General features: G+C 52.3%; 50 protein-coding genes and 4 pseudogenes (2 of these 54 cut by a window edge). 26 read left to right on the forward strand and 28 right to left on the reverse strand.

The features are described 5' to 3' along the window. Both ACR0K5_RS19330 and ACR0K5_RS19335 read right to left on the reverse strand, forming a co-directional pair. Positions 1-1624, reverse strand: the 5' portion of a protein-coding gene (locus ACR0K5_RS19330) for an RcgA family putative transporter (RefSeq protein WP_480534008.1). The gene continues 11 nt to the left of window position 1, outside the view; only the first 1624 of its 1635 coding nucleotides appear in the window; its start codon is at positions 1622-1624; its stop codon lies off the left edge, out of view. 919 nt (positions 1625-2543) lie between these two features. Further along, positions 2544-3464, reverse strand: a complete 921-nt coding sequence (locus ACR0K5_RS19335) for a LysR substrate-binding domain-containing protein (protein WP_480534006.1) — start codon at positions 3462-3464, stop codon at positions 2544-2546. 125 nt (positions 3465-3589) lie between these two features. On the opposite strand from ACR0K5_RS19335, the gene ACR0K5_RS19340 reads away from it, so the two are divergent. The 7 genes from ACR0K5_RS19340 to ACR0K5_RS19370 all read left to right on the forward strand — a co-directional run bounded on the left by ACR0K5_RS19340 (position 3590) and on the right by ACR0K5_RS19370 (position 9599). Further along, positions 3590-4069, forward strand: coding sequence for a TRAP transporter small permease (locus ACR0K5_RS19340; protein WP_480534004.1), 480 nt, complete (start codon positions 3590-3592; stop codon positions 4067-4069). Beyond that, positions 4062-5360, forward strand: coding sequence for a TRAP transporter large permease (locus tag ACR0K5_RS19345; protein WP_480534002.1), 1299 nt, complete (start codon positions 4062-4064; stop codon positions 5358-5360). The genes ACR0K5_RS19340 and ACR0K5_RS19345 overlap by 8 nt, the downstream gene beginning before the upstream one ends. Positions 5361-5395: 35 nt before the next feature. After that, the gene (gene dctP, locus ACR0K5_RS19350) at positions 5396-6385 is read left to right on the forward strand and encodes a TRAP transporter substrate-binding protein DctP (RefSeq protein ID WP_480534000.1); all 990 of its coding nucleotides are present in this window, start codon (positions 5396-5398) and stop codon (positions 6383-6385) included. Positions 6386-6470: 85 nt separating this feature from the next. Next, a complete protein-coding gene (locus ACR0K5_RS19355; protein WP_480533998.1) occupies positions 6471-7571 on the forward strand; it encodes an NAD(P)/FAD-dependent oxidoreductase in 1101 nt (366 codons plus the stop codon). Beyond that, positions 7546-7860: a (2Fe-2S)-binding protein gene (locus tag ACR0K5_RS19360; protein ID WP_480533996.1), complete on the forward strand. Its 315-nt coding sequence runs from the start codon at positions 7546-7548 to the stop codon at positions 7858-7860. The genes ACR0K5_RS19355 and ACR0K5_RS19360 overlap by 26 nt, the downstream gene beginning before the upstream one ends. After that, complete coding sequence (locus ACR0K5_RS19365; protein WP_480631233.1) at positions 7847-9241, forward strand: FAD/NAD(P)-dependent oxidoreductase; 1395 nt, start codon at positions 7847-7849, stop codon at positions 9239-9241. Before ACR0K5_RS19360 ends, ACR0K5_RS19365 begins: the two co-directional genes overlap by 14 nt. Positions 9242-9254: 13 nt before the next feature. Beyond that, positions 9255-9599 (forward strand): RidA family protein, encoded by a 345-nt coding sequence (locus ACR0K5_RS19370; RefSeq protein ID WP_480533992.1) that lies wholly within the window; start codon positions 9255-9257, stop codon positions 9597-9599. A gap of 115 nt (positions 9600-9714) precedes the next feature. Here the strand turns inward: ACR0K5_RS19370 and ACR0K5_RS19375 are convergent, their stop codons facing one another. Continuing rightward, on the reverse strand, positions 9715-10113 hold the full coding sequence (locus tag ACR0K5_RS19375; protein ID WP_480533990.1) for a hypothetical protein: 399 nt from the start codon (positions 10111-10113) through the stop codon (positions 9715-9717). A 58-nt stretch (positions 10114-10171) separates the two neighbouring features. After that, positions 10172-10603: a MarR family winged helix-turn-helix transcriptional regulator gene (locus ACR0K5_RS19380; protein ID WP_480533988.1), complete on the reverse strand. Its 432-nt coding sequence runs from the start codon at positions 10601-10603 to the stop codon at positions 10172-10174. Between the two features lie 190 nt (positions 10604-10793). On the opposite strand from ACR0K5_RS19380, the gene ACR0K5_RS19385 reads away from it, so the two are divergent. From ACR0K5_RS19385 to ACR0K5_RS19405, 5 genes are all read left to right on the forward strand, one after another. Beyond that, positions 10794-11756, forward strand: coding sequence for a GNAT family N-acetyltransferase (locus tag ACR0K5_RS19385; protein WP_480533986.1), 963 nt, complete (start codon positions 10794-10796; stop codon positions 11754-11756). Positions 11757-12607: 851 nt separating this feature from the next. Then, entirely contained in the window at positions 12608-13861 is a 1254-nt protein-coding gene (locus tag ACR0K5_RS19390; RefSeq protein WP_480533984.1) for a lactonase family protein, read from the forward strand. Positions 13862-14141: 280 nt separating this feature from the next. Further along, a complete protein-coding gene (locus ACR0K5_RS19395) occupies positions 14142-15650 on the forward strand; it encodes an FMN-binding glutamate synthase family protein (RefSeq protein WP_480533982.1) in 1509 nt (502 codons plus the stop codon). Between the two features lie 88 nt (positions 15651-15738). Beyond that, positions 15739-17412 (forward strand): acetolactate synthase large subunit, encoded by a 1674-nt coding sequence (locus ACR0K5_RS19400; protein ID WP_480631234.1) that lies wholly within the window; start codon positions 15739-15741, stop codon positions 17410-17412. Then, positions 17409-18794, forward strand: coding sequence for an aldehyde dehydrogenase family protein (locus tag ACR0K5_RS19405; RefSeq protein WP_480533978.1), 1386 nt, complete (start codon positions 17409-17411; stop codon positions 18792-18794). Before ACR0K5_RS19400 ends, ACR0K5_RS19405 begins: the two co-directional genes overlap by 4 nt. Positions 18795-18949: 155 nt before the next feature. Here the strand turns inward: ACR0K5_RS19405 and ACR0K5_RS19410 are convergent, their stop codons facing one another. Next, entirely contained in the window at positions 18950-20485 is a 1536-nt protein-coding gene (locus ACR0K5_RS19410) for a mechanosensitive ion channel domain-containing protein (protein WP_480533976.1), read from the reverse strand. Between the two features lie 381 nt (positions 20486-20866). On the opposite strand from ACR0K5_RS19410, the gene ACR0K5_RS19415 reads away from it, so the two are divergent. Next, positions 20867-21739, forward strand: a complete 873-nt coding sequence (locus tag ACR0K5_RS19415; protein WP_480533974.1) for a LysR family transcriptional regulator — start codon at positions 20867-20869, stop codon at positions 21737-21739. Positions 21740-21822: 83 nt separating this feature from the next. Here the strand turns inward: ACR0K5_RS19415 and ACR0K5_RS19420 are convergent, their stop codons facing one another. From ACR0K5_RS19420 to ACR0K5_RS19445, 6 genes are all read right to left on the reverse strand, one after another. Next, the gene (locus tag ACR0K5_RS19420; RefSeq protein ID WP_480533972.1) at positions 21823-22668 is read right to left on the reverse strand and encodes an MBL fold metallo-hydrolase; all 846 of its coding nucleotides are present in this window, start codon (positions 22666-22668) and stop codon (positions 21823-21825) included. Next, entirely contained in the window at positions 22665-23105 is a 441-nt protein-coding gene (locus ACR0K5_RS19425; RefSeq protein WP_480533970.1) for a pentapeptide repeat-containing protein, read from the reverse strand. The genes ACR0K5_RS19420 and ACR0K5_RS19425 overlap by 4 nt, the downstream gene beginning before the upstream one ends. A 56-nt stretch (positions 23106-23161) precedes the next feature. Next, the gene (gene hemA / locus ACR0K5_RS19430) at positions 23162-24412 is read right to left on the reverse strand and encodes a 5-aminolevulinate synthase (protein WP_480533968.1); all 1251 of its coding nucleotides are present in this window, start codon (positions 24410-24412) and stop codon (positions 23162-23164) included. Between the two features lie 115 nt (positions 24413-24527). Next, on the reverse strand, positions 24528-25124 hold the full coding sequence (locus tag ACR0K5_RS19435; protein WP_480533966.1) for a cytochrome P460 family protein: 597 nt from the start codon (positions 25122-25124) through the stop codon (positions 24528-24530). Between the two features lie 120 nt (positions 25125-25244). Continuing rightward, on the reverse strand, positions 25245-25691 hold the full coding sequence (locus tag ACR0K5_RS19440) for a cytochrome P460 family protein (protein ID WP_480533964.1): 447 nt from the start codon (positions 25689-25691) through the stop codon (positions 25245-25247). 255 nt (positions 25692-25946) lie between these two features. Then, a complete protein-coding gene (locus tag ACR0K5_RS19445; RefSeq protein ID WP_480631235.1) occupies positions 25947-26171 on the reverse strand; it encodes a hypothetical protein in 225 nt (74 codons plus the stop codon). A 228-nt stretch (positions 26172-26399) separates the two neighbouring features. On the opposite strand from ACR0K5_RS19445, the gene ACR0K5_RS19450 reads away from it, so the two are divergent. After that, the gene (locus ACR0K5_RS19450; protein ID WP_480533962.1) at positions 26400-27299 is read left to right on the forward strand and encodes a S66 peptidase family protein; all 900 of its coding nucleotides are present in this window, start codon (positions 26400-26402) and stop codon (positions 27297-27299) included. 276 nt (positions 27300-27575) lie between these two features. After that, positions 27576-28228 (forward strand): annotated as a pseudogene (locus tag ACR0K5_RS19455) (IS5 family transposase); the annotation flags it as partial. 251 nt (positions 28229-28479) lie between these two features. On the opposite strand, the gene ACR0K5_RS19460 reads toward ACR0K5_RS19455, so the two are convergent. Next, complete coding sequence (locus ACR0K5_RS19460) at positions 28480-28962, reverse strand: GNAT family N-acetyltransferase (protein ID WP_480533960.1); 483 nt, start codon at positions 28960-28962, stop codon at positions 28480-28482. 350 nt (positions 28963-29312) lie between these two features. Here ACR0K5_RS19460 and ACR0K5_RS19465 point away from each other — a divergent pair. After that, positions 29313-29522: pseudogene (locus ACR0K5_RS19465) on the forward strand (transposase); the annotation flags it as partial. A gap of 84 nt (positions 29523-29606) precedes the next feature. Here ACR0K5_RS19465 and ACR0K5_RS19470 read toward each other — a convergent pair. Genes ACR0K5_RS19470 through ACR0K5_RS19525 form a run of 12 tightly spaced genes read right to left on the reverse strand, consistent with a single transcriptional unit; the run spans position 29607 to position 42258 of the window. Beyond that, positions 29607-30797, reverse strand: a complete 1191-nt coding sequence (locus tag ACR0K5_RS19470; RefSeq protein ID WP_480631236.1) for a serine hydrolase domain-containing protein — start codon at positions 30795-30797, stop codon at positions 29607-29609. Continuing rightward, positions 30697-31476: a cyclase family protein gene (locus ACR0K5_RS19475; protein WP_480533956.1), complete on the reverse strand. Its 780-nt coding sequence runs from the start codon at positions 31474-31476 to the stop codon at positions 30697-30699. The genes ACR0K5_RS19470 and ACR0K5_RS19475 overlap by 101 nt, the downstream gene beginning before the upstream one ends. Next, positions 31473-32729 carry a CaiB/BaiF CoA transferase family protein gene (locus tag ACR0K5_RS19480; protein WP_480533954.1) on the reverse strand — a complete coding sequence of 419 codons (1257 nt, stop codon included), beginning with the start codon at positions 32727-32729 and terminating at the stop codon, positions 31473-31475. Before ACR0K5_RS19480 ends, ACR0K5_RS19475 begins: the two co-directional genes overlap by 4 nt. Positions 32730-32767: 38 nt before the next feature. Beyond that, positions 32768-33760, reverse strand: coding sequence for a DUF2332 domain-containing protein (locus ACR0K5_RS19485; protein WP_480533952.1), 993 nt, complete (start codon positions 33758-33760; stop codon positions 32768-32770). A gap of 24 nt (positions 33761-33784) precedes the next feature. Beyond that, positions 33785-35122, reverse strand: coding sequence for a nucleotide sugar dehydrogenase (locus tag ACR0K5_RS19490; RefSeq protein WP_480533950.1), 1338 nt, complete (start codon positions 35120-35122; stop codon positions 33785-33787). A 1-nt stretch (position 35123) separates the two neighbouring features. After that, positions 35124-36971 carry a CoA transferase gene (locus tag ACR0K5_RS19495; protein WP_480533948.1) on the reverse strand — a complete coding sequence of 616 codons (1848 nt, stop codon included), beginning with the start codon at positions 36969-36971 and terminating at the stop codon, positions 35124-35126. After that, positions 36968-37918: a hypothetical protein gene (locus ACR0K5_RS19500; protein ID WP_480533946.1), complete on the reverse strand. Its 951-nt coding sequence runs from the start codon at positions 37916-37918 to the stop codon at positions 36968-36970. Before ACR0K5_RS19500 ends, ACR0K5_RS19495 begins: the two co-directional genes overlap by 4 nt. Continuing rightward, positions 37915-38703 carry a class I SAM-dependent methyltransferase gene (locus tag ACR0K5_RS19505; RefSeq protein WP_480533944.1) on the reverse strand — a complete coding sequence of 263 codons (789 nt, stop codon included), beginning with the start codon at positions 38701-38703 and terminating at the stop codon, positions 37915-37917. Before ACR0K5_RS19505 ends, ACR0K5_RS19500 begins: the two co-directional genes overlap by 4 nt. A gap of 5 nt (positions 38704-38708) precedes the next feature. Then, complete coding sequence (locus tag ACR0K5_RS19510) at positions 38709-40049, reverse strand: ATP-binding protein (RefSeq protein WP_480533942.1); 1341 nt, start codon at positions 40047-40049, stop codon at positions 38709-38711. Continuing rightward, entirely contained in the window at positions 40046-41275 is a 1230-nt protein-coding gene (locus ACR0K5_RS19515) for an MFS transporter (protein WP_480631237.1), read from the reverse strand. The genes ACR0K5_RS19510 and ACR0K5_RS19515 overlap by 4 nt, the downstream gene beginning before the upstream one ends. Next, positions 41238-41912: an RraA family protein gene (locus ACR0K5_RS19520; protein ID WP_480533938.1), complete on the reverse strand. Its 675-nt coding sequence runs from the start codon at positions 41910-41912 to the stop codon at positions 41238-41240. The genes ACR0K5_RS19515 and ACR0K5_RS19520 overlap by 38 nt, the downstream gene beginning before the upstream one ends. After that, positions 41905-42258, reverse strand: coding sequence for a Rid family hydrolase (locus ACR0K5_RS19525; protein ID WP_480533936.1), 354 nt, complete (start codon positions 42256-42258; stop codon positions 41905-41907). Before ACR0K5_RS19525 ends, ACR0K5_RS19520 begins: the two co-directional genes overlap by 8 nt. Positions 42259-42532: 274 nt before the next feature. Here ACR0K5_RS19525 and ACR0K5_RS19530 point away from each other — a divergent pair, with 274 nt between their 5' ends. From ACR0K5_RS19530 to ectB, 8 genes are all read left to right on the forward strand, one after another. Then, the gene (locus tag ACR0K5_RS19530; protein ID WP_480533934.1) at positions 42533-44770 is read left to right on the forward strand and encodes a CaiB/BaiF CoA transferase family protein; all 2238 of its coding nucleotides are present in this window, start codon (positions 42533-42535) and stop codon (positions 44768-44770) included. A gap of 41 nt (positions 44771-44811) precedes the next feature. Continuing rightward, positions 44812-46035: an aminotransferase class I/II-fold pyridoxal phosphate-dependent enzyme gene (locus ACR0K5_RS19535; RefSeq protein ID WP_480533932.1), complete on the forward strand. Its 1224-nt coding sequence runs from the start codon at positions 44812-44814 to the stop codon at positions 46033-46035. A gap of 40 nt (positions 46036-46075) precedes the next feature. Further along, positions 46076-46882: a hypothetical protein gene (locus tag ACR0K5_RS19540; protein ID WP_480533930.1), complete on the forward strand. Its 807-nt coding sequence runs from the start codon at positions 46076-46078 to the stop codon at positions 46880-46882. A 12-nt stretch (positions 46883-46894) separates the two neighbouring features. Beyond that, complete coding sequence (locus ACR0K5_RS19545) at positions 46895-47665, forward strand: glycosyltransferase family 2 protein (RefSeq protein WP_480533928.1); 771 nt, start codon at positions 46895-46897, stop codon at positions 47663-47665. Continuing rightward, complete coding sequence (locus ACR0K5_RS19550; protein WP_480533926.1) at positions 47662-48408, forward strand: SDR family NAD(P)-dependent oxidoreductase; 747 nt, start codon at positions 47662-47664, stop codon at positions 48406-48408. The genes ACR0K5_RS19545 and ACR0K5_RS19550 overlap by 4 nt, the downstream gene beginning before the upstream one ends. Further along, the gene (locus ACR0K5_RS19555; RefSeq protein ID WP_480533924.1) at positions 48405-49475 is read left to right on the forward strand and encodes a hypothetical protein; all 1071 of its coding nucleotides are present in this window, start codon (positions 48405-48407) and stop codon (positions 49473-49475) included. Before ACR0K5_RS19550 ends, ACR0K5_RS19555 begins: the two co-directional genes overlap by 4 nt. Continuing rightward, entirely contained in the window at positions 49472-50413 is a 942-nt protein-coding gene (locus ACR0K5_RS19560) for a prephenate dehydrogenase dimerization domain-containing protein (protein WP_480533922.1), read from the forward strand. Before ACR0K5_RS19555 ends, ACR0K5_RS19560 begins: the two co-directional genes overlap by 4 nt. A 147-nt stretch (positions 50414-50560) precedes the next feature. Beyond that, positions 50561-51817 (forward strand): diaminobutyrate--2-oxoglutarate transaminase, encoded by a 1257-nt coding sequence (ectB, locus tag ACR0K5_RS19565; protein ID WP_480533920.1) that lies wholly within the window; start codon positions 50561-50563, stop codon positions 51815-51817. Between the two features lie 336 nt (positions 51818-52153). On the opposite strand, the pseudogene ACR0K5_RS19570 reads toward ectB, so the two are convergent. Both ACR0K5_RS19570 and ACR0K5_RS19575 read right to left on the reverse strand, forming a co-directional pair. Then, positions 52154-53184, reverse strand: a pseudogene (locus ACR0K5_RS19570) (IS110 family RNA-guided transposase). A 110-nt stretch (positions 53185-53294) separates the two neighbouring features. Then, a pseudogene (locus ACR0K5_RS19575) lies at positions 53295-53749 on the reverse strand (IS5 family transposase); the annotation flags it as partial. Positions 53750-54498: 749 nt separating this feature from the next. Between ACR0K5_RS19575 and ACR0K5_RS19580 the strand changes: the two are divergent. Both ACR0K5_RS19580 and ACR0K5_RS19585 read left to right on the forward strand, forming a co-directional pair. Continuing rightward, positions 54499-54849 carry a DAHP synthetase I family protein gene (locus ACR0K5_RS19580; RefSeq protein WP_480631241.1) on the forward strand — a complete coding sequence of 117 codons (351 nt, stop codon included), beginning with the start codon at positions 54499-54501 and terminating at the stop codon, positions 54847-54849. Positions 54850-54904: 55 nt separating this feature from the next. After that, positions 54905-56128, forward strand: a complete 1224-nt coding sequence (locus ACR0K5_RS19585; RefSeq protein WP_480533918.1) for an MFS transporter — start codon at positions 54905-54907, stop codon at positions 56126-56128. A gap of 240 nt (positions 56129-56368) precedes the next feature. Here ACR0K5_RS19585 and ACR0K5_RS19590 read toward each other — a convergent pair whose 3' ends face one another. Both ACR0K5_RS19590 and ACR0K5_RS19595 read right to left on the reverse strand, forming a co-directional pair. Next, positions 56369-56956, reverse strand: coding sequence for a shikimate kinase (locus tag ACR0K5_RS19590; RefSeq protein WP_480533916.1), 588 nt, complete (start codon positions 56954-56956; stop codon positions 56369-56371). Positions 56957-57046: 90 nt separating this feature from the next. Next, on the reverse strand, positions 57047-57671 hold the 3' portion of the coding sequence (locus ACR0K5_RS19595) for a TetR/AcrR family transcriptional regulator (protein WP_480533914.1). Its footprint extends 17 nt past the window's final position; only the last 625 of its 642 coding nucleotides appear in the window; its start codon lies beyond the right edge, outside the window — the gene reads right to left on this strand; its stop codon occupies positions 57047-57049.

Below are 57671 nucleotides of genomic sequence, written 5' to 3' on the forward strand. Positions count from 1 at the left end.
GTTCTCTCGTTTTTGTTGTGTTCACCCGACCTAAGGAGGGGCGTGTAAGGATAAATGCAGCCAAGACCAGGACCGCAATCATAAGGATTGTGAAGCCGGGAAACACACCAATGAGCATGTAAGTCACAGTCAACAGAAGAAGGACCCCGTACATCGCCATCAAAGACAGTCTTTCCGCGTTCTCGCTTTTCAACAGGTCCAGGCTGGTAACTGCTGTACGTATTCTGGCGGTGCAGATCACACAGACTGCGAAAATCACAAGAAGACAGAAGAAGCTGTAGTAGAAACCCGGCACATTCTGATGGAAGCCGTATCCGTTAGAATGCGGGCCACTACCCCGAAAAAGGGCTTGCAGATCGGCTGCCAGCCAACCAACGATGTCCCTGCTGTCCGAGAGCAGAAAGCTGGCCTGCAGTTTCATCAAGATGGTGATCATCAGGCCCAATGAACAACACCGGAAAACCCCAACCATCAACTCGTCGCCGATCTTTGCCAGACGTCGCCGCTGTTCTTCAGCCCTGTCGTGGGCGAGGCCTGTAGAAAAATCGACAAAATCATCGGTGAGCGTATAGAGGACGATCAAGCCGGCAAAGAACAGATAGGACCCAAAAGCATTCAGCATGAAGACGAGCCCGGAGAACACAACGGCGTTCGGAACTGAAACCAGATCAGGATTAAAGATCGCAATTCTTCCCCAGTCCACCGGCCAGTTCCCTGCATTCCCAGTTAGCAATGGGATCAGGTGTGTTTCCACCCAGTTGAAAGCTGAGGCTATCAAAACGGTCACAACAAACACTGCCCAATAGACATAGGACATCGTTGTAACCCTGCTTGCCCAGCTTGTTCGTGGCGACTTGGAGCGCAGCTTCGTTACTAAGTCAGTTCGCCATTCTTCTTTCCACTGCTTTAACAGATTGATCAACACAGCGAAGTAGATTGGCAGAAGTACAAGGAAAACAACTGTCCAATTCGGGGCCCACAAAAAACCGACTTGCTTTGTCGCACCGGTAGGAAGTGCGAAAAGAACGCTGTGAATGCTCAATGAAAACGACATGAGTCCCAAAGCGGTGGCGGCGGCGAACACGACGGCAGGCAAGCCCAATGAAGAACGAGCGCTGAACATCGCCTCCGTTCGCCCGGCCAACCCCGGGATTTTCGTCGGCTCTACCCTCTTGTCGCGGTTCCTTGTATTCGCAATCTCATCTTGATCGCCGCCCTTGGAAGCACCATCAGAGTGGTTCGCTCCGCGCTTTTGAGCACTTCGCGTCTCTCTTCGCTTTGCTGCCAATCGTCTGTTGGCAGCATTGAGTTCCGCCCTCCACGCCGTGATGGTCTCAGGATTGTCACAACCAAAGATGCGCGCCAACCAATGAATGTTGTCCGCGCTAATACCTTTGTCATTGTCCTGAAACCAATGCTGGACGGTCCGAAGGTCTACGCCCATTTTGTTGGACTCGAATTGCGAGATGGTGCTCGCAAGAAGCTCCGGGGTCCAGGAACCGACTGGCAATCCGGTCTCATCGGTCGGTAGACCAGCGCCGACTGACATCAAGTACTTAAAGAGCTCTTTGATGTCGCTGCCGTTTTTCGGCGGAGGAACAAAATATTTCCCGCGCTTGGTCAATGGCTTCCACGCTTTCGTTTCGTTCCATTTCGTCCTGTGTCGTTTCGTTTCGTGCGATTGTCAACGAACCGGGGTACTCAGCTAAAAGTTGAGCAGAATCCCGCTTCGTTTTCTGGAGCGGGTCGCAATTATCGAACAGTCGAAAGTCCCCTACCCTTCGCTTGACGCTGGGTTTTGAGGAATGAACCTGCTGGATACCAAGGAACGAAAATGCAGACACAGCAACCCAACGAGTGCGCGAAAAGAGCCGAACCGATCATTGAGGTGCAGGATGCGCATACAGGCAAAACAGTGGTGCTTGTCTATGCGTGGAACAACGGACAGGTAAGCGTCGCATCTAACAGTGGGTTGAAGGTAGTAGAGCTTTCTCCCACGGCGCGCCTTCGTCTTTGAGAAACTAACTCATTCTGCTGCTACAATGGCAAAAGACGTGCATTTCACATAATTTGGCTTCTACGTCTTTGGTTGTTTTTCATAACTCTCATTACCAGCCATTAACTGCTGCGACGGTTCGCCTGTCGGAGTACGTAATTAATGGGACCGAATTATTGAGACTTGTCTCCCATTGAATTCAACACCTTAAGATTCTTGCGCTTATTTAATGTTTCAACGGTTCAAGTGCTTCAAGTCTACGTCAAACGGAACGCCAGTGAGCCTCTTCGCAACCTGAAGACCGGTGCAGTGTGTCTTACTTGAGTTTGGTTGATCAGCAGAATGCGCTGCCCTAGCACTCGGCCCTTTGTGGACGCTCGAAACTGTGTTGGCATGCTGCGGTCGCAATCCGCTTTCCCGACATTCGCCGCACAAGCAAAGCTTACGGATCGGCGAACTCACAGAAAGCGCAACAAAGCAGACTTGCGCTACAGCTGCACCAAAGCCCAGTTGTGGGACCGGCCATTGCTCGGGTGTAGAACCGCGTTCAGAGCAGTACGTTTGCTTTCATAGCGTTTATGTCTTCAGTCAGTTTCTGGCTAAAGCTTTGAGTTATCAGAGACGTCGGGCGATGTGCGGGGGTGAGAATTGAAACGCTGCTGCTGATTCTGGGGCTAAAGCGGCGAAATACGATACCACCGGTACCGTGCAGGGGATCGTTGCAGCTAAAAGCTGTAATCAAATCGCAAATCAAATAGCACAGGCCCGCTTTGACAAACTGCAAACCAGGTAAGAATGTCCGCAACTCAAACCTACGCTCAAAACTCTTTCCAGTGTTCTTGAAGGCCGCAGATGTCTGAAGGAAAGTCGGATGTTCTGAAAAAAGCGTTGCCAGGTTTGCGCCATCCAGATCTTCTGTTGAAACTAGGGATTTTGCAGCCAGCGGGTCCGAAGCGGGCATAGCACACAGGCATTCCAGATCGAAATCCTGCTGATGAATTGATTTTCGTGGCTCAGGTGTTTCGGTAAAACCGAGATCGTATTGCTGCGAGGCGATCAGTTCCTCAATGACTTTGGACGAGCGCATCATCAGCGACGCCTTGATAGCGGGCTTGTCTTGCAAAAACTGGCCGAGAACACTTGGCATGAAGAACCCTGATGCGGCTGGGTGGCAAGCGACGCGCAGGCGGCCACGCTTCAGGTTCGATATTTCCTGTAGAGCGTTCGTGGACTGTGTAAGCCGCGACAGGACGGCCTCGGCCTCTTCCAGAAAATAATGCGCTTCGGGCGTCGGCGTCAGCCGGCCATGCTCTCGTTCGAACAGTCGAAATCCGATCTCACTCTCAAGGCCCGCAATCATCGCGCTGACCGATGGTTGCGTGCGCCCGAGCGTGCGCCCGGCTTCGGATATGGACCCAGTGCGTAACACTTCGCGAAATGTCGTGAGTTGACGGATTGTCAGGTTCATGTGGTTGGATTCCCATTGCACCCCATAGAGGCAAACTATGGATATAACGTAATTTCCAATTTGCTTCTATGGAAGAGAAGAAAGTAGGTATTGCGACGACGGACAATCACGTCGCGAGGGGGGAAATGGAGCGTTTCGTAAAATACCTGCTGACCAGCATTATTTGCATCGTGGCTTTGGGCCAGTTTGTTCAGGTTATCACCCGCTATGTTTTGCAAGTACCGGTGATGGGGCTTGAGGAAACCATGGCATATCCGGCGCTGTGGCTCTACGTCCTTGGGGCGGTAAATGCCTCGCGGGAAAACACTCATATCCGCGCAAATGTGCTTGAGATCTTCCTGAAGACGCCACGCCAGCACGTCATTCTGGCGATTATCGGCGAAGTGATCAGCCTGATTGTCGGACTCTGGCTGCTAAGTTGGTCCTGGGAATTCACCCGCTATTCGTGGCGTGTCTGGAAAGAGAGCCCGACGCTCTACATTCCCACATTTTATGCCGAGGTGGCTCTGACCATCGGTCTGGCGCTGATGATGATCTACACGGCGATTCATCTGGTCCGCCACATTCTTGGATATGATACTGACGAGGAGATTCACCTTGGTTGAAGTCGCCCTGCTTGCCGTTGCTGTCCTGGTGATCCTGCTGACCCTCGGAGTGCCGTTGCCCTATTGCTTCGGGGGTGCGCTGATGGTGATGTATTTCATCGGCGGCGCCACCATGAAGGGCAACATGCTCTGGGGATTCCAGCAACTTGGAAACCCGATTTTGCTGGCCATTCCGCTATTTGTTCTGGCCGGATCCATTATGAGCGAAAGCGGTATTGCCGCCTCTCTGCTACGCTTCGTCAGTGCCTTTATCGGCCACGTGCGTGGCGGTCTGGGTGTCGTGGCGGCGGTCAGCTGTGCAGTGATCGGGGCGATCTCGGGGTCCGGCCTGACCGGTATCGCGGCGATCGGACCGCTGTTGATCCCGGAAATGGAAAAGCGCGGCTATCCCCGCGAATACGCGACCGCTCTGATTGCCAATTCCTCGATCCTTGGTTTGTTGATCCCACCCTCGGTCACCATGATCATCTACGGCTGGGTCACTGACACGTCGATCCTCGCCTGTTTCCTCGCGACTCTTGGGCCGGGTCTGTTCATCATGTTCAACTTTTCAATGGTGAACCTATGGATGTCGCGCAAGTTCAACCTGATACTGGATGAAAAGCCCACGTTCAGCGAACTCAGTAGCGAGGTTGCCAAACGCGGCGTTCACGCCTTCCCCGCACTGTTGATGCCGGTAATCATCCTGGGCGGCATCTATGGCGGCATCATGACCCCGACCGAAGCTGCCGCAGTAGCGGTGATCTATGCACTGCCCGTCGGCTTTCTGATCTACAAGGGGCTCAGGTGGGAAAACTTCCTGATGGCCGGTAAGGAGTCCGCAACCGCCGTCGGTGCAATTCTGCTTATGATCCTGTTTTCGATGATCCTAAGCCAGATGTATGTGATGGAAGGTATCCCGCAGGCGCTGGTCGCCTCGATTTTTGAGATCACTGACAACAAGGTTCTGCTGCTTATCCTGATCAACATTATGCTGTTTCTGGTCGGCATGGTCGTGAACGACGTCACCGCAATCATCCTGATAGCGCCGCTGCTCTTGCCTCTGATGAATGCCATTGGTGTCAGCCCGGTGCAGTTTGCCGCGATCATGGGGGTCAACACCGCGATGGGGGGCGTGACACCGCCCTATGCCTCGATCCTCTATCTCGGGGCTCGGATCGGCAACGTGAAGGTCACCAAGGTGATCCCGCCCGCGATGATCCTGATCGTGACTGGTTATGTGCCCGTGGTGTTCCTGACATCGCTCTGGCCGGACCTGTCGCTCTTCCTGCCCAGACTCTTTGGCTACTGATCCTGAACCAACTAAACCCAAACGGAGGAAACACAATGAAACGCATGATGATAACTGCTGCAACCGGCGCGCTGATGGCGCTGTCGACCACCGCGATGGCAGCCGACCTGAAGATGAGCCATGTGCGCCCGCAAGGTACCACGATCGACGTCGAGTTGAACACCTTTGCCGCCGCCGTGGACGAAGCAACCGGCGGTGACGTCAACATCAAAATTTATGCCGCCTCAGCGTTGGGCGACTATACAACAGTGCAGGAACGTATCTCGGTCGGCGCGGTCGACATGGCGACCCAGCCAGCCGCCGCCGCTGCAGACCGCAAGATGCAGATCAGCTCGTTCCCCTATCTCGCCGGAAACTGGGAACAGGCCCGCGCGATCTACGGCCCCGGTGGCGTGGTGCGTGAAACCATGGATGGGCTTTACGCCAAGCAGGACATCACCATGCTGGCCGCCTATCCGGTTTACTTTGGTGGCATCGCGCTCAATACCGACGCAGTGTCGCCGGGCGATCCGTCGGTCGATAACGGCATCAAGGTGCGGGTGCCCGGCATCAAGAGCTTCCAGCTAACCGGCGATGCGTTGGGCTACATCCCCGCGCCTATCCCGTTTTCCGAAGCCTTCACGGCGGTGCAGACCGGCGTTGTTGACGGTGTGATCGGCTCGGGTGCCGAAGGCTACTATGCCTCGTTCCGCGATGTGACCAAAACCTACATCCCGGCCAACACCCATTTCGAGGTCTGGTACATGATCATCTCGAATGAATCCCTTGCCGGCCTGGATGCCGAGGATCAGGACGCGCTGAAAGCGGCCGCGGCAGAATTTGAAGCGACCCGCTGGACCGTGGCCGAAGCAGACCAGAAGGCCAACGAACAGAAACTGGCCGATCTGGGCGCGACCATCGTTTCGCTAAGCGACGCGGAACTGGCCGCGATGTCGGCTAAGGTTCAGGCGGAAGTCTGGCCGGTCGTGCTCGAAGACGTGGGCGTGGAATGGGGTCAGGCGATCCTTGATAAGGTCTCCGAGTAAGCAGCCTCTCGTCTGATACAATCCGGGGCGACAGCTTTTCAGGTCGCCCCGGCTCTACTCAAACCTAAACTCAGAAACTGAGATCATGGAATCCGACTTTGCAATCATTGGCGGTGGTGTTGTCGGCCTGTCTGTCGCATGGGGCCTTTTGAAACGCGGCAAGCGCGTTCTGGTCCTTGATGGAGGCGACGGCAGCTTTCGCGCCAGTCGGGGAAATTTTGGACTTGTCTGGGTGCAATCCAAGGGCACCAAACAACCCCGTTATGCCGCGTGGAGCCAGCAATCCGCCGCCGCATGGGCCGGATTTTCCGATGAGCTTGCTGACGCGACCGGACATGACATGTCGCTTGAGCAGATGGGTGGCTACGACCTGCATTTCTCGGAAGAAACCCTGACGAAAACAGTCGCGCAATACGAGGAGCTGAAAGCGAAGCTGGACGGAAACTACCCATATGAAGTTCTGGATCGGAAGGCGCTCCTCATGGAGGAGCCGGAGATCGGTCCCAAAGTCGTTGGTGCGATCCTTCATCATCAAGACGGCCACGTGAATCCATTGAAGTTGCTGCGGTCTCTCGCCGACGACGTCCGGCGGCTTGGTGGGCGGGTGCTGAACGAAAAAACTGTCACAGACGTCAGGAAATCGGATGTTTTCACTATCACCTGTGCGGACGGAAGCCAGGTGCAGGCCAACAAGGTGATCCTTTCCGCGGGTTTGGGCGCAATGGAACTTGGGCCCAAACTGGGCTTCAAAGCCCCAATCCGGCCACAGCGCGGTCAAGTGATGATCACCGAGAAGCTGCCAAAAATAATCAACCGCCCCTCGCTGATCGCACGGCAGGTAGATGAAGGTGGCGTCCAGATAGGTGCCACCAACGAAGAGGTGGGCCTGAATGATGACGTCACCCAGCCTGGCCTCTCCGGCCTCGCTTCCGAGGCCATCGCGGCCTACCCGGTGCTTGCCAAGGCGCAACTCGTACGCAGTTGGGGAGCTTTGCGAATTCTGTCGCCCGATGGCTTGCCAATCTACCAGGAAAGTCCCGAGATGGCCGGCGCCTTCCTGGTCACTTGCCACAGCGGCATCACCCTTGCGGCGGCCCACGCTCGTTTCCTGCCCGACTGGCTGGAAGGCACCAACGCCGCACCGAATCTGGAGGTGTTCAGTGAAGACCGCTTCGTCATTTCTTGAGTTGGAGGTTGGGCGCCCACAGGTTCCAGTATGGTTCGAGGGCGAAGAGCTGCAGCTGCCCGAAGGTTCAAATCTCGCGGCCGCGATGCTGGCCGCCGGTGTAGAGACTTTCAGATACACACCGGTTTCGGGCGCTCCACGTGCGCCATTCTGCATGATGGGTGCCTGTTTCGACTGCCTCGTGGACGTTGACGGTGTGACCCGTCAAGCTTGCATGCTTGAAGTTACGGAAGGGTTGCGCTTGTCGATGCCGCGCAAAGGAAGGAACGTGATCGATGCAGAAAACTGATCTTGTCATCATCGGGGCTGGCCCTGCCGGAATGGCCGCGGCCGCAACCGCCGCAAATGCTGGCCTGCATGTTATCCTTCTGGACGAGCAGCGCCGTCCCGGCGGGCAGATCTACCGCGATGTGGATCGGGTCGCACCTATCAGGGGCGAACTGCTGGGTAAGGACTATATAGACGGATTGCCCCTCACAGCCGGGCTGGATCACGGCAACATCACCCATATCGGCGGAGCGGTGGTTTGGTCGATCGAAGAGGGAATTCGGGTTCTCTACACCGCTGACGGACGAGGGGGGGCAATCGAAGCGAAACGCATCCTCATCGCCACAGGAGCCCTGGAACGCCCGATGCCGCTACCGGGCTGGACCTTGCCTGGTGTGATGACGGCGGGGGCGGCGCAAATTCTGTTGAAACAATCTGGCGTCCTGTCAAAAAACGCGGTTCTGGTTGGATCAGGGCCGCTGCTTTACTTGATCGCTGCGCAGATGATACGAGCGGGCACACCCCCTCTGGCGCTGGTCGAAACGCAGACACGAGCGGATTTTCTGCGTGCGCTTCCGCATCTGGGCGGAGCCCTTCGCGGCTGGCGATATCTGCTCAAGGGATTGACGATGCTATCGGAAATCCGTCGCGCCGGGGTGCGCCGCTACACTTCCGCTACGGGTATTTCGATTGATGGAGAAACGACCGCCGAAGGCATCCGCTTTACTGCGGGCGGAAAGACCCGGCATATTCCCTGCGACACAGTGCTCTTGCATCACGGTGTCGTGCCTAACACACAGGCAGCCCGCTCCATTGACGTGGCGCATCACTGGGACGCACAGCAGCACTGCTTCGTGCCCAACCTAGATGACTGGGGCGGGACAAATGTCGAAACGGTCCATATCGCCGGTGATGGCGCTGGCATCGGTGGCGCGAAGGCAGCCGCCTTGGCAGGCCGCCTTGCAGCATTGAAAATGGCCGCCGATCTGGGGGCGATTTCGACGATCGAGAGGGACAAAGCCGCCAAACCAATTCGGCGCCGCATCGCGCAGGAACTGGCGGCGCGCCCTTTCCTTGACGCGGCTTTTCCACCCGCAATCGAAGCCACAAAGCCCGCCGACGCGACTATCATCTGCCGCTGCGAGGAAATCACTGCCGGAGACATTCGTCGCCATGCCGGTATCGGCTGTTCGGGTCCGAACCAGGCCAAGGCCTTCAGTCGTGCCGGAATGGGACCGTGCCAAGGCCGATATTGCGGACTGACCGTAAGCAGCCTGCTGGCCGAAGCGAACGGCGCTACGATGGACGAAACCGGATACTATCGGATCAGGCCACCGTTGAAACCCGTGACTCTTGGCGAACTGGCAGCGATGGACGGTTCGGTGAACAGCGCAACCAACTAAGAAAGAAGCCTTCATGATCGAACGTATCAACACCAGCCGACGCATGAGCAAGATAGTCAAACACAACGGCGTCGCATTTCTTTGCGGGCAGGTTGGCGAAGGTGCCACTGTGGCCGAGCAGACCCGTGAGTGCCTGTCTCGCGTCGATGCGCTTCTAGACGAAGCGGGATCGTCGCGGGAACAGATGTTGCAAGCGATCATCTGGCTGTCCGACATGGCCGATTTTGATGAGATGAACGACGTTTGGGATAGCTGGGTTCCGACCGGGTACGCTCCGGCTCGCGCTTGCGGTGAGGCAAAGCTCGCTCGGCCGGATCTGAAAGTCGAGATCATCATCACCGCTGCGTGTAAGGCATGACGGCAAGCGGCTTGGAAAAGGCACTTACTATTCACTTCGAGTTGAATATGCTCACGTGTCTACCGTTTGCGGACATTCTATCTGCCAGCAAACTCAACTAGTATTCTTCGGCTATTTAGGCACCGTCTTTCGAAAGTTTGGACTTCATGAAGTCCTCTTTCATCATGTGAGCTTTCATGGCCGGTAGGCCGATGGCTTTTAATCCGATGATTGCTGCATAGATCAAAGTCGCTGAGGCAAGGGCGTCCAAGAACCACCCGATAGGTGCCGCAGTAACACCAAGTTGCCCTGGCAGCGCCGCAAGTGCCGGTATCGTCCAAAACCCGGTCAAACCATGTAGAACCAGCGCGATCCAAAACCCGGCACAGTACGGGCAATGCCATTGTTCATAGAGTGAACTTAGCGGTCGAGGCAGCGCCGCAATGAAGCGGTTGAACCACGTTCCCCATTCAGGGAGTTTCTCCCAGATCAAGATGTGGATGGCCGTCGCCATTAGGACTAGTTCGAACGTCATATTTCAGTTTCCTTTTCAAGTTAGTCAGACTGACTTACCTTAAGCAGCAAAATACTTGTCAGACCGGTTTCCGATGCTGCCCTACTGCGATTTCAATCGCTCTGACGTCATCTTCGGACAGTTCCTCAAGCAGCGCCTTCGCTGCTGCTTCATAGATCTGCTCGCCAGAAGACAGTAGGTTTTGACCTTGTTCAGTTAGCATTATGTGTTGAGCGCGGGCGTCGTACTGACAAGGGAAACGCACGACTAACCCACGCTCCTCAAGCTTCAAGACCATCGCACTGGCCGATGCTTTTCGAACACCCATATCATCGACAACATCTTGGAGATGTTGCCCATGATCATCTTTGTCCGTTTTTTTGGCTTCCTGATCCTTTATCGCGCGAAGATACTCGTATTCGCTGTGGGTCATCCCCAGATGCCCGCCTGCTTTCGCCCACTGTCTGTGGCCTTGTCTGTGCGCCAGTTCGATCAGCCTTGCCAACTTCATGCCACCATCCTATTTAGTCAGTCACTCTAACTAACCTGTATGCGCGCGAAGTCAATAGTGCTTCCGCAACTTTGCAAGTAATCAAATCGAGGTAGAGCCTTTGGAACAGACAAGGAAATTTGAGACCGCGCGCTTGCGAGTTCAAAGCTGGTCAGAGACAGTGAGCAATGGTGAACAACGACGCCAATTGATGGATGAACTTAAGGACGTTCTAACACCTGCTGTTTTACAACATCTGCCTGAACCGTTGCAGATTCATGATACCGGTTCCTCGATAAAGGACTGGATAAACGAGCAGGCTGCCGAGTGCGAGGTATTGACGGTTCGAGATCGAGCTGATGATAGCCTTTTGGGTCTTCTGATCTTAGCTGAATTTTTAGAACCCGAAACGCTTAAGACAGTTCATCTGGGGTATCTTTTTTGCGAACGCGCCTGGGGGAAAGGCTATGCGACCGAACTGATTTCGGGTCTCATTACATGGTACAGGGCCGACGGCCAATCGGTACAGCTTTACGGCGGTGTTGAAACGGGCAACCCAGCTTCTGCCAGAGTATTGAGGAAAAATGGATTTGAGCTGGAAGAAGGGTTGTCAAATTCAACAAAAGAGATGTTTGGCCTGTATATACCGTACAACTTCGACAAGCTTTATCGGTCAACGCGCAATGCACTTGGAGAACCCACTCAAGTCTTTGTCGACTTTTTCAAACAATGCTCTGGCAAACCATTGCGCGTGTTGGATATTGGCTGCGGTCAAGGCCGTGACGCGTTGTTCATCGCACGATTGGGTCACAGCGTTGTAGGTGTTGACATCTCTCCCAATGGCATTCGTGATTTGCTTGAAGCAGCACGGCACGAGAATCTAAGTGTTGAGGGCATCGTCGAAGACATAAGGACCTTTGTTCCCGAAGATAAGTTCGACGTATTGCTCATAGATCGCACCTTGCACATGTTGTTGGAAAAAGATCGGCTGGAGGTGCTTAACCGATTGATCGGTAGCGTGTTCGATGAAGGTTGGGTCCTGATCTTGGACGAGCCGTCGAATATGCAGGGATTCAAAGACGTTTTTGCTTCAAGCAACGTTGTTTGGGAAATAGTGATTGATAAACCTGAAACCCTGTTTGTTCGACGGCCTATTCGAAAAGAAAGATTCTGATGATTTCATTTTTCAATGAGGTTGACGTTCGTTGCCTTGCCGCAAAAAGGCCAAGAAGGTCCAAAGTTATCTTTCTCTGCAATCAGTTCGATTGGCTGGCGGCAGCCCTAAGCAGACCCTCAAAACCGAGGTTTGCAAACTTCGAGCTGCTCAGGCGACTCACACATTCGAGAGACAGTACCGAATGTCCGGGTCAGGATAAGTTGACGTTACTCGCGCCCAGAAATGTCCCACCAACGCGTTTATATGAACTGTAAGATTGCCTTCGTCTTATCCAACGTCGCAGGACTGCCTCATTGGGCACAAAAATATGATAACCCAAAATAAATAAATAACTGTCTCAGTAGGCGCGCAATTTATAGAGGAGCAAATTGGCATGCTCCGAACGACACGCACGCGGTTATCGAGCGCCGCTAAACGGTTATAGATTTCATAACCGGAATTTCGAAATCCATATGATAATTCTGCCTGTAACAACAAGCGGACCCCCAATCTTCTTATCGAAAAGACCACAAACTTAGAAAAGAACTGGAGATGCAATATCCATTGACGCGAGACAACCCTCACAACTGCGACCTAGAACGCGAAGAAAAACCGAACCGGATAGCTCCGTCGGAAGGCTGAACCGCTTGGAAGCCCCCTCTCCCGCCGTAGTCGAGTAGTCAATCGGACATCTGTTCCAGTATTGATATGATCCCTGGAAAGTTCAGCCGTCATAATTCGCCTACAGTTCAGCAACAGTTTTTAGCGGGCCTCTCGGTAACCTCTTTTTTTCCTGCCTAAAAGCGCACCCGCTCATGATTCGGTTGAGCAAAAGGCAGGTTCCCTTGCAAGACAAAAGGAGAAGCGCCATGCACCACTCACAAACCATGATTTGTTTCGCCTCATTTCTCGTCTTTGGTACCGCCAGCGTTGGTTGGGTTGATACGCGTGGTTTCTTTGTGGTCACAAACAATGCCAAGCAAAACTCCATCGTCGCCTATCAAACTGAAGCCAATGGTGAATATCGGGTTCATGGCGAGTTTCCAACCGGAGGAACGGGGACTGGCGATCTAGAAATCCCCGATCTGAAGAAAGACCCATCTCATCCGTTGGCAAACGGGGATGATCCGCTCATCTCTGCAAATTCGCTGGCAATGTCTGACGATGGCAGGTTTTTGGCGGTTGTTAACGCCGGCGATGCAACCATCTCGTTGATGCGCGTTGCTCAAGACTTCACGCTATCCGTCGTAAATTCACTAGCGGCACCCGGCAGATTTCCAATCAGCCTCGCCTTTCATGATGACTTGCTGGCGGTTGCCGCGGTCGGCACCCACAATGGCGCGGGCAACATTGGGATGTATAGGATAGCTGATGGTCGTCTTGAGAGTGTTGCTGACTCTCGGCGAGATCTGGAAGCGCGGCCATCGACCATCAGTTTTTCTGACAATGGTGAATTTGTGGTGGTCAATGAGCTTGTGACTGGAAAAATAAAGGTCTTTGCAGTTGAGAATGGAACTCTGTCTGCAGCACCCATCTCTCAAGTTGATTCTCCGCGTGACGAGGACACCCGGTTTCAGGCGATCCCGGTCGGGTTTGCCATATCGGGGAATACGATCGCGATGTCGGAAGCCCGGTTTTTGACCCCTGACTTCAGCTTACGCGAAGGCCAAGGTGAAGTTGTCCTGAGCCCCTCGTACTCTTGGCAGACAGGGTCGCTTTCTACATACGATTTGTCTTCCGACGGATCGCTGAAGCTTATTTCCGGGGATGTACTCACAGGCCCATCAGTCGAAGATGGAGAGATCGCAAATTGCTGGGTTACGATTTCCGAAGATGGCAAAACTCCTTGGGCGGAAAATGCCTTGTCGAGTTCAATTAGCAGCTTCAGGATTCGACCCAATGGAACGGCTGCTTTGGTAAATGCTCAGGCCTTCAAAGACCCAAATGAAAACCTGTTTTTCAGTGATATCGAAGTGAGTGCAGATGGTATGGAAATCTATCAGCTTATCGGAAATCGAGGCGAAGTTATGATTTTCGACATTCAATCAAATGGTGATTTGATCCATAAGCAAACTCTCGGGGGGCTACCCGAGCTCGGCACATATGGGCTTGCAGTTTATTAAGAAAAGCGCAGCTGGCCAAGTCTAGCCTTGTGTAATGGGATGTCTGTCGCACAAAGCTCCGGTCCTTTTGGATCGGAGCTTCGCCGCGAATAAAACCCGACGGCCTCTAAAAGCAATCACGGCGCCGCTCCTATTCATGTGATCATATATCAATAAGAGTTGATCGCACATTGGGCCCTCTACACAACCGAATCCTTGGATGCATTAATCAACAGGCGATCGAAAACAGATCGTAGGATTTCTAACCAAGCAAAACAAAAATAGCCCGGAGTTCCCACAAATGTCACAATTTTCGAATGCGATCCTGAGCTTTTTGGAAATACTATCCTATGTGTTCATTTTTTCTGTCGGCCTCGCGGTGCTTTGGGTTGCCGTCATCTATTTCAAAGACAAGACACAAACGGAAAGCACATTGCGCCGGAACTATCCCGTCGTGGCCCGGTTCAGATACTTTTTCGAACATATGGGAGAGTTCTTCCGGCAGTATTTCTTTGCCCAGGACCGCGAGGAGATGCCGTTCAACCGGGCGGAACGCTCGTGGGTGTACCGTGCCGCGAAGAACGTGGATTCAACCGTCGCATTTGGTTCAACGAGGGATCTGCGTCCCACAGGCACTGTGTATTTCGTCAACTGCCCCTTCCCGATGCTGGAACAGGATGCTCGGGGGCCGGTTGCTGTCACAGTTGGACCCTTTGCACGTCACCCCTATACGACGGGTTCAATGTTCAACATTTCTGGCATGAGCTATGGCGCGATCTCTATCCCTGCCGTGCGGGCATTGTCCCAAGGGGCTAAGAAAGCGGGCATATGGATCAATACCGGCGAAGGCGGTCTGTCACCTTATCATCTGGAAAGCGGTGCAGATGTCGTGTTCCAGATCGGGACCGGCAAGTTCGGAGTGCGAAAACCTGAAGGCGGGTTTGACGAGGACAAGTTGCGCTCTGTCGCCGCCCATGATGCGGTGAAGATGTTTGAAATCAAGCTGAGCCAGGGCGCCAAACCCGGCAAGGGTGGCATCCTCCCCGGCGCCAAAGTGACTGAGGACATTGCCGACATCCGCGGGTTGCAAGTAGGTCAGGACGCAATCAGCCCGAACCGCCACCCAGAAATCGACAGCGTCGGCGATCTGCTGGATATGATCGCCTACGTGCGCGACATCACCGGAAAGCCGGTCGGCTTTAAAGCGGTTATAGGGTCATATGGGTTCTTTGACGATCTGTGCGCAGAGATCCTGAAACGCGGCCCCGAAAGCGCGCCGGATTTTGTGACCATCGACAGCTCGGATGGCGGCACCGGTGCGGCCCCAATGAGCCTGATTGACAACATGGGGATGCCACTGCGCGAAAGCCTGCCTCTGACTGTCGATATGCTCAAGAAACATGGGTTGCGCGACAGGGTCAAAGTCTGCGCCAGCGGCAAGATGATCAACCCGTCCGAGGTGGCATGGGCCTTTTGTGCGGGTGCGGATTTTGTGAATTCAGCGCGTGGGTTCATGTTTGCACTGGGCTGCATCCAGGCGTTGCAGTGCAACAAGAACACCTGCCCGACCGGGATTACCACGCATAATACCAAGTTGCAGTTCGGCCTTGATCCAACGAGTAAATCGGAACGCGTGGCAAGCTATGCCCGGAACATGAAGAAAGAGGTCGGTATTATCGCCCATAGCTGCGGGGTGGCCGAACCGCGCCAGCTCAAGCGTCACCATGCGCGTATTGTGTTGGACAATGGCCGGTCCGTTTCAATGGATGAGCTTTATCCCGAATCTCAACATTTGCAGGCTGCTGAGTAGCACGGCAGCCTTGTCAAAACTTCAACCATGAGGCCTATCACCATCTGGTCGACCCATTTGTATCAGCCAAAAGCTATCAGGAGAACACATGTCCGATCACTCCCAAAACACGCCGTCAACCACCAAAGCTTCTGACCTGCTTGTCGCGGCTCTTGAAGCCGAAGGGGTAGAATACATCTTTGCCGTACCGGGTGAAGAAAACCTGGATGTGCTGGAATCCTTGCGGACCTCAAGGATCGAACTGGTCCTGACCCGCCATGAACAGGGCGCGGCATTTATGGCGGCGACCTACGGACGCTTGACCGGCAAGGCGGGTGTTTGCATGGCAACACTGGGGCCAGGGGCCACCAACTTTGCCACACCCGCTGCATATGCTCATCTGGGCGGCATGCCCCTGATCATGATCACGGGGCAGAAACCCATCAAGAAATCGAAACAGGGCCAATTTCAGATCATTGACGTCGTGGGCCTGTTCGATCCGATCTGCAAGATGTCGAAACAGGTCGTGCACGGCAACACCATTCCATCCCTGATCCGCGAGGCCTTTCGCGTGGCACAAGAGGAACGCCCTGGCGCTGTCTTACTTGAATTGCCCGAAGATATCGCGGCCGAAGATACGACGGAACACGTTCTTAAGCCGCATCCGCGCCACTACGCCGTAGCAGGGGATACGGTCTTGACTGAAGCGGCAGAGATGATCCGTGCAGCGAAAATGCCTCTGCTGCTGCTTGGAGCCGGAGCAAACCGAAAGGACGCGCGAAGTGCACTCAGCACCTTTGTGAATGAGACGCAAATCCCCTTCTTCAACACGCAGATGGGAAAGGGCGTGGTGGATGAACAATCGGACCTGTTTCTGGGAACGGCAGCGCTTTCTGACGGCGACTACCTGCATTGCGCCATCGAACGGGCTGACCTGATCATCAATGTGGGTCATGACGTGGTCGAAAAACCGCCTTTCTTCATGGAGGAAGACGGGGTGAAGGTAATCCATGTGAATTACAAGGCGGCGCAGGTCGATCAGGTCTATTTCCCGCAGGTAGAAGTGGTTGGTGATCTGGCGCAATCCATCGCCCGGCTCGGCGACATACTGGGCGGCCCGCTCGACTTTGATCGAAGCTATTTCCAGCGCGTCAAGCAAGAGACCGACCTGCACACGTCTGAAGGTGCCGATGACCCACGATTCCCGGTAATCCCCCAGCGCTTTGTGGCTGATACCCGCAAAGTGATGGGCGATTGCGATATCATCGCGCTGGACAACGGTATCTATAAAATCTGGTACGCGCGAAACTATCAGGCCTATCAGCCCAATACAGTTCTTCTGGACAATGCTCTGGCCACCATGGGGGCCGGACTGCCCTCGGCCATGATGGCAGCCAAGCTGTACCCTGACCGCAGGGTCATGGCGATCTGCGGCGACGGCGGGTTCATGATGAACAGTCAAGAAATCGAGACTGCCGTTCGTCTTGGCCTCAATCTGGTTGTGACCGTTTTGAATGACAGTTCATACGGGATGATCCGGTGGAAGCAGTCGCATGCCGGGTTTGACGACTGGGGCCTGGAATTCAACAACCCCGATTTCGTGCAATACGCCAACAGTTATGGTGCGACCGGCCATCGGATCGAGCGTACCGAGGATCTGGTGCCAACCTTCGAAAAAGCGTTCCACGCGGGCGGTGTGCATCTGATCGACCTACCGGTGGACTACAGCGAAAACCAGCGCGTGCTGATTGATGAATTGGCTGCAAAGGTGTGCCTGATATGAGCGATACTCTGGACGTTCTAAACCCGTTTGATCTTGAAAAGATCGGCAGTGTCGCGATCAACACGTGGAATGATGTGGATGCCATGTTGGACGTGGCCCATGGTTTGCATCGGTCGCGCGACGGGTGGCTGCCGGCCTTTCAGCGGATCGAGATCCTCAAGACCACGGCTCGTATCATGTCTGACCGAGCCGAAGATCTGGCGATGCTAATCGCCAGCGAAGGCGGCAAACCCCTGATCGACGCGCGTATCGAAGTGACCCGCGCCATCGATGGAGTTGAGCTGTGCATCCATGAGATTGGCCATATGGCTGGCAAGGAAATCCCGATGGACCTGACCGCTGCCGGATCAGGTCGGATAGCCTTTACGCAGCGCGAGCCCATCGGTGTCGTGGTGGCGGCCAGCGCGTTCAACCACCCGCTAAACTTAATCGTGCATCAGGTCGCCCCTGCCGTTGCTACGGGGTGCCCTGTGATCGTCAAGCCAGCGTTGGACACGCCACTGTCCTGCAAGGCGTTTGTCGAAATTCTGCACGAAGCCGGTTTGCCTAAGAACTGGTGCCACTTAGCGATTTGCCACAACGACGTGGCCGAGCAGATGATCACCGACACTCGGGTCGGCTTCTTTTCTTTTATCGGCTCAGCCAAGGTAGGTTGGATGCTGCGGTCCAAGCTGGCCCCTGGGGTGCGATGCGCGCTGGAACATGGTGGGGCTGCACCTGTAATTGTTGATGAAACGGCTCATATTGAAACGATGATACCTTTGCTTGCGAAGGGCGGGTTCTACCACTCAGGTCAGGTCTGCGTTTCAGTTCAGCGTGTTTTTGCGCCAGCAAGCATGGCGGCAGAGATCGCCGGTAAGCTAGCCGATGCTGCCAGCGCTCTGAAAGTCGGAAATGCCCGCGATCCCAGTGTTGAGTGTGGGCCACTTATTCGACCAGCAGAAGTGGATCGCGTCGAACAATGGGTAGACGAGGCCGTCAAGGCGGGAGCTACCGTTTTGACCGGCGGCAAACGCCTTGGTGATACAACCTTTGCTCCGACCGTATTGTTAAGTCCACCCGACAACGCACGAGTATCGACGGCCGAAATATTTGGCCCCGTGATCTGCGTTTATAGCTATGATAGTGTGGATGACGCGATAGCGGCTGCCAATGCCCTTCCATACGCGTTTCAAGCAGCCGTCTTCACCAGAAACATAAATATTGCAATGCGATCCATACAACGACTGGATGCTACTGCAGTTATGGTCAACGATCACACTGCATTCCGGGTCGATTGGATGCCCTTCGCGGGACGGCGGCAATCGGGATACAACACGGGCGGCATCGGCTATACGATGCATGATATGACGCAAGATAAGATGGCAGTCATTCGTGTATGATAGGTCGCTTTGCATGACAGCGGTCACGACCACCAAGGTTTGATGAACGGATATCACGCGTTTCTGGCTTTCGAAAAACCCTCTCACAAGACCATTTGTGAGAGGGGCAGCACTCTGGGAATTCGATTATCCGCCAGCGATATCTGAAGTTGATCCTATTTTCCGATTATCTTCTCCATTTTCCGCAGAATGTCATAGAGACGCCCGGAATTGCCATAGAGACTTGGATCGTTACGTGCCTGGTCCACAAGCATCATGCGATGTTCAACGATCTCTGCAAATCCCTGCAACAACTCTTCTCTTTGGGACGCAATTTCTTTGAAACATTTGCGATCGATTTGTATCAACGACACATCTGAAGAGGCCGTGAAAGTCTGAAAGGACGGTGCATCTGTCAGCATTGATGCAAGCCCGAAATACTCTCCGGACTTAAGCGGATCGAGTTTTCGATCTCTCTCTGGTGAAACCAAAACACTCGTTTCAACCACGCCGTTCAGAACTATGAAAACAGACGGCGCCACCTCGCCTTCGGACAAAATGACGGTACCGGCGTCGACAAATGTTGGATAACTTCTGTCCACAAGGGTTTCGAATTCGCCTTCGTTGAAGAGGTTTGCAAAATCAAGACTGCGCAAAGCGTGCAAGACCGAAGGAGGTTTTGCATCGACTTTTTCAGCCGAGCGAAGTCTTACATCTTGTGCTTGTGGAGCGCTTTGGACCCCGGCCAGCTTCAACTCATAGTGCAAATCTCGAAAGAACTCTTCTCGGCCAGCGAACATCGCAGGATAGGTCGAGAAATGCAGCCAAACCATATAAGTGTATGGAACAGTTCCGGAATTCACCAGCCGTACACTGGGAAGCTTTTCTTTTGACCTGTGTCTACATTTCAGGGCGACTTCGAGAATAAGCGACTTCGCAAACCGAGGGTCCACTTCTGCAGGCAGACTTACAGTGTAGACCGGCGAGTAACGATGGTCCGCCCCATGCAGGTTACGGATTGTTTGGGCTGCTAGCTTTCCATTGGGCACGACCAAAGTAGTGTTGTCCCAGTCTCTCAACCGCGTCGCCCGCCAATTCAGATCTCGAACTTCACCCTTTGTGCCATCTTCCAACTCTATCCAGTCACCGATTTTGAAAGGGCGTTCAACGCTGAGAGAAATACCTGAAAACAAATCACCCAACGTCCGCTGCATCGCAAATGCGATCAGTGCCGCCATCGCCCCAGTCGAAACATAAAGCCCATTGATGGACAGTCCTTGACCGACACCGAAAGCAGTTACACCGATGACGAGAGTGGCGCCAAACAACAATACCCGCAACAGCCCGGGAATATGCCCATCTTCAATGAAAAAGGATTGGTTGACCCACAGCAATTCTATTGCACGTGCGACCACCAAGCTTACAACGAGATAGACCATCAAAAAAGTCGCAAACTCGAGAAAAACGGCGATTCCTGAATGCTGCTCGGATCCAAGCGCCAAGCTAAGCAGAGCATGAAAAGCAAATATTGCCGATATTGTCAGGAAGCCTTCAACCAAATTGAAAAGTTGGCGTACCCGTGTCCCAAAGTGCCTTAAATTCGCGTTTAGCAGCCGTCGCCAAAAAACCCACAAGACAAACATTGCTATGGCGGCACAAGAAAGCAAAAGTTGATCAGAAAAAAATCTATCTACAATTCGTACGACACCCATTGAGCCTTCTTTCGTCCATCTGTTAAGCGCCCGTTTTCATTCTTAGTGTGGCACATTGCAAATATTCTAGATTGGTTGTCAGGTTTGGTGAGCAGCTTGTTTGAAGCCTGGTCTTAAGGCTCTCCAGGAACAGCCTCTCCAACAAATGACCGTTATCGATGCAGAAATGCACCGACTAGATAGGCAATTCTAACCCAATACGGCTTGCAGAAAGTGATTGCGAAACAACCTCCGATTCACGCAACAACAAATTAACCGTTTAACTACCCCAATTTAGCAGATTTCTGACTTCATTTCAGCAACTCCTTTGATGACATTTTCTCTTACTTTCAATATGATAAAGTTACCTCAAGGGACCGCATTGAAAAAGGCCTGAAGATCGTGAACCGAACTCGAATTCAGTATTTCTTACATCTCGCACACAGCTTGAATTTCTCGGAAACCGCGCGGATTCATAAGATCTCTCAGCCTGCTTTGAGCAAGGCGATCAAACGATTGGAAGAGGACCTGAACGGCACCCTACTTAGAAGAGAGGGGCGCCTGACTCATCTGACCGCATTGGGTCGCGTCATGGTCGAACGCCTGTCCGACGTTGAAGAGGCCATGCTGCAAACGGAAGAAGCAGCAAAGCGAATGACAACCGGAGGTCAACAACAAGTCAGAATTGCGGTGATGTGTACGATCAGCCCAAGTCGTCTTATGCCTTTTTTGGCAGAGTTCCGACAAGCGCATCCTAAGATTGAGCTTGTGATGGACGATACTTCAACCGACAAAATACTCGAGGTTCTTTTGTCCGGACACTGTGATCTTGCGATCATGGCATCTCCATTTGGTGAATCCTTGCGTTTAAAACAGGTTGAGCTCTACCGAGAAGATATGGTGGTGATCACGCCGAAAGGACATCGCTTTGCTGATCTACCCTGCGTGGAACTCGACAAGATAGGAAGCGAGCAATACGTGGACCGTTTGTCTTGCGAATTTCGTGGAATGTTTGCGCAGGCCATGCGGAGTAGCGAGGTGGCATTGGATGTGGCGATGGCTTCCGAACGCGAGGACTGGGTTTATGACGCCGTGGCCGCGAGTATAGGAATATCTATTGCTCCACGAGATGCCGTGGACAATATGCGCCATGGGTGGTCAGAACTAGGACCCGAACCTTATTGGCGAACCATTTCTATGGCTGTCGCGACTGGCCGCGAAGACAATGAAGCTGTACGCAATGTCATGTCCGCAGCAAGAAAATTCAAATGGTAGAAGCTCGGTAGCAGGGTTTTCTACAATCAAAGTGCAGGTGGCCTTTCTGGCACCGAAAATCGCTTCAAAGCCACTGATGGTGCTCACTGCATCTTGCCGACCAACACACTGTATTGGAGAGCTTCAGGAAATACATAGTCAGCGTAGCGTTCTATCATTGCCTGCAAGATTTGTTTTGAAGAAAGACCTCGTTTTTTTAAGGATATGAAGTCTTCTAAGTAAGCATCGGTATTTCTAAGGATCTCTATTCCACCGACTTCACCATGGCCGGGCAGGACACTAGAAGGAGACAATGCAAGTAACTGCTGCATGTTTTGACGCCAGGCAATAGGCCGACCTTCAACCAGCCACAAGTGTTGACGGTTTAGCGCATGATCCCCGGCCAAAAGTGTTCGAGTTTTCGGTTCGAAAAGCACGACCGGAGCAACACTTTCGGCATCAGGCATCACAAGACATTCAAATACTGTCTCGGCTAAGACTATCGGCCCCGGCCGAAGTGGCCTCAGGATATTATTAAAATCTTTCCAGTCGGCCGCAGCTGTCCGAATGTAGCCCAGTGATACTTCTGAACTCGCAATGGCGGCCTCAGGAAAAAGAGGACCAAGGAACTCCAACCCAAGATAGTGATCTGGATGAGGATGCGTGATGACGAAACCAGAGATCGGTTTGCCAATGGTCCCGATTAGTGCTGCCAAGTCGCGCGCTTCATCAATGTTCAGATGTGCATCAACCAGGATGCAACTCTCGCGCCCTTCAATCAGATATGCATTCGAAAAAAACCCTGGCAAAGACGCCGGATGGCGATGAAACTCGATTTCATCAATACTTGCTTCGGGTCGCGCAGGGTAACTTAGCGCGCTAAACAGGGTCCCACCCGCTACGGTTAACCATCGCCGACGTGACAGCGAGGCGGGTGGTTTCCGGCTCATTTGCAAACGCCAACTGATCCTACCGCACACTTATGGGCGTTGTTGTAATACGCGCCTTCTAAAAGGGAGTTTTCAAAGTTGTTTTTCCCCAGTTGGGCTTTTGTCATGAAAGACCCCCGCAGATCCGCTCCAGAGAAATCGACTTCTTGCAAGTCGGCGCCAATCAAAATGGCGCCCCTGAGATCTGCATTCGAGAGATCAGAGCCACGCAGCTTTGCCGCGGTAAATTTAGCATCCCGCAGATCTGAGTGACTCAGATCGATGCCCGAGAGATCTTCGTGAGACAAATCACAGCCGCGCCAATCCACGCCGGGACCAGCCTGAGCCTGACAATGATCCACAGAAACACCCATTTGGGCGGGCGCGTTGGATGCAAACACGCAGAAAAAGCAAATAGCAAAAAGCCGGCAGCTACTGGGTATCAATGCTGTTTTCATGTCCGTACTCAAAGATTGTATGAACCATTTCGTGTTTGCTCTGGCTAATTATATCGCTAACGCACTTGGACTGCTCTGATCTCTGTGTGAACCGGATGCGCTGGTGACAAAGCGCAGCGCGACCAGATGTGACCGAGTGCTGTCGCCAGTGCATCTATGTCTTCTGTCGTATGGTAAGGGCCAGGTGTAATTCGCAAGCGCTCAGTGCCCTCGGGAACTGTCGGGTAGTTAATGGGCTGAATATACATCCCATAGTCTTCGAGTAGCATGTCCGAGATGCGTTTGCATTTATGGGCATCACCGACAATTACCGGAACAATGTGACTGTCATTGCTCAGATGCGGAATTTCCATCTCATCCAGTCGCGCTCGCAGGTCTCTTACTGCACGGCGTTGGCCATCACGTTCGAAGTTGCTGGTTTTGAGGTGCCGGACCGATGCAAGAGCGCCCGCGACTAACGCCGGTGGCAGGGCAGTAGAGAAAATGAACCCGGATGCGAAAGACCGTATGAAATCAGTGACGCTTTTTGAACCGGCGATGTATCCGCCCATCACACCAAACGCCTTCCCCAAAGTCCCCTGGATGATATCGACCCGGTCCATCAATCCAAGCTGTTCCGCTATGCCTCCGCCTCTTGGGCCGTAGAGGCCAACGGCGTGCACTTCATCGAGATAAGAAATTGCACCGTATTTCTCGCAGACCTCGAGAATATCTTGCAGCGGGCAAACATCCCCATCCATTGAGTAAACGGATTCGAAGGCAACAATTTTGGTGCTGAACGGATCGGCCCGAGCCAGCAAATCTTCCAGATGAGCGACGTCGTTGTGACGCCAAATCTGCTTGTTCACCCGCGAGTGTCGGATGCCCTCAATCATCGAAGCGTGATTCAGGCTGTCAGAGAAGACAACGCAGTTTGGCAGACGCTCGGCCAATGTGCCCAGACTAGCCCAATTGGCGACATAGCCTGAATTCAGCACAAGTGCCGAGGGTTTTCCGTGAAGGTCCGCAAGTTCCCGTTCCAGCAACACATGATGATGAGTGGTCCCCGAGATATTCCGTGTTCCACCTGCGCCCGCACCGTAGGCTTCCAGTGCGGTTGCCATTGCTGCCAGAGTTTTTGGGTTTTGCCCCATGCCCAAATAATCGTTGGAGCACCAGACTTTGATATTCTCGATGCGTCCATTTCCGCAGTATCGGGAGGCATTCGGATAGGCGCCCGCGTGACGCTGTAGTTCGGCAAATTCACGGTAATTGCCGTCACGCCGCAGAGCTTTAAGCTGGTTTTCGGCGAAATGATCCAGGTCCATGCGGGTTTCCTCTTAAGGGAAGTAAAGCCAAGCCCTTCCAAACGTTGTTGGTGGTTTTGCATTTCAATGGGTCACCTTGTCGTTCAAGCAAGGTGACCCCACCGGTCAGAGTGATTTAGTTGGAATTGAGGATCCCATAGAATCTTGTGAACACCATGTCTTCGTCGGCGTTGTCGATATGACAGGCTGCACACGCTTCAACTGGCGCCGCAGCCGCAGTCTCAGCATAAGGCGGGGCGTGGTGGCCGAAGTTGAAGTAACCCCAGTTCTGGCTTTCGGAAAACCGGGACGAATCCTTCACCGCGATGTCAATGCCGTTGAATGCACCAGGGAAATAGCCTCTCCCGGATACTTCGAAGCGAGATCCGTCTTCTTCCTCGCCTGGTTGAGTGAGTTGCAATTCTTTCAGCAAAATTGTGCCTTCAGGAAATTCCCCGCTTTCCTTGTATAGGGCGTAAGCCGCTGGATGCATGTACACGTTGTGGTATTCGGGAAACCCTGCCTCGCCACCATTCAGGGCGTTTGGTGTCAGCGGGGACCCGAGATACACCCATTCACGATAGCCCTCGGGCAAGACTAACTGGCCATCTTCCGTCCATTTTGGCTGCCAGTCATCCGACACCTGTGCGCTAACAGATGATGATAACTGGCTCAGCACCAAAGCCGAAGCGCCTAACGCGACGCCCACTACTAAGGGTTTTAAGGCTTTCATGGCTATGTTCCTTTCTGGTGTTAAGCTGCGGCTTCGATTGCATTGCAGCGTTTGGCTCTGTGGTGGCTTACACTGTCCGAGTGGTGGATGTCCTGTGTTCGAGGGGGTCTCACAGGCAGCCTACTTATTTTGGGGGGCAGATAGGGCTGGGTATGCCTCGACATAAACCCAGTCCGTTTCCTCGGCGGGTACGTGGCAGCCTAAGCACTCTCCGCTATAGTCTTCTGTTGTGGTGCTCTGGCGGTCGTCGACATCAAAATACGCCCAACCCCATCCATCACCCCACAAGTCATTGCCGCCAAACCTGTTGTTGTGGTCTTTGACCATCACGAACCATCCGGAGACATTCGTAGCATATGCAGCGGTTCCCGTGGTGTACTCTCCAGTCTTGGCTTCGAGTAGCTCTTTTACGAGCACAGCTCCATCAGGAAATGCTTTATTCTCAAGGTAATACTGAATGACACCGGGTTGAGTGTATACGACGTGCTGTCCGATGGCCTCTCCGTCTTCCAATATGGTCCAAGCTCCGAGCATTGACCAATCGGCTCGAATATTCGCATCTGGCATTTGGATCGTCCCATCCGGTCCAACAGCTCTATTTGTTGAAATGCTGAAGTCTTGCGCAAGCGCAGGACACGTCATGATCAAGCAGGCTATTGTTGCGCCTCCAAGAAAACTCCTCATACTCTCAATCCCCTAGCTGAACTTCTGGCTTAGAAAAGGAAGGATTTCAGACATGCAGATCCCTCGCCAATACCAAAGGTCGAACAAATGCCAACTTGAACGCATCTCAAAAGTTCGATCGCGCGATCAGTTTCCCGATCAAAAGAAGCCATCTGATTTCACTCTTTTTTCTTCAAAGACTGCTGATAAGGTTAAGGAATGATGAGATGGATTGAAGTTATCAATTGTATAACCAAGTCGTCCGGGTGGATAAAATGCTATGACAGCACAGGCTTGGAATGGGAAAGTCTCAAAATCTTGAACGTCACACGAACCTGACCCCAACCGCCACAGTGCGACCAGGGCAGGGTGAACGATCAACATAAGATGGCGCACCAAGCCGAAAAGTTCTTATGCAATGAAATGGGCAACGAGCTGCAGATCGATGACGGGTTGCAGAAGATGTTTGCCTCGAGCCCATTTGAACCGATGCTGCTGTTGAACGTCAGAGATGTTTGACTTTTCCGTCACAACATTGACCCAACAGAACCCCGGTCGTACTCTCCGGTCAGCTTTGTCCCGTACAGCCAATCCCCAATTGGAGACTGAATTATGCCCCTGCTGCAATCAGGCGATCTGGTGCGCTTCGTATCGCCAGCCAGCCGCGCGGAACCGGGAGCAATTGAACGACGCGCCGAAGTTTTACGATCATGGGGCTTGCGGGTCGAAATTGGGCCGCACGCGTTCGACAAGATGGGCTACTTAGCTGGCTCAGATGATGTACGTCTTGCCGACCTCAACAACGCTTTTCTTGACCCGGATGTGCGCGCGGTTTTTGCGACGCGGGGCGGCAAGGGGTCCTATCGTATTGCCCACCGACTGCCTTTTGACACAATTGCCCGCGACCTGAAGCCGCTGATTGGATTCAGTGACATCACCACGCTTCAAATGGCCCTATGGCGAAACAGCGCGGCTCCCAGCGTCCACGGCGCGTTGACCGGCAGTGATGACGACCAGCTTAGCGATATTGCAGCGCATTCTTTACATGCCGTCTTGATGGGGAGTGAACCGATCACCGTCACGTCCGATCCCGCCATTAAATCAATGGCGCTGACAACAGAAGGGCAAGCAAGTGGCCCGCTGATCGGCGGCAGTCTCACAATGTTGGCTACTGCCGCCGGATGGGCGCTACCCTCCCTGATCGGAGCAATCCTTTTGATCGAGTCTGATGGGATCGCAATCGGCCAGTTCGAACGAGACCTGACCCTGTTATTAAGAGCAGGTCATCTTGAAGGCGTTGCGGGTGTTGCAATAGGCCACATCACCGGAACGCCGTCGAATCCGCCGATTGATGCAGTCGGGTTGCTGCGTCAATATCTTGAAGGGTTTGGCGTTCCTATCCTCGGCGGACTCCCGATTGGTCACGATCCAGATGCGCGATCCATCTTGATTGGCACTCATACGCGGATCGACGCAGACGCGGGAACGCTAACACAGCCTGCTTGGGCTTGAACTAGAAAACACAGTTTATGTCGGCATCTCTAACAACATCAGAGATCAGATTGTTCAGCGCGTTTGGTTGCGTCATCGGAACGTAGTGGCCACTGTCTTTGATCACATGCAGGCGGCCATTGTCCGATAGTTTTGCAAGTCAGCATGAATAGCTCAAACCCGGCAGCTCATCTCGGTCGCCTGTTACGACATGTATTGGAATGGTGCTTTTCATAACCACATGCTCGCAACTGCTGCGTGTGTAGGGTCAGGACCCATTGATTTCCAACTGAGGGCGGGATTATCTTCATCAATCGCAATGGTTTACGGTGGCGTGATGCACCTGCCGCTTATGGCCCACACAAGACGCTGTACAACCGTTGGAAGCGGTGGAGAGGCAAGGGCGTCTTTGCCCGGATAATGGCGGGTCTGGTAGCCGAGCACGCTGAACAGAGAACCGTCAATATCGATGCAACCTATCTCAAGGCCCACCGAACAGCGACCAGCATGAGCGTGAAAAAGGGGGGCGTGGACGCCTGATTGGTCGGACCAAAGGTGGCATGAACACGAAGCTGCACGCCGTCTGCAACAGCCAAGGCCGGCCGCTCAACCTCTTCGTCACGGCAGGACAAGTCGGCGATTACATCGGTGCCCGCGCTTTGGTGGGCAGTTTGCCAAAGGTGGAATGGCTGCTGGGAGATCGCGGATACGACGCCGACTGGTTTAGAGAAGCGTTGAAAGACAAAGGGATACGTGCATGCATCCCGGGCCGGAAGCAGCGCAAGAAACCGGTGAAGTACGACAAATGCCGCTACAAACGCCGCAATCGGATCGAGATCATGTTCGGCAGGCTGAAAGACTGGCGACGCGTGGCAACTCGATACGACAGATGCCCCAAGGTCTTCCTCTCAGCCATCGCCCTTGCTGCAACCGTACTCTATTGGCTATGAGTCCTGACCCTAGAGAATGCACAGGAGTCTCGTTAGTGAATTTCAGGGCAATCTCAAAAAAAGTAACCTCAATGAACCTCGCCACCTGAAATAGTCCACCGCTATGTTTAGGAAACGGAGGACCAGGAATGGCGACCAAGGCCCGAAGCGATTGTCTCAAAGTTGCGGCAGCTGTTTAGCGCCATAGCCAAGGCCAGTTTCCAGCCGTTTGAGCCCCCGGGGAACGGCAAGCGGACAGCTCCCACTGACACTTATGAGGCAATTCGGACAGAAAACCGCGCCCCTTGGTTTTCTCTACGTTCGAACCCAAGGGATGTGTAAAAAGCCTGAGCTTTTTGATTGTTCGGATGAGTTCCGACCATCAAGAAGCTGCATGACAGCATAGCCGCCTGAATCTTGCAGGCCTTAATGAGGTTCTGGCCCACACCCTGGTTCCGAAACGCTGCCTCAGTGAAAAGGTGATGCATGTCCATTCCCCTGGCCCCAAATTGGAGTTGAACCACTCTACACATGGCTGCGTATCCAATAATTTCGCCGTCCATCTCTGCGACGACGATGTAAATCCAAGGGTTTTCACTGAATAAATCTCGAGCAAGATCATCATGTGTAAGAGACGGAATGTCGCCATGATGTTTGGCCAAATGACTGACCAACTGCACAATTCGATCAATATCCGCTGCGAGGGCGCGCCGTATCAATCCAAAATTAGTAGGCAAGGGGAGAAGTCGTTTCATTATTTTATTCCAAATTCGCTGCGGGAGGTAAGTCATGTGTCACCATACCGCGGTAAAATTTAAAAGCTCACCGCACTTTATTAGTGCGATAGAAATAAGCCATATTTCTAATGGTATTCATGTTTGTGATCTTTTCTTCGTAGCAACTCGAGATTTGTCAATGACGGCAAATTTTATGCCTCCCTGCCCTCCTGTGGGACCTACCGGCAGTCAGTTTTTCCACTTTAGTAGATATCGAAGTGAATAGAGTGATCTGAAAAAGGAAATTTTGACCATATGGGTGGCTAGCTTTCGGGCTATTGCGGAAATCGCAGGATACGTGTGTCTAGATTGACTTTGAATTTTGATCATCGGAGACCCGGCAGTACGACGTATCGACGAAGTTCAAAAAGAAGGTCGAAATACTCTTTGCCCACCTTAAACGCATCCTGGGCCTCGAACGGCTCCGATTGCGCGGCCCATGAGGTGCCAATGACGAATTCCTCCTCGCTGCCACCGCCCAGAACCTCCGCAATTTGGTGAAGTTCTTTCCCGCACCGCAGCAAATGCACAAAGCCTGAATGAAAGGCACGCGTACACGTCCAACGCGCCACTTTCTGAGATCGCAACATGTTGTTCTTCAACAGATTCAGCCTACGACGGCTCTACGCTGCGCAAGCATAGACGTCGGAAACGAACCGTTGGATAACAGCCATTGTTTTTGGAGAACAGAATGGCAATACTTGTGTCAGATATACGCCGCAAAGACTGCTGCGACGGTCAACCCATAGGAAGCAATTATAGGAACCACCCCAGATTGCGGCACCAAATGGCACTATTTGGGCGCGCGGTCCTGAAACAACAAAGCCATAGCCAAATCGGTCCTGAGAATGCATGAAATCAAAAGAAGCCGAGAAATCAGGGCGCGACGACAACTGTCGATAGAGCGGTCGCTCCTCAATTTGATTACTAAGCATAAGTTGTAGAGAATGCTCCGAAATTGGCACCGAACCATCACAATATGACTGTGCTAGCTTCAGCATATCAACCGGTGTCGAAAAAAGGCCGCCGTCGCCTGAAGGTTTACTCGACACCCATGACGAGCGAACGGGATGAAGTTCAAAGCCGCTACAGCTTTCTTTGAAAACGTCTACAATGCGATCTCTCGAATCCTGAGGCACTGAATAGGTTGTCTGGGTCATACCAAGTGGGTTGAGTACGATCCTCGCCAAAACATTATCGAGTGTGTCATTCGAAAGTGCTTCAAGGGCTCTCCCAAGCCACTCGAGGCCCGGACCATAATGCCAACGTGTTCCGGGTGGATAGAGTCTGCACCCGGTCTTTCCGAGTGCTAAGAGCTGCTGGCGCACTGCATCGGGACTGGTGAAATCGTAGGCAAGCCCGCTAGTCTGATTCAACAACTGGCGTATCGTGATTTCCTCAGGGGGGTGGTGTTTGACATCTGCTCCCATGGCGGGGTAATCGAAGTTTAGCTCAGGGAAGCTGCGAACAAGATCACCGATGGTTGTTTCAAACTCTAGTGCACCGGTCTCGATCATTCGCATAACCGCCATCGAAGTTACAACTTTAGTCAGTGAAGCAATTCGAAAGACCGAGGTCTCCGATACCTGCGTGCCTCCGTGTGTTCTACCCCCTGAGACACTGTAAATTGGTATACCATGCTGAGTAGCGACACCGTAGTACGGTAGTTTTTCTGGAACAGATGAAGGCTTGAGTATTTTAGAAGTCTGGGTGCTATCGGCTGAGGGCATCAGACAAAATCGCGACTGCGCGCGTAAACCCCGCAGAAGCGCCCTTGATTTTGAAAGGAAAGCAGCAAACGTGAAACCCGGCATCTGGCAACGCTTCGAGATTTGCGAGCTTCTCGAGTTGACAATAGGCGACATGCCGTCCGAATTTATGGGCTTGGAAGATTGCGCGAGCATCGCCTGTTCGCAAGTGGTTTTCTATCATATGCGGCAATGGAATATCCCAACTGGCCGCATCGGTTCCCACGATTTTCACTCCAGCGTCAATTAAGAACTTCGTTGCTTGATCGCTGAATCCACAACCCTTTGCAAAATAGTTGCGTTGATGGTGCGCTCCGCCAGCAGATGTGTTTGCCAACACTATCTCATAAGGGGATAATTGATGCTCTACCTTATCCAGTGCTCTTTGCAGGTCATCAACAGAGACTAAATGCCCATCGTCAAGAAAGCGCAGGTCCAATTTCACACCTGGCGCGTAACACCATTCGAGCGGCACCTCGTCGATTGTCGGCGACGGCAAGCCTGCTGTTTTGGAGTGATAGTGAAACGGCGCGTCGAGGTGGGTTCCGTGATGTGTAGAGAGGTTAATGTTCTCCATGGCACAACCCTCCCCATCCGGCAAATCACTGATGACAAGACCTTCAAACAGTCGGGTCAAACCTTTACCCGCCTCTGCGTGCGATATTCGACGTATCGCGGCATTTTTCACGGGTGAGTTATAAACAGTATCGGGGTCAAGCGTCATCGACAAATCAACGATGGTCATGCTCGTACCTCCTCGCGTTTCTGCATCTCACGCGAGAAAACAACCCCAGTGCTGTTAAGGCTTTCTATTTCTGCCAGACTGTAACCGCATTCACGCAGTATCTCGGTAGTGTCTTCACCCAGCAATGACGCTTTTTGCACTGCAGGGCTCTTTTCTGAGATTCTTGGAAAATTGACCATGCCGGCAAGCGTACTGAAAGTACCGTGCGCACCGTTCTCTACGGAAAGGAAGAAATCCTCAACTCCTGGAAGTGCTAAGAATTCGTCAAAACTTTGTAGGCGGCTACACCAGATGCCCGCAGCGTTCAACGTTGATTGCGCCTTTTCGACCGGCCATGTCCTTAAAACTTCAGCCACAGCTCGAAACACCGCGTCCCGCCATTCACGCATAGCTTCTTGCTCTGTTTCTGCAGGGCGCTGCTTGGCAAGACGGAGAAGTTCGGACGATCCGGTTGTGCGCCCGACCAATCCGACATCTGAACGTGCTATGGCTAAATGTCCATCGGCCAATTCGAACAAGCCATAAGGTGGGTTCATATAACGCGAGGCGTGTGGTTCATCGCCCAAAAGGCGACCTACCTGGAAATTGCGGTATGTGGCTATTTCTTGCATCTGGAGCTCCAATGCAGCTGAGATCATGCTTACTTCCCAACACGATCCCCTACCGGTTATCTTTGCACCCAGAAGCCCACCCAGAAGAGCTTCGGTGGCAAGATGAGATGTGCAAACATCAACGCAGAAAACAGGGCTAGACTGATGGGGGACCGCTCGTGTGCCTGCATTAGTCATAATCCCAGTGTAGGCCTGCAGCAGCAGATCGATACCAGGAAGCGTGCCTTCCGGATCGATATGGCCAAATCCAGAAATAGCGACGTGTACAATCTTGTGATTCCACGCCTTAACCGACGCATAGTCGAGACCGAGAGACTTTACCGCCTTTGGTCGGTAATTGGTTACTACAGCATCGCACCGAGAGATCAGTTCGCGCAAAACCGCGTGGCCCTCGTCGGCTTTGAGCTCGATGGCAAGCGAACGCTTGCTACGGTTGAGCATCATGTAACTCGTCGACATTTCTCCCAACCTGACGCCGCCGATTGCCATGTTGCGCGTGATGTCGGGATGCTCTGGTCCTTCAATCTTAATAACAGTTGCCCCGAGATCCGCCGCCCGCAGTGTGGCCAGAGGTCCTGCTAGCGCGGTCGTGAAGTCAAGAATTGTAATTCCTTTCAGGGGATATTCTACTGAATTGCTCATATTCAATGAGGCCTCCGGTGCCCTTTGTTAGGTAGTGTCTAAATGTTTTCGGTACTCTTGATACCAGAAAGCCGGTCACCATACGGAGCCGACCAGGCGCAGGCCATGCCATCGACGCGGGTGAGGAATCTCAAACCCCGTGCGGCTTGGCCCATCCACCCGTTGGTGTTTCGAAAAACACTAGGAGCTTCATTTGAAATCCATACAGCGTCACTGGCAAGCATACGCTTTTGAAATGTCTCGCGCTGATCTCTATCTTGCACGTAGGAAAGCACCGCGCTGTGAAAGATAACCGGTACCGAGCCTGATGGCACCTCAGCCAATATGCGGTTGAGGCCTAAACTAAGATCACCGGTTTCAACCGTTAGCTCTGGCGTTGCGGCTGCTAATCGAAGCGCTTTGTCAAGACGCGCTCTACGGTGTTCATGTTCCGGCCAAACAAGCGTCCTAAGCCATGCAGCGTCATTCTCGCTTGCAGCGCTCAGCGGGTTAAGGTCGAGCCCACGCCTCCAGACGATCTCTGGATGGCGATCGGGCAAATCTATTTCTCCTTCGACGGTACAGCGAAATTCAGGCGCACCTTCTGATGCCTGAATTCGGATTTCTTCAGTTTTAGTAACATAGGTGTAAGCGTATTTGTCGGGTAATAGGCAGAGGCCCGCAGATGCTCCCACCTCAATCAGTGCAATCGGTTGGCCGATTGCGGAGAGAAATGGCATGAGTGTGGCGCACCGACCAGGTTCGTTCGTCTGCGTACGCCGGTTTTTCATGAGCTCCGCCAACTCGAGAGAATTTTCGCAGACTATATCTCCGATTTCGCCTAGCTTGGGTACTCCAACCAGATAGCGAAGCGCGGCGAAAAGAAGGTTGGGTTGTCGCTTGTCAACTGGAAGAGTTGCAAGAAACTGTAGAACAGTCGCACATTCGGCCACTTCTCGAGCGAGTCGTTCATAGATGGTCGAGACCCCCTTGGCTTCCAGCTCAGCAAAGCCCAGATAGGATTGTGCGATTTTAACAGTATCTTCGTACATGTGTCGAAATCCCTCTCAATAATATCAGGCCCGAACCACCAGCCTGTCTATTGAATCGTTGCCTAGTACTATCGCATTGCGGGTGTCGATGATCGGTTGTCCCCAATCAGCCAATACGTTGTAGTCGAATTTGGTGTGGTTGGTCACAACCACTGAAACTGATACGAAATCATTCGATAGTTGGCGAAGATCATGGATCCGTTGGATCGGTCTGCCTTCCAAATCTGTTAGAGTATCCACGTAAGGGTCGTGAAAACAAACTTCACCACCGAGGCGGCGGACCTCCTGGGCGATCATTGCCGCTGGGGATTCACGTTTGTCGGCGACATTTGGTTTATAGGCAACACCTACAATCAGAACCATTACGCCATCCAACGCTGACTTGTCCCGTTTCAACGCCACCTTAATCTTATCCAAAACAAAAAACGTCATCTTCTCATTAACCTCGTGGGCGAGGTCGATGAACTGACTTCGGTGCCCGTATTGCGAAGCACACCAGTTTAGGTAGTGGGAATCAACTGGTATGCAATGCCCTCCCACACCAGGCCCAGGGTAGAATGGCATGAAACCAAAGGGCTTTGTTGCGGCGGCTTCGATTATTTTCCAGACATCGAGCCCCATTCCGTCGTATATTATCTTTAATTCGTTGATCAGCGATATATTCACCAACCGAAATGTGTTCTCAAGAAGCTTCGCGGCTTCAGCGATTTCGGGTGTATCCACCAGCACCACGGTATTCACCAATGTGCAGTAAAACGCCTGGGCTGCGTGCCGCTCAAATCCGTCCAGCCCCGAGACAATACGGGGCGTGTTACGTGTATCGAAACTGTCACAGCCGGGATTCTCTCGCTCCGGTGAATAAGCAACATGAATCGTGTTCAAACCACGAGGCTTGGCACTAGCGCGAACGGACGGCGCAAAGATGGTTCGCGTGGTTCCTGGAAAGGAAGTCGATTCCAGAATAACTAGTGCCCCGTCTTTCACAACTTTGCCTAGGGCAGACGCGGCATGGGTCACGTTCGACAGATCTGGCTGCCGGTCGCCGTCAAGACCCGTTGGCACGCAAACCACCACAATGTCGCATTCCGACAGTCTGTCATAGCAAGATGTAAATGCGAGCCTGCCCGCCTCAACGAACGCGTGCAATTGTTCGCCTGAGACACTGTCAGTGGAACTGTTGCCGTTGCGTAAATAGTCGACTTTATCACAGTCAATATCCAGCCCAGTGACTTGGTACCCCGCTTCCACTGCCAACACTGCAATAGGTAATCCAACATAGCCCAGACCCACTACTCCCACATGTGCCTCTCGGCCCTCTATTAGCGAAAGAAGAGACAGGTCCTGCGCCGTAAAATCCTTCATCTCAGATATCTCCTAATCCGTTAAGATTTTGAAAGAGCCGTTTAACGCCGATACTCGCGCCACGAATACGCAGCGGTGTCTCGAGGACCGAAAGTCCGCCTCTGGCATCTCCAATATGTTTGATAAGACCGCGATGTTGTGTCTGTGGCATGTTCAGCACTTGCGCGAGCGGCGTTGCGCGCTGGGAATTGGCCTGCAATTCTGCTGTCAGCCTTTTTCCTGGATTATAGGTGCGCGAAACCTTTGCAGCCCGGCTCGCGTTGGATGTTGCCCAGACGACACAATCGTGCATTGTGATGTCCACATGTCGGTAAGAAGCCAACCTAAACTGACGCGCCAAGGCGAGCGCATTCACCAACGCCACCTGCGCTCCAATCAGATCAGCTATCGAAGGGCCAATCTTCAGGGGACGACCGTCTACCGCGTTTGCGGCCATCAGACCCGAAGAGCCCTGTACTATGATGTCATAAGCGGGTCGGCCAATCTTACCCTCACAATGCTGGAAACCAGTAATCGAGCAATGGGCAAGACGCGGACAAGCCTCAGCCAGAACATTGGCTCCGAGCCCATACTCAGCAAGCTTGCCGGGCTTTAAATTGTCAATCAGAATATCCGCTTCCTCAAGGAGATCAATCAAGGCGTTGCGGCCCTTTTGCGCCTTAAGATCGAGCCGGATGCCTCGCTTGTCGGTATTGGTCAAATGAAAAATGATCGAATTCCCGTCGCTATGTGGAATTCCGCTTTGGCGCGCCGGATCGCCGAAGGGGGCTTCAATTTTTGTGACGTTCGCGCCTAGTGCAGCAAGGTGCTTTGCGGCAAGCGGTGCGGTAGTGTTGGTGCCTACTTCCACGACTTTTAGGTTACACAAAGGTGAGGGTCGGTCAGGGGCGTTCTGATCACTAACTAAGCTTTTCAAGCTACAGCCTTGTGTAAAACGCCACGGAATACTTGCCTCCATAGAGCCGACCGCGCGGTCGGCGGTGCCCGCATGGGCAATCTCACCACAAGGAATGTCCTGCTCCATCAACGACGAAAGACAATCTGATTTTGACAAGTTAATTGTCCACCCCGAAATCAATTCGTCGAGTTCCTCAATATGAGCCAACCGGCTCTGTGCCGTGGCGAACAGCTGCGGATCGTGTGGCGCAGTGTTCCCAATGAGCTCGACGAGCCGTTGCCATTGTTTATCTGTCGGCGCACATATTATGATCCAACCTTCAGCGGTCGGGTAGATATTCCAAGGTGCTAGTGCGGGGTGGCGGTTGCCGAGTCGCGTCTGCTCACTACCCGCAATTGCGGCTGGCAAAAAAGTCAGGAGTGCGTTCACCGCCACGTCGAAGCGCGCTATATCGACAACGCGCCCGGCACCATCGCGGTCGCGCATAATCAACCCAGCAATCGCGCCAGCCGCTGCGTAAAACGCCGCTTGACAGTCGATTGGATAGCCTGGAGCGCATATCGCTTGGCCACCCGGAAAACCAGTGTAGTCCGCAAATGACGAAAAACGCTGAAGTTCCGGATCACTCAGCGACAGCCCGCGGAGAGGCCCGGTGCCACCGAAAGTTGTTATATCGCACACAATTATGCCCATTGCCGCCATTACAGCGGTACTCACCGTTGTACGTTTCTCGCCTTCGCTTGACGTGACGACAATGTCAGGGCGAATTATCCTTCTCTTATAAATATTCGGCCAGTCTTCAAGGCACTCCGCAAATGTGACCTGCGCCCCCAATGCAGCCAGAGCTTGGGTGCAGAGCACAGACGGCACAGTTGTGTCAACGCATAGGACTGATATTCCATTAAGTGGCAGAGCCGCATTTGCTGCCTGCAACTGACCTAGCGTGTTCATGGGGCACCTACTTGGTACCCTTCGGAAAGAAGGAAAGACACCACAAGCAGATCATGATATGCGTTACCGGTCGAGCTAAAAACCGTAGGACGCACCGAGGCATCCTTCCTAGAGAACATTTCCTCAACTTCAATTGCCTTCTCGTGCACAAGTCCGGCTTCCTGCATCGCCTGCGTCCGCTCTTCTACGATCATCAGCGAGGTACGCAATTTCTCCCGTGGGACCTCACGGCTCACTGTTGTATGTCCGCCCATACAGTTTATGTGAGCGCCCCTCGCGAGGCCGCTGAAGTCGTCAAGCGGTGTATTGGAGCGTGTTGCAGTTGCCACGAGTGAAGCCCCGGCGAGTGCGTCAGAGAGCTTGTCCAGAACCGCGCAGCGCACTCGCGCTTGGGTCAACTTGCGCATCCGGTTGGCGAATGCTTCGGTTCGATCCTTGCTTCGCCCGATCACACAGTATTCTCGAATTGAGCACGCATGCTCCATCGCTAGAAATTGCTCCCAAGCCTGAACACCGGTGCCGACGATCACAGCGTTGTGTGGGCCAGGTCCGGCGCAGTTCGCTAACACCACCGCCGAAAGCGCATAGCATTTAAGGCGCGTGACTGTGGCGCCGTCGAAATGCCCGACGAGTTGGCCATCGCCTGCTGAAAAAGCCGTTACCTCCGCCGCGACCGTAGGAGTAGTCACGCCGCCTGACGTAAGTTTCACAACTCCAGATTTGACCACGAAAAGGTTATCCTGCGGTGAATAGCAAGGCATGGACACGCCAACGGCATTTTTTAGGGGTACGATCGAGCGCGCAGGCGTATGCGCTGCATATCGACCGCCTTCACGCAGTGCACGTTCGAAATGCGCCACAAGACGCGTCCGATCAACCCACCCAAGCAGATCGGGTACGCCACGGTTCAACGCGGCGGCCGCAAATCTTGAACTTTCAGCGGTCATTGGTCAACACTGCCCGCATGTATACAGGCGAGCGACGCTTCTTTCGCGTGCACTCGTGCGATCCGTCCCGCAAGCGGCCAACGGAGATCAAAAATCTCGTCGCTCCGGCCATGGTCAGCTAGATATTGTTCAAGCTCGAACCCCAGATCCACACCTGTGCGCCGACAGTAGTCGATGACGGACGCCCGGCTTCGGTAATAAGAAACTACTTGTTGTCCAGTCAGTTTCTTAAATGTGCTCATCCCAGGCATCGCGATTTCGCTTGGGAAGGGGAAAGGCAGATTCTTGTATCCGTCGCGCATACGTTGAATAGCGGGTCCACCAAAACGCGAAATCTTACATGCAATGTCCCCAAGAAAATCCGATATGATTGGATCGCCGTCGATAACCGGCTCACCGTAGCTGACAATGGCGATGACGCCGTCCGCCGTACTAACTCTGCACGTTTCTTTGTAGAACTTGCTCAAATCGAACCAATGCGCCGCCATAAATACGCAGGTGCAATCAACCGAATTACCTTTGAGACCACTATGTTCTGCCGGCCAATGCTCATAGCGGATGCGTGGATGGAGTTTGGCGCGTTCCAGCTGAGCAACGCTGGTGTCCGAGGCGATGACCTGGTCAAAGAAACCCGCCAAGTGATGTGATGCTTGACCGCTACCGCAACCGACGTCCCAGACTGTTCCCCGCCGTGGGGAACAATCCCGAATGAACTCAAACAATTCGATAGGATAGGATGGGCGGTTCAAATAGGCGTCTGCGACGCCTCCATATGGTGATTTCATTTTTCTCAGTCTCTATTTGGGTACTTATAATCTCGGGAAGAATGCCTTTTTTGTGCCTTTTGCCTGAGGTGCCGTTCCGCTAATGCGGCCTCAACATGTGGCGGGCACCAAACAGAGGCGAGTGTCATGGATTGCATTGACCGAAGCGACAGAGGGCAATTGCGGAACATCGCCACATACATGCGCATCACGCCCTTGGTATCTGTGAACAATCGCCTCCACAGCAGGTCGCTCCGATTGTGCAAGTTCAACATGTCACAAAAGAACTGGCCTGCGAAATTGCGATAAGACGCGATTTGACTGCGGTGACCTCCGATGATGTGATCAAGAACATATGCGTACGTGTTGCGCAGGAAAGCATAGGTATCCTCAACCCGTGAGATGCAACGCACCGAAGGAGCTATAGGGACAAAATCCAAATCACTCCTGCCTTCTCTGATCATTGCGAACAGCGAAAAGAGCTGTGGCACTAGTATGACGAGCATGCGTGTATTCGATCCAAACCGGCAGTTCACTTCGACAAGCTTATATTTTTTTGAACGTCGGCAGAAACGCATCTGCACGACAAAAAATCCTTTTGCATTCAGTGCCTTAAGGGCTCTTTCAAGTAACTCGATTTCAGGTGGATCTTCAATAATAGAGATCGAAGTGCTCACCGAAGGTGCCAGATGCCGGTATTTTCGTAGTGAGAACCGCATAATAGTTTTGCCGTTAAGGTCGAAGAGGAAGTGGAATGACACTTCGTCGTTTCCCGAGAGCCATTCTTGGAGCGCTATAGGTCTTTCAGCGGCAAGGAAAGCTCCGATCTCGGCCTTGGAGTAGCACATGGCGACTCCACGGCCGCCGGTCGATTGCGAGCGCTTCGCGATGACCGGGGACCCCCAAAGTTTTAGCAATGAACCCGCGTGGGATACATCGTTAATAGTATGGCATTCCGGCACAGGAACACCCAATTCTTTTAGCACTGAGATACTGCTGAATTTATTGGACAGTGTTTCGTAAAGTTCACTATCCGGTGCCCAAACTGCATAACCTTCAAATACGGAACGGTTTTCTACGACAATTCGAATGTCGGCATCGTTAGAGGGAAAGACCACCTGAATTTTGTGACAATGCAAAAATTGCAGCATCCGCTTCAGGTATTTATCGGTGTCCGAGTGCGACTTGTTGTTTTCGGAAGGCGTGTGAAGGTAGAGATAAGCTTTGATCCAGCGGCAACCAGTATAAGGCATGCGAGGATGTTCGGTCGAAGTATAGACTTGGTATCCAGCTTCATGCGCCTTCACTGCCAAAGCATAGCTGCCGTTTCGGTGGATATTTGGAATAAATATGCGCGTTGCAGTCATCTTATACCCCGCAGAACCAGAATGCTCAAAAAGATAATTACCGGACCGAACGGCATCACCGACTTGAGTCCCCAGCTATGCAGTGCGGCATAAAGCGCGGCACCTGCAGAGCTACCACCAGATATTGCGAGGAAATAATACCCCAGTGCCTGACCTTTAAGTTGCTCCGGAGCCTCAGTGTGGATGTGTTCGGCGATACTGATACGGACAAGCACGACAAGAAGCATTGCGACACCAAAAGAAACAGATGCAGTCGGCAAGTTTCCAGAAAACAGGCCTAGAGGAATTAGCAATGATGCGACGAAGAATGTAGTCGGGAAGTGGTGGTTCGTGAGGCGAAATGTGGTGAGGAACTTCGCAAGACCAGCGAAGAACGAAAAGATTGCGACGACGATCGACAGCGTTGTGAAACTCTTCGCGCTGGCATGGAGATAACTTTCGGTTAGCATCGGAAGAAGTTCAAAAAAAGCGCTCAGAAAAACAGCTTCGAACGCAGTCAGGAAAAGCAACGATCGTAAAACCCCATGACCGTTCAGCGCACGTAGACCTGAAACGATGGCAGTATGTATCCCAGCCTTGGGTATAGGTGTATTCTCTTGAGACCGATGATAGCGGAACAAATGCGTGGTTGCGCCTAATACAGCATACGACAACATATTTACTAAATATGGGAGCCAAAGCACTTCAACTGCGAAGACGCCCATCAGTGCTAGGGGAGCAGTGACGCGACCAACGTTCAAGCAAATCGTATTTAAGGACAAAGCGTTACCGATGCTCTGCTTTGAAAACGCGTATCCTAAGATTTTCTGGTGAACTGTTCGACTGAACGCGGACACGATTGACATTGCAGCGGATATTACAATCACAAAATAAGCAAAGTTCTGCAGTGGCATAATAATTTGTGCCGCCACAGCACAAAACGAAAGGAGTGCCAAGAGACAGCATATGACATAGCTGGCGCGGATCAATTGGATTCGGTCAGCCACAACACCGGCGTAGGGCGTAAGAACTAGGTTCGGCAGAAATTCTGCAATCGCCAGCAGTGATAATGCAAAACCGGATTTTGTTGCCTCCCAGACAACATAGGAAGTAATCAATCGATAGAGCCAAGTTCCCATATTGGTGCAAAATGATGCAATCCCAACCAGGGCTAGGTTTTCGGTGACAGCTCTTGCCCGGATAGTAGAATCATTTGTTAATAACATAACCCTGAGCGGCCAATTCATCATTAACGTTAGAACGAAAACCAAGGTTGACTTCCGAGCGCAATTGCCGTTCCGCCGCTAGGTCACGCGGAACAATTTCAGCGACACCAGCCGCTAGGTCCGAAGGGATCACTACAATTCCGTCGCGATCACCGAAAATCAAATCTCCCGGTTTGATCCAAACGTTCCCGACAGAAACCGGTACATTAACACCGCCAGCTTTGATAGCGTGGGGGTAATAGTAGTTTCGTGCCGTCGTACCACGGCAAAATGTCGGAAACCCCATTCGTACGAGACCAGGGCTGTCGCGGGTGCATCCATCTATCACAGCACCCACCCCTCCGCGCGCTGCTATTTTTTGCGCCGTGCCGTCTCCGAATGAAGCCCAATCTGTCGACCCACCAGCGGCGACAACGAGGATATCGCCGACTGTCATCGTATCGATTGCGGCTCGACGTACTGTCAAATCGGTGCCAAGCGAAGTGACGGCAGTGCCACAGATCATATCAGTCGGGTCGAGGGGTTTAATTGCCTGGTCAAGCAAGTAGTGCTTTCCAACCCGGTCACTTACGAAAGCAACATAGGCTTTCTCGATTTCTGCAACATATTGCGCAGCGCTCCTGTCTATCGACAGGTTGATTACTTTTTCTTCAAGCATCAGACCACCCCTCAGCTACGATTTCCACCAGAGCCCCATTGCGGAGCGTTGCACCAGTGACAGACCGGCATGGTTTGTGGGGAAAACTCTTGGCGTAAATCTCGTTCAGCTCGGAATAAAGGGTTAGATCTGATAAAAAAACTGTGACAAAGTTAATGTTTTTCAACTTTAGGTTATGTATGCTCAATGCATGATTAAGATGATTAATGATAATGCAAAACTGTTCGGATACAGTTTCACCTTGAATGACATCTCGATCCCATGACTTTATCCCAGACAACTTAAAATGCCCAGTTGGAGATTTCACCAAATCAGAATAGTGTCCATCGTTGTCATATGTACGCATTTTTCAGCCTTTTTCATTTAAAAACACAATTTTATGCTACTTTTTGACCAAACCAATCCTTCACAAAAGGAGCAGCTCAGCCCCTTTTTTTGCCAACGACATACACTAATTAAATACCAAAAATTTTTCCTTAACCTAATTCCATATTAAGCGATTCGTAAACATATTTTTTCAAAAAACGGATAATCTCTGGCATATTTCAGCGCTCTTGATTTTTAAAAATGAATCGTGTTCTGTATGTGTAAATTTTCTAGAATCGCCTTTAGGTTTAATAATGACGCCAGTAGTTAATGCGCCCCTGCGCCTCCCCAAAATGCCACTTCGCGGAATGCGCGTTTGTGAGATTTCGCATCACCTTAGCGGTCCGTTATGTGGTCTCTATCTAGCTGAATATGGCGCTGACGTGGTTCGCCTCGAACACCCTGCGGGTGATCGGTTACGTCGAGTCTTTGCCGAAGGTCATGAATACGGCGCACCATTCGCCGCTACCAATCGAGGTAAGCGCATCGTTCGAGCCGACCTGCGCACAGAAGAGGGCCTGCGAGTTGCAAAAAGACTGATTTCAGGATGTGATGTCGTAGTCACCAATTTCAGACCCGACACTTTGTTAAAGCTGGGACTGGGCCCGGACGCGGTTCAGGCCATAAACTCGACAGCCATTTATCTCAGCCTGTCTTCTTGTGGGTGGGAAGATGGCTTTCGCACCGTCGGTATGGATGACGGTGCGGCACAGGCAGCGTCTGGTCTTGCGCATGCAACCGGTTGGTCTAATGATGAACCGATTCTGGCCCCCATACCCATCGGCGCGACTGTTTCGGCACTGTTTGGCGCTATCGTTGCTACAGCCGCTTGGGCCCGCGGCGTTTCTACGTCTGTTGACTGCGCCCTAGTCGATTCACTTGCCACTTGTCTTGAATTCCCTCTCATGAAAGCAGCAACATTTGGCGAAGTGCCTGCGCGTAACGGCGGGCGCCACCCGTCAAGTTCTCCTAGTCAGCCCTTTCGGACCAAAGACGGCTTTTTAGCGATCATGGCGGCCTCCGAAACGGACTTCGACAAACTCATGACCGCGTTAGAACTTCGCGACCTCCCGAAAAACTCTCACTTCAATACTTATGCGGCCCGCCTGCGAAACCGCGACATGCTTGAAAAGCAAATCGAAGTTGTACTGAAAACAAATGATACCGGATTCTGGTTTGAGCGGCTTTCGGCATTAGGAATAGCTTGTGCACCTTTGCAGACGCTGGACGAAGCCATTGAGACCGCCAAAACACAGGATTTTGGTACGATCCACCCGTTGCCCTATGGCAATTCACAATGCGATATCGTGGCGATCCCTGGTGGCCGTGCGGCGCGAGGATTTGGGAATGCCAAGGGACCGTCGGATATTGCAACTCCAGGTTGGTCCCGCAGATCTGGTGCTGCGTTGAAGCAACCGACCTGTAAAGTTCTGGATGGAGTGCGGGTGCTTGATCTGACGAGATTTCTATCTGGACCATTTGCCACGCTTATTCTTTCCGATCTAGGCGCCAATGTCTTGAAAGTTGAACCGCCTGGGGGTGATCCTGCCCGACGTTTCAGCCCCTTCCTCGGAGAAAAGAGCGGGTATTTTGCGTCTGTAAACCGCGGCAAAAACACCGTTACTGTAGACCTCAAGGAACCAGATGGCCGAATCAGGATTTTGGAGGAGGTCGAGCGAGCCGATATCCTTGTTGATAACTACCGCCCGGGTGTGATGGACCGGCTTGGATTGACGCAGAAGGCGCTTGAAGAACGCAATCCGAATCTCGTGAGGGTGTCCATCTCCGGTTATGGAAGTGACCGGCCTTTTTCGAACCGCGCGGCCTTCGATATGACGATGCAGGCTTTCACCGGCATCATGCACCAAACCGGCCATAGCGTTCGCGACTATACGCGACTTGGTTTCTCTGCTGGGGATATTACAACCGGGCTTTTCGCAGCGTTCGGCGTGGTGGCCGAGCTTGCGAGCGTGAGGCGGAAAGTAGACAGGGCGGCAACCCTCGAAATCCCAATGTTCGACTCACTGATGGCTATACTAGAGCCATTAATCGTACGACAGTCAGTCGGCCACCCCGCAGTCATTAAAGCCGGGGGGCGTCATTCTGGCGGCACCCCGATTGGAATGTTCGCCTGTGCCGACGGGTACATCTATCTTTCGGCGGCTGACGACAAAAGTTTCGCTAAACTCACTCAGATACTCAAAATGAATGACACGCACAAGAAATTCGTGGCTCTTGACAAGCTTGCACGGCAGAATGCGAGTGCAGAGATTGATGCCGCTATCGAACAGGCTTGCAAGGAATGGCGCATCGAAACGCTCTGCGCGGAACTTGAAGCAGCAGGGATTCTGTACAGCCCCGTTCTCGATCCTCTCTCAGCAGTACAAAGTCCGCTCTTTCGCGACAGAAACCTATTCGAGGATTGGGACGGATTTCGGCTCATTCGCACACCGTTTCGAGACATCTCCAAAACCATCGGAGAACGTCGCTAAGCCCCACAGCCTAAACCCAAACGCCTACACGAGGACACTTTATGAACATCACCGATCTAAATCTCGACAGGCCGACCAATCAGTTCACAAATCTTGGTAAAGCCATATCTCTTGGCAATGAGGCTTGGCAGGCTGTTGACGATGCAGGGCTTCTAAACATCGGAGTCGAACACTGCGATTCAGGGCGGCTCATCGACGAGAATGGCCATACTTTCATTAATATGTGTTCTTGTTCGTATCTTGGTCTCGAAGGACATCCAAAAATCGTGGAAGGCGCGGTTAAGTCTCTTCGTAATGCAGGCACTCTTAACCTTTCCACCGCGCGGCTACGAATCCACTTACGACAAGTTGATCAACTTGAAGAAGCATTTAGCGGCCTGTTCAATGCTAAGGTTTTCACCACCATCAGTTGCGCCGCTGGATCCGCTGGAGTTCTCCCTATCATTGCATCAGGCGCCCTTTCGGGAGGAAACAAGCCGGTGATGGTATTCGATCAGAACTGTCATTTCTCGATGAACCTGACCAAGCCAATATGCGGTGATGAAACCGATGTTTTCACCTGCAGAAACAACGACGTTGAATACATCGAAGAACTATGCCGTAAACATAAAAATGTCGCCTATGTGTCGGACGCCGCTTATAGTATGGGCGGGTTTGCACCAATGCAGGATTTGAACCGGCTGCAGGAAAAGTACGGTCTCTACCTATATCTTGACGATTCACATTCGCTGTCAGTGTACGGCAGGAATGGCGTAGGTTATGCACGGACGGCCTCCGATAGCCTGCATGACCGGACGATCATATCCGCATCACTCGGCAAAGCATTTGGAGCCTGCGGCGGAATTGTTATGGCTGGCAAGGCCATTAACGGTGCATTAGTCGAGAGGTTCGGCGGACCGATGGCTTGGTCGCAGTGCTTAAACCCCGCTGGTGTTGGCGCAGCTAGCGCCTCGATCGAAATCCATATGTCGGAAGAACTCGAGGAACGCCAGCAAGCACTTCGTAAAAACATCGCGCTCATGGATCAACTGGTACCTAGCTTAAACACCGGGAGCGAGAGTCCAATCCGCGTTGTGCCGATGCCTACGCCAGAAAAAGCTGTTACGATTTCAAAAGAGATGTACCGGCAAGGTTTTTACACATCGGCCATATTCTTCCCGATTGTCAAACGCGGAACTGCGGGTCTGCGGGTCATGGCGCGTGCAGACCTGTCTCACAATGACATCACGCGATTTGCCGATGCGCTCGCTGACGCAATGCACTAAATGCAGCAGGACATTGGCTCCAATTGAAGGAGTTCCACCTATGATCCGAATACTGAGAGCAGACGCCTCTTACTTCCATTGCATGTCACCAATTGACGTAGACCCCGAGCGTTTTCTCAAGCGACGCAAACGCCGTTGGGGGTTTCAGCTCGGCACCTACAGAGCGGAAGGCAATAACGGGACAATTCGGGTTAAGCGTGTTTATCTCAACTACCTTCCGAGAAAGAAACTATTCGATTTATCGCTAGTCTGCTTGCCAGGGCGTGTGTATCTGGTTTGTGGCAGCAGCCTTTACACTGAGCGTCTCGCTCGGGCGGTTCTGTCATTTGCAGTCAACAACGTTAACACGGCAGCATTTGTCGTTGCAGGCCGCGGTAAGGTCGGACGTGCCGTAGCACGCAGTTTATCGACTATTGGACCCGTTCAACTTGTCGGGCGGGCCGCCATCCCACATATGGATTTGTCGACCAGCATGCTTGTCCTCGCTACCGACGCCAGTACGCCGGTTGTTTTACCGAAAGCGGCGGCATCACGAGCGCCAATAGTCGTTTCTGTTGGCAACAAGACATCTCCTGTAGACTGTGAAGTCAACGCGGCGACATTTGGCAGTGTGCAAACGGACAACCAAGTCGAATGTAAACGTCGCGGGTTTACAGGTATCGCTCCAATGGAAGTTCTTTCCGAATATCCCAAAGATAATACCCTTATCATGCTTTTTCAGGACGACGCCTCCGAGTTTCGAGAAGCCTACGCATTTGTCCAAGCTTGGGAAAACACAAGTCGCAAAAGACACGTTCCAGGCGTTGTTACAACATCTCCTTCCTCCGACACCTCAACTTTAAATTAGAGATAAACTTAAATGTCGCATTTCAACCCAGCCCCGATTTTCACTGACCATTATACAACGGATCGCCCGGATGTTTCTGTAATTGTGCCTTGCTACAATTACGATCGCTATGTTGCACGCTGCCTCGAAAGCATTTCTGCTCAAACCTTACTTCCTACGCAGGTAATCCTTGTCGATGACGGGTCGAACGATAACTCACGCGATGTCCTCGCGGACTGGGCATCCAAGACAAAAGACCTAGAGGTGATGTGCCTGTTTTACGATCAAAACGGCGGCAAGAATCACGCGCTTAACCTTGCCTTCGACTGCGTACGAGGAAGTTTCACGTCTATCGTGGATGCTGACGACATCTTGATGCCATTCTTCTTTGAAACGCTTTTGGCAGCAGCGCAACAAAGCGGCAGAGATTTTGTTTACTGCGACAATGAACTAATAGACGAAGATGGAGACGTCATTGGATTAGGTCGGTCCTGCGACTTCGATGCAAATCTCGTCCGCACCGCAAGCTTTATTCCCGACAACGCCCCAACGAGAACGAATCTCATTCGGACTGTACTCCCGCTTGACGAGAGCGTGCGCAAAGGCACCAAACATCACCGATGGCAGCGGCTGGTTGCCGGTGGAGCACGCGGACACTACGTCAATCAGCCTTTATTTCAATATCGCATGCACACTCAAAACCTTTCTGGAATTGGCGATAGGATCAAAGCCGATTTAGAACAGTCAGTGAACCGCGAACCAATGCTGTCACAGTACTGGCCGCTAGAGGCACGGGAAACATGAGCACCTGTGCGGTCCTTTTCGGTCTCAATGATAGAGGGATCAGCGGCGCGGTTTGTCGAGCGTTACTAGCACGTGGTGTCACCGTGATCGCGGTTAGCCGCAATGCGAGCAGTACCTCTCTGGCCGATCACCCACAAGTAATCACAGTTGATATCGATTTTGAAGATTCGGATTGGTGCATGCACGCGATGGCACCGCTTGAAAAGGAAAACCTAAGGGTTGGCTATTTCGTGCATTGTGCAGCGGCAAACTTCACCAAAGTAAAAATTGGCGAAGCCAATATGAAAACCGTTGGTCGCGAGTTCCAAGTGGGGCTTTTTTCAGCGATGGAGTTCTTGATCCGGGCAGATGCTCGAATTGCAGATGGCGCGCGTGTTATCCTTTTTAGTTCCAATGCCGCTGTACGAGGAACTAGGCGGCGCGGATTTCACTACAGTTCCATGAAGGCCGCATTGAATGGCTTCGTTGTAGGTACTGCGGCAGAATATGCTGGACGGGGAATTGCCATCAACGCCATTGCTCCGTCCCAAACGCTTACCGAAAGAGTTTTTAATCACGGTCGGATCAGCCGCGGGGAAATTGAAAAGCGAATGAAGAGCTATTCACCCTTCAAGCGCGCTGCAAACCCTGACGAGGTGGCGGCTTTTACGATCGACCTTCTATTCACAAAATCTCCGTACCTGACCGGTCAAATAATAGCTTTTGACGGCGGCACAGCACTTAATTGGGAGGAAAAAACATGATCAAGGGTGATTTAAACATTCCATTTGTTTTGTTTCGTACAAGTGGCACTAGCGGTCCGGCACGATACATCGCACACTCGCGAGAAGCGGACCAGCAAGCGCTTGATCGGGGAGTTCGTTGTTTGCGTTCAGTATACGACGGCGAAGTCGTCGTGAATGCCTTTTGGCCAGCAGAGCTCAACGGAGCCTATTACTTCACGGAAGCAATCTGTCGCGACCTCGGCGTCAGCTATATTGGTCTCGGTCCCGGATGCCTCGAAGAACTTAGGCATCTCTCCGAAACGATCTCAGATATATGCATAGCAACCACGGGGACCAATGTCAGCAAGTACCTCAATAGCGGAATCCGTGTAAAGAAGATTCTCTTTGCTGGCGACGCGCCGACCACTGTTGCGCTTGACTTAGCAAAACGTGAGGGTGTTTCTATTCTCCCCTTAGCCTATTCAACTACCGAGCACGGCCCGATTGCACATTTCCACAGACGCTGTGGAGATCGATTTCTGTACAAGTTTTTCGACGAGACCGAAATGGAAATTGTTCCCACAAAACCCCAAAATCCACTAAAGGGCGAACTGCAAGTTCGGCTACGAGGCGGCAGCTTTCCTGATCTCATGTCTACTGGCGACATGATTCAAATGGTGCCAGACAAAGAGTCTAGGATATTCGAACTACTCGGCCGCCTATCGGATTCTATTAATTTTCAGGGTGGATTGCTGAAAAAATCGCAGTTCGAACACGAGCTATCACATTTTTTTGGTTCTATACCAAAATTTCAATGCCTGTATTCTCGTTCAGATCAGCCTTGGTTTCAACTCAACATTGATGCTCACAATTTTGATCGTGACGCACTCCAAGAACAGCTTTTTTCCAACTATGAAATCCAATTTGCCATATCCGGCGCGGAATTCACCGTCAAATCGATGGATGCTAAAAACTTTATCCATACTCGAGGTAAGCTCCTTCCTTTCGTCGAGACAAACCAAGCATTAAACGTACCCCGCGAACCCAAGCTAACGAGCAATCCAATCTCGTCTTCCAGCCCTATTACAGACGAGGTCAGAAAATGACTGAACTGGAAGACACCCAACCACCCGACCGAATTAGTAAGATCGCCTTGATTGAAATCGAAGGGGTACGCGCGTCGTTGGAGCGACCCATCCACCGTATCGACCTGACATCGCACGCTGAGCTGGTATTACAAGGTGCCGCAGAAATGGATCCGGGGCTCACGGTCAATACGACAGTGCTTAAAAACAACTGCACTTTCTCTTCGGAAGCCAAAGCGGCTGTGACCGATGCTGATTTGGTGGTACTAGGCACGTCTTGTAGTTCTTTTCCGGCAGTCATCGCCGAACTTGCTTCTGTGCTGAAACCAAGCGCAGTAATTACGGAACTGAACGCCGTTAACCATCCAGTTCTCGAGCAACTCAAATCGAAAATTCCTCCGCACCTGCGTTTTGTGCAGTCACAACTATTGGCTAGTATGAAATCCGATAACCCGTCATTGGCCGATCCCAATCGCGAGTACTTGTGTGTCATAATGCCGAACCCAATGGCCGACATTCCAGCTATTTTAACCCTTCAAGGTTTTTGGGTAAGTTTTGGAGCCAAGGTGGAAATATTGAACCCAAAAGACCGCGATACGATGATTGCGGTTATGTTGTTACTTCCACATTTGATAACACACAATATTGTCGCCACAATAGAAGATTTAGAGACCACGGTTGGTGTCGAATGCACAAAATTCTCTGCAGAGATATTTAGTAGGTTTACAAGCTCGATCCTTCCTTTTGATCCTAGTCAGTTGGGCGACAGCTGTGTCGCCAATCGAGACGTCATGCTTGAAGTGCTGGGCCGTTTTTCAGAGTTACTTGCCTCAATGCAGCGGTTCATAAGATGGGGTGAGGCTGAGAAATTAACTGAGTTACTCACGCGTACAGGCAAGTATCACTATCGTTCACCTGACGTACCTCTGCTCTCATTTGAGGCACTGTCATCCAATTAACTCGGTGCTCACCCCCCCTTCAGAAGGGCTCGCTCTCTGGAGGAAGCAATTGAAGAGTTATCGTGGGCGCTTACAGCTACAGACTGGTAGCAGCGCGTAAGAGCCACCAATCGCTTGCGGAAGTCAATAAAATGAAAGGAAACCACTATGGGACCAAGCACGCTGGAAATGCACGAGTCGCAGGTGCGGAGTTATTGTCGACAATTTCCCGTCGAGTTTGACCGAGCAGAAGGATCCTACATTTTCACTTCTGAGGGCACCCGCTACATCGACTTTCTTGCCGGAGCCGGATCACTCAACTATGGCCACAATAATCCGGCAATCCGCGACGCAGTAATCGACTATCTAACGGAAGGTCGCATTGTTCAATCGCTCGACCTCTATACTACCGCGAAGAGTAAATTTGTTAACAGTTTAGTACGCAGAATCTTGCGTGATCGCGGGATTGCGGATTACAAGTTCCAATTTGTAGGCCCGACCGGCACTAATGCGGTAGAGGCTGCACTTAAACTGGCACGCAAAGTGACTGGACGCAGTGGTATCTATGCTTTTTCAAATGCATTTCACGGCGTGACCCTAGGAGCCCTAGCAACCAGCGGGGAACAAACCAAACGGGCTGCAGCTGGGGTGCCATTGGACAACGTAACGAGAGTGCCTTTCGAAGGGTTTCTCGATGAACTCGACAGTATAGATTTTATCGAAAAAATGCTAAAAAACCCCTGTTCTGGCTGGTGTCCTCCTGCTGCCTTTATCGTTGAAGTCGTTCAAGGCGAAGGAGGTTTAAATGTCGCATCTTCAGAGTGGTTAAAAGCGCTGCAGAGCCTTTGCCGAAGATTTGGGTCGCTTTTGATTTTGGATGAAGTTCAGACCGGGTGCGGTCGTACGGGAGACTTCTTTGCCTTTGATGACAGCAGAATCGAACCAGATATTATTTGCATTTCAAAGTCCATTAGTGGCATTGGCCTTCCCATGGCATTCAATTTGCTGCGGCCCGAACTTGACTGTTGGAAACCAGGGGAACACAACGGCACTTTTCGAGGATCGTGCCTATCCTTTGTGGCAGCTACGCGAACTCTCGAAGAGTTTTGGTCTTCCACGTCATTTATCGAAAGCGTGCGTAAAAAGTCGGACTGGATGCGGGCGCAGTTATGCAAACTTCAGGACGACTGCCAAAGTGTATCTGTCGTGGGCAAAGGAATGATGCTTGGGCTTCGATTTCACGACGCAGTTCAAGCGAATGCAGTATCGGCAAAGTGCTTTGAAAATGGTCTCATCGTCGAGACTTGCGGACCCAAAGAAAATACACTGAAGATGTTGCCGCCTTTGACCACTTCAGACGAGGTGCTCTCCACGGGTCTGGAAATCGTGGCGCAAGCCACGACCACATGCCGACAGTATTCTTAATCGAAGTATTCAGTCTAGGCTCCAGACTTCGGTAACGGGGTCGTCTCATTCAAGCTGTTTTACGCAGAATACTTGATCCGCCAAGGCGGTGTAGCTTTTCTTGGTTTGTGTCCGTCCTGCTTTCTTTCATGGCCTTCGATTGAGATCCTTCGGGTACATGCTTCGGTTCGTGGTCAGCGCGACGGCTGCCAACATGATGCTGGTTCGATGTAATTCCCATGTACCCATCTCATAGGCGTGCTTGACGGAAGTCAGCGACGGTCCAGACCTCGGCATCATCGGAACCACGTCCCTGCGGGACCTCAAAGGCCTGCTGTCAGGCAGGCAACGGATAGGTTAGCAGACAGTGTTCGGTGCTGCGTCGGGCTGGAATATGGTGCCATCGACCCACATTCGATGGAGAATGACCGCGATGCGACGCGCGAGGGCGACCATTGCTATTTTCCGGCCTCGGCGTTGGGCGAGCTGGGTTCTCCATGTTCGAAGCCATGTCGACCGCCCGCGGTTCATCATGACGGTTGTTGCCTGACACAATGCTCGCCTCAGATTGACATCCCCGGCCTTGGTTATGCCGCCGGACACATCACGCTCACCGGATTGGTTGCGAGAAGGCGTCAGGCCAACCCAAGGACCAACTCTCTTTGAAGACCGAAAGCGGGACGGGTCATCGACGGCTGCCCGGAAGGTCAATGCCACAACTGCGCCGATCCCAGGCATCGTCATCAAGCGACGACAAACCGGATCGTCTTGAGTGAGCTGGCGAACCTGCTTCTCGAGCACCGCAAGCTCCTGTCGCAGAGAAGCTCTGGCACGCAGCATAGGTTCGGTAGCGGTTTCCAACATGGGATTGCCATCTGCCAACTCGCGGATACGTAGCTCGAACTTGCCGCGTGAGGTGCCCCCACCTTGAGGCCAAAGTTTCTCAGCAGTCCTCTTAGTGACTTTTCAAAAGCGATCATGTTCTGTTGAATAGCTTTCCGAGCACCGAGTACAGCGCGAGTTTCCTGAGCCGAGATGGATTTACAGTGAACAGGGCGGAACCAGCCTAGATGGAGCAGACGTGCAATCCCTTCGGCATCCCGCCGATCCGTCTTGATCGGCATAGTCTTCAATGCACCCTTCACCTGGCGGGTTTCCATAAGCACTGCATCCAAGCCTAACTCTGCCAGCCCTCGATGTAGCCACTGCGACATAGGTCCAGCCCCTAAGCCAATCGCGGCGATGCCGTGGGCCAAATCACCCAGCCAACGGGCCAGAATCTCGGGATCGCTCGCCGCCTCAGCCTCTTTGACTATCTCGCCATGCTCACTGATCACGCAAATAGCGGTCATGGCGAGTGATACATCCAATCCAATAAACAATCTCATCCCGTAGTCCTCCATGCAGATTCAATACGGGAATGGCGACAGCGCGACGCAGATATGACAAGTGGCAACGGCGGTGCGTGACGCAGGCCCTGTTACGGCATCTCATTGATTTACAGCCAGAACAAGACGGTGGCTGCGAGCGCGATGGCCGAGAGGAAGACCTTCGGGCATCGATCATAGCGAGTGGCGACACGACGCCAGTCCTCCAGGCGTCCGAACATAATCTCGATTCTGTTGCGACGATTGTAGCGGCGCTTGTCGTTCCGGACAGGCTTGTCGCGTAATTTTCGGCCTGGAATGCAAGGCATTATTCCCTTGTCTATCAGGGCTTCACGGAATCAGTCCGCATCATAACCGCAATCATCCAGTAACCATTCAGCCGATGGTCGGCCGTTCACCAGAGCCCTGGCTCCTGTGGAGTCGTTAACCTGACCAGCAGAGAAGAAGAGCCGAATAGGTCGACCAACACTGTCGGCGACGGCGTGCAGCTTTGTGTTCATGCCACCCTTGGTCCTACCGATCAGTCTGCCACGCCCCCCTATTTCAACCGCAGGCTGGAGGCTAGCTTATTATATGGAAGATTATGCCCGCTCGAACATGGCGACACCAGAATACATCCAAAAAGTATCTTGGGTTTCGTCTACACTCGAGGTCTCAGGCATAGGTGTTTTCTGGGGTTTCCAACCATTCCTCGTTGTGGTGCTTCTACCTAGAAAAACCGAAACACCCAGCAACAGGCGACTATATCGTATCTGTAGCAGCCACTTATTCAGTAGAAGCTATCACAACAAGCCGATATCTACGAGCCACTTAGCAAGGACCATTGTCGCCAGGGCAAATGCGGCCCCCAGAAACATTGGCAGTAGTACAATGCGCCAAGTTGGCTCTGTCGCCCGCTCTATCGATTGAGCCAGTGCATCGCGAACTAAAACGGAAAGCTCTGCGTCCGAGGGAAATTTGATTCTAGCCATCGCCTTCTTCTCCCGAAACTGCTGTCAATCATCAAGTAGCGTACTTCCATGTTGCAAGCGGGTCAATTTGAGAAGGTAAACAGCTGCTTACTTACGGCAGATCCCAGCGAGATTTGATTTCAATATAGCTTTCAAGGTCTGGTAGCCGCTTGACACCGAAGTAAAGGCAAGTTTCTAGCTGTTTGAGCCCAGAGTTTGATGTTCGACTGCAAGGAGGGGCGAACCTTTACCCTAAATTTAACCACAAAAGGCAACTTTTCTTGGCGGCGAAGGCAGGATTGCAAAGGCGGTCAAAACAATTGGCCTTAACTACAAAGGGTTAATCGTTCCGGAAAGGCAAAATATCTCTGCATTTGATAGCTATGACAATTTGGTCGTGGATATGCTGGGTATCAGAACGATGAAAGAATGCAGCAATGACGCGCCAGTAATTTTTGACGTGACGCATTCGCTGCAAATGAGAGATACAGGAGCTAGCGCATCAGGTGGCCGCAGACACCAAGTTGCAGAGCTGGGTCGAGCAGGCCTAGCAGTGGGAATTGCGGGGCTGTTTCTTGAGGCCCATCCTGATCCGGACAATGCGAAATGCGATGGCCCTAGCGCGCTGCCCCTTGATCGGCTGAAAGACTACCTCATTCAGATGAAATCTGTGGATGATCTGGTCAAGAGTTTACCCGAATTCGAGCTGGCCTAATGCTACCCGCCACAAGGAGCCAGCATTGTGACGCAATCGTAGTTCGATGACGGTGATGAAGCGTTTCGAACGTATTACCCTCTATATCGCTCTGACTGCGCTTACGGCTTTTGCTATAGATGGTATTTTGCCAACAATGCCGATGATTAAAGCCTCTTTTCATCCAGCTTCTCAGGTATCTGGAGAACAGGTGATTACGGCGTTTGTGCTCGGCATGGCTATCGGAGAATTGATAATAGGACCGATTAGCGATGCAGTGGGCCGTCGCCCTGCCGTGATTGCGGGTCTCGCGGTCTTTGTCTCGGGGTCGGTCGTTGCAGCTATGGCGGATTCTTTCGCTGTGTTGGTCTTTGGCCGCATCCTTCAAGGCATAGGTGTGGCTGGACCAAAAATTGGTACACGCTCGATGATCCGCGACTGCTACGCTGGGCCTAACATGGCCAAGATCATGTCTGTAATTTTCACTTTGCTCATTTTGGTTCCTATGATCGCACCAGCCGTCGGCGCAGCAATCGCGGTTATTATTGGGTGGCGCGGTGTATTCTGGGCTTACCTTGTACTGGCATTTGGGCTTGGCAAATGGTTGTGGGTACGGCATCCCGAAACGCTTTCCGTCGAGAACCGCGTGCCACTAAAACCTCGACTTCAGGCGCGCAACATCTGGTTTGTGGTCAGCCGTCTCGATGTCTTTACGGCGGTGATAGCCACTGGCTTAATCTTCGGCGCACAGTTGACCTATTTTTCGGTGGTGGCGGACATATTCGGTGCGTTGTACGGCCTTCCTTCGCTTGTGCCTGCGCTCTTTGGTTTCATCGCGACCGGAACTGGTGCGGCACTGTTGATGAATGTCTGGCTGGTCGGTCGCAAAAGCATGGAACTTCTTATTCTTACCGGCGTATCTCTTCAGGCGGTGTCGGGCGTTGGCCTCTTGGTTGCCGCATCTTTCTTCGACGAGCACCCACCCTTGGCGGGTTTGCTTTGCATAGTTTGGTTAGGTTTCTTCGCCCTTGGTCTTTTGTTCGGCAATCTCAATGCGTTTGCAATGCGCCCACTCGGTGCCCTGGCCGGTCTCGGTTCTTCAATTGTTGCATCATGCTCCAGCCTCGTAGCTTTCCTATTCGCTACCACATTTTCAATGCTAATCGATAATCCCGTTTTGACAAGTGCTTGGTCATTCACACTTTCTGCTGCGGTCGCCGCCGCCCTTATCCTGACCTCGGTTTTAAACGGTACGCGCAAGCAAGCCGATTGGCATTTCCGTAGACCGAAAAGAATTTGATCTGACCATTGAACACTATAGTTGGTTCAATGATCTGCCTCAAAGTTCGCTTCTTGTTCCTTATAGTGCCCGAATATGCACGCTCAGTCCGGTTAGGCCAAGATGGACAGCGAATGTTCTCATGACTCTGGCTTGGAAACGCTTCTAGCTGTCAACCGGGCACGAGCCGAAAAGAAAATGACACAAGGTGGCATAGACTCCGCGGCTGTCAAAGCATCAGTACTTTGATCAGTACCCCTGTCAGCTCAGTTGAACCGGAGCTTCGCGCTTTCTGCTGCTACCATTGAAGCTGGCATCAATGCGCTTCAGTACGCCATCCAAATCGAAGGCTGCGGCTTGCGCATTCAGCAATTGAGGAAATCCGAGTCGACGGTATTCGATGATCCGCCGAAGGTACTTCATACGCTCAGGTTCGGATTCCAGGTTAAACCCACGTCGGATTTGCCGCGCGGCTACAATCTGCGCCGCATTCTCATCGTCAGTGTGAGGAATAACTAGGAAGGGCGCTCCATTGGCTTTCACAGCGGACAGCAAAACCGACCGCATCGGCCCAACCATATCTTCGCTGAGGATGCCTGATGAAAGCGACAACACCATGTGAATTGGCGAATTCTCCAAAAATGCCAATAAAAGTTCGCCATTTCGACGAGTGTAGGCTGAATAACCGTAGTTTCTTATGAAAAGTCGGATGTTCTGAACTTCGGCGCAGAACATCTCATCGAGATCAAAATGGACGAGGGATCGGGCCTTGGCAACCTGTCTGGCGAGCGTCGTCTTTCCTACTCCACCGGGGCCAACAAAAATGATCCGTTTGGGCGGTGAAACCACAACGACCTCCTGCAAATCCCATTCGTTTCCGTGTGCGAAGGCTTTGAAGCGCTCGGCGTATCGATCAAAACCGTTTAATGTAGCTGGTCCCTAACTCGCACCGGAATCGGTCGTTGTAGGACCCAAAATGGGTGTCAAATGCGCCTTAAACTCGAGTAACAATTCCTCGCGTGTGAGTGGCGTTCCGGTAATCTGATTTAGCATCAAGAAACGGAAAATACCGTCAACCAAAGCATACTTGATTTCAACCTGAACGGGGTTGAGATGCCCCGATTTTACGAGGACTCGGCGCAAGACATCGATCAGCATTGCCTCAATTTCAGCGACTACGGGGCGAAAGTTCTCGTCGAACATCGCTTGCGTGCGAATGTCGTACCAAAGGCGATGGATCATCTTATCGTCGATAATCGAAGCAACGAACGCTTCAGAAAGTGTGTCGATCACCTGTGAAGAGTGCCCGACGGAATCCAATGCATCAGCGATTTTTTGTACGAATACAAGCTTGTAAATCCGGATACAGTAGATGATGAGTTCAGAGCGATCTTCAAAATAGTAGTGCATCATTCCAAGGGACAAGTCACTCTTCTCGGCGATATCCCGAAGCGATGTGTTCGCATAGCCCAACTCTTTCAGGGCCTCGATCGCACTTGATGCAATTTCCCGGCGCTTCGCGTCCCGCTTAGCAATTTTTCGCTCGACACGCTGTTTGAGTTTT

It is taken from the genome of Ruegeria sp. AB9, assembly GCF_056542585.1.

Excerpts from the sequence above, each read along its gene's own strand:
- ACR0K5_RS19560 (WP_480533922.1), top strand. The coding sequence starts at position 49,472 with ATGACTGAACTGGAAGACACCCAACCACCCGACCGAATTAGTAAGATC.
- ACR0K5_RS19505 (WP_480533944.1), bottom strand. The coding sequence starts at position 38,703 with ATGAAATCACCATATGGAGGCGTCGCAGACGCCTATTTGAACCGCCCA.
- ACR0K5_RS19445 (WP_480631235.1), bottom strand. The coding sequence starts at position 26,171 with ATGTTGATCGTTCACCCTGCCCTGGTCGCACTGTGGCGGTTGGGGTCA.
- ACR0K5_RS19470 (WP_480631236.1), bottom strand. The coding sequence starts at position 30,797 with ATGCCGGGTTTCACGTTTGCTGCTTTCCTTTCAAAATCAAGGGCGCTT.
- ectB (WP_480533920.1), top strand. The coding sequence starts at position 50,561 with ATGGGACCAAGCACGCTGGAAATGCACGAGTCGCAGGTGCGGAGTTAT.
- ACR0K5_RS19520 (WP_480533938.1), bottom strand. The coding sequence starts at position 41,912 with ATGCTTGAAGAAAAAGTAATCAACCTGTCGATAGACAGGAGCGCTGCG.
- ACR0K5_RS19490 (WP_480533950.1), bottom strand. The coding sequence starts at position 35,122 with ATGAAGGATTTTACGGCGCAGGACCTGTCTCTTCTTTCGCTAATAGAG.
- ACR0K5_RS19485 (WP_480533952.1), bottom strand. The coding sequence starts at position 33,760 with ATGTACGAAGATACTGTTAAAATCGCACAATCCTATCTGGGCTTTGCT.
- ACR0K5_RS19395 (WP_480533982.1), top strand. The coding sequence starts at position 14,142 with ATGTCACAATTTTCGAATGCGATCCTGAGCTTTTTGGAAATACTATCC.
- ACR0K5_RS19535 (WP_480533932.1), top strand. The coding sequence starts at position 44,812 with ATGAACATCACCGATCTAAATCTCGACAGGCCGACCAATCAGTTCACA.
- ACR0K5_RS19390 (WP_480533984.1), top strand. The coding sequence starts at position 12,608 with ATGCACCACTCACAAACCATGATTTGTTTCGCCTCATTTCTCGTCTTT.
- ACR0K5_RS19530 (WP_480533934.1), top strand. The coding sequence starts at position 42,533 with ATGACGCCAGTAGTTAATGCGCCCCTGCGCCTCCCCAAAATGCCACTT.
- ACR0K5_RS19480 (WP_480533954.1), bottom strand. The coding sequence starts at position 32,729 with ATGAGCAATTCAGTAGAATATCCCCTGAAAGGAATTACAATTCTTGAC.
- ACR0K5_RS19585 (WP_480533918.1), top strand. The coding sequence starts at position 54,905 with ATGAAGCGTTTCGAACGTATTACCCTCTATATCGCTCTGACTGCGCTT.
- ACR0K5_RS19400 (WP_480631234.1), top strand. The coding sequence starts at position 15,739 with ATGTCCGATCACTCCCAAAACACGCCGTCAACCACCAAAGCTTCTGAC.
- ACR0K5_RS19460 (WP_480533960.1), bottom strand. The coding sequence starts at position 28,962 with ATGAAACGACTTCTCCCCTTGCCTACTAATTTTGGATTGATACGGCGC.
- ACR0K5_RS19370 (WP_480533992.1), top strand. The coding sequence starts at position 9,255 with ATGATCGAACGTATCAACACCAGCCGACGCATGAGCAAGATAGTCAAA.
- ACR0K5_RS19500 (WP_480533946.1), bottom strand. The coding sequence starts at position 37,918 with ATGACCGCTGAAAGTTCAAGATTTGCGGCCGCCGCGTTGAACCGTGGC.
- ACR0K5_RS19515 (WP_480631237.1), bottom strand. The coding sequence starts at position 41,275 with ATGAATTGGCCGCTCAGGGTTATGTTATTAACAAATGATTCTACTATC.
- ACR0K5_RS19425 (WP_480533970.1), bottom strand. The coding sequence starts at position 23,105 with ATGAAAACAGCATTGATACCCAGTAGCTGCCGGCTTTTTGCTATTTGC.
- ACR0K5_RS19380 (WP_480533988.1), bottom strand. The coding sequence starts at position 10,603 with ATGAAGTTGGCAAGGCTGATCGAACTGGCGCACAGACAAGGCCACAGA.
- ACR0K5_RS19450 (WP_480533962.1), top strand. The coding sequence starts at position 26,400 with ATGCCCCTGCTGCAATCAGGCGATCTGGTGCGCTTCGTATCGCCAGCC.
- dctP (WP_480534000.1), top strand. The coding sequence starts at position 5,396 with ATGAAACGCATGATGATAACTGCTGCAACCGGCGCGCTGATGGCGCTG.
- ACR0K5_RS19385 (WP_480533986.1), top strand. The coding sequence starts at position 10,794 with ATGGATGAACTTAAGGACGTTCTAACACCTGCTGTTTTACAACATCTG.
- ACR0K5_RS19355 (WP_480533998.1), top strand. The coding sequence starts at position 6,471 with ATGGAATCCGACTTTGCAATCATTGGCGGTGGTGTTGTCGGCCTGTCT.
- ACR0K5_RS19420 (WP_480533972.1), bottom strand. The coding sequence starts at position 22,668 with ATGAGCCGGAAACCACCCGCCTCGCTGTCACGTCGGCGATGGTTAACC.
- ACR0K5_RS19525 (WP_480533936.1), bottom strand. The coding sequence starts at position 42,258 with ATGCGTACATATGACAACGATGGACACTATTCTGATTTGGTGAAATCT.
- ACR0K5_RS19510 (WP_480533942.1), bottom strand. The coding sequence starts at position 40,049 with ATGACTGCAACGCGCATATTTATTCCAAATATCCACCGAAACGGCAGC.
- ACR0K5_RS19540 (WP_480533930.1), top strand. The coding sequence starts at position 46,076 with ATGATCCGAATACTGAGAGCAGACGCCTCTTACTTCCATTGCATGTCA.
- ACR0K5_RS19365 (WP_480631233.1), top strand. The coding sequence starts at position 7,847 with ATGCAGAAAACTGATCTTGTCATCATCGGGGCTGGCCCTGCCGGAATG.
- ACR0K5_RS19550 (WP_480533926.1), top strand. The coding sequence starts at position 47,662 with ATGAGCACCTGTGCGGTCCTTTTCGGTCTCAATGATAGAGGGATCAGC.
- hemA (WP_480533968.1), bottom strand. The coding sequence starts at position 24,412 with ATGGACCTGGATCATTTCGCCGAAAACCAGCTTAAAGCTCTGCGGCGT.
- ACR0K5_RS19340 (WP_480534004.1), top strand. The coding sequence starts at position 3,590 with ATGGAGCGTTTCGTAAAATACCTGCTGACCAGCATTATTTGCATCGTG.
- ACR0K5_RS19410 (WP_480533976.1), bottom strand. The coding sequence starts at position 20,485 with ATGGGTGTCGTACGAATTGTAGATAGATTTTTTTCTGATCAACTTTTG.
- ACR0K5_RS19495 (WP_480533948.1), bottom strand. The coding sequence starts at position 36,971 with ATGAACACGCTAGGTCAGTTGCAGGCAGCAAATGCGGCTCTGCCACTT.
- ACR0K5_RS19555 (WP_480533924.1), top strand. The coding sequence starts at position 48,405 with ATGATCAAGGGTGATTTAAACATTCCATTTGTTTTGTTTCGTACAAGT.
- ACR0K5_RS19435 (WP_480533966.1), bottom strand. The coding sequence starts at position 25,124 with ATGAAAGCCTTAAAACCCTTAGTAGTGGGCGTCGCGTTAGGCGCTTCG.
- ACR0K5_RS19375 (WP_480533990.1), bottom strand. The coding sequence starts at position 10,113 with ATGACGTTCGAACTAGTCCTAATGGCGACGGCCATCCACATCTTGATC.
- ACR0K5_RS19335 (WP_480534006.1), bottom strand. The coding sequence starts at position 3,464 with ATGAACCTGACAATCCGTCAACTCACGACATTTCGCGAAGTGTTACGC.
- ACR0K5_RS19440 (WP_480533964.1), bottom strand. The coding sequence starts at position 25,691 with ATGCCAGATGCGAATATTCGAGCCGATTGGTCAATGCTCGGAGCTTGG.
- ACR0K5_RS19545 (WP_480533928.1), top strand. The coding sequence starts at position 46,895 with ATGTCGCATTTCAACCCAGCCCCGATTTTCACTGACCATTATACAACG.
- ACR0K5_RS19475 (WP_480533956.1), bottom strand. The coding sequence starts at position 31,476 with ATGACCATCGTTGATTTGTCGATGACGCTTGACCCCGATACTGTTTAT.
- ACR0K5_RS19405 (WP_480533978.1), top strand. The coding sequence starts at position 17,409 with ATGAGCGATACTCTGGACGTTCTAAACCCGTTTGATCTTGAAAAGATC.